Raw genomic sequence first — 57,671 nt, 5'->3', positions numbered from 1 at the left:
AGTATGACGCTGTCATATGCCGCGTCAATGGCGTCAATATCCTTCTTCACCCCGCCGAAGGAATTGGTCAGCAGGCAATAATCCCGTCCCAGCGCTTTCACCAGCTCCCCGGACAGGTTATTCCTCCCTTTGAATCCGATCAGCAAAGTACAGTTCATGCGTTCATTCCTTTATCCTGTGTGCGGTAATAATCGTGTAGCTGTATGCGTTGACCGTAATCTCGCAGCCGTCGATCCGGATGTACCAGTTCTTTCCTCTCCGTTCTGCTTCAGCCCTGGAATCCTGAATCTTTTCCCTGCACCAGGCAACCACGTCCTGCTCCCCCAGTCCCAGGTTTCTCCTGATCCTCTCCACGCCCATCTCCGTTGTGTGAATACGCTCAAGATTCTCAATCAACACATTCATCATTAAACTGTCCTCACAGAATGGATTTGTCCAATTGGTATAACCAAAATAATTATGAATTGTGAATTATGAATTTATGTCCTGCCTGTCGGCGCAGTATTAATTCTGAATTCTTAATTCTGAATTAAGGATTCAGAAAGCTTCGCCTTCAGTTTCTCATACCTCTCAAACTTTTCCAGCTTGCGGAAATGTTCTTCCCTCGTCTGCTCATGCAGCAGGGAATAGTCCAGCTTCTCGTCACCGAACTGCTCACTGGTCAGGTCAAAAACGCAGTCGCCGACCACATTGAAACAGTGATAATTTCCGTCCCCCAGCGGCACGCCAAAGACCTTTCCGCCGAAAATATCCTGTGCCAGGAATGCGGTAATCGAGCACTGGCCCAGCGTCCGGTTTGCTTCGCTCCAGTCCGGCTGCATCCGGGGCGCGCAGGTTTCCCTGGCCCACACGTTCCACAGCGCTTCATACAGATCCCGGGGCGTCTCAATGCCCGGATACTCCCGGCTGACAGCCGGAACCAGTGCCTGTTCCCATCCATAGAATCCGTATTCCATATGGCCGCGTCCTTTCTGCGTCTTATTCGAATCATACCGCATGAGCTACCGGAAAAGCAAGTTTTTCCGGTGCGTAGTCTTTATCTGTCCCTTGGCAAAAAACAGCGCCGGACAGTTGAACTGTCCGGCGCCTTTGGGTATACCCATCTGTACGAAAACTCTGTTTTATAATTTGTCTTCCTCAAGCCTGTGTATTTTGCGTCTCAGGATGACGCCCTGGAGCAGCAGCAGGATCAGCAGCACGCCGCATGCGCCGCCCAGCGCAATCGTCAGCGGAGAAGTCTTCTCTTTTTTCTCCTTCTGTCCGCCTGCTTCCTGCTCTGTTTCTTTCGTAACCGGTTTTTCCACATTCAGGCTCAGCGGCAGTTCAAAGGACGCGGGGTTGCCGTCTTCATCCGTGCATTCCACCGTCAGTGTACCGGTAAAATCCCCTTCCGTTCCTTTTCCCGGCGTCAGGATAATCTGCGCCTGTTTGGTTTCTCCGGGCTGTATCGTACCCACCAGTGCGCTCTGCCTGTCGGTAATGCCCGGCATAGACACTGTGGCCAGCACGTTCACAACGTTTGCCCGGCCCATATTCATCAGCGGCACGCTCAGGGTTACGGAATCGCCTGCATAAACACTGCTGGCCATTTTTACCCCGCCCTGTTCCAGCCGGATGGTCTGGTGGATCGCCACGGTGTGATTACAGGTATAGGTGTTTTCCTGCCCTGCCGCGGTCCATGTCAGTTCTATTTTCAGGATATGCGGAACCACGGTGGCTTTCGCCAGTACGGTAACCGGATAGGTAGCCGCAAGGCTTTCGCCGGGTGCCAGGTTTCCAGCCTGCAGCGTTTCGGCGTCCCGGGGAAGGATATGTCCTTCTGCTTCGCTCATCTTCAGTTCTATGTTTTCCAGTTCCGTGGCTTTGCAGGGATTGCTCAGGGTCAGCTTCACTTCGCCGTTTTCACCCACATGCAGATCCGCTTCCACGCCGGTCACGTCGATCCGGGATTTTTCCAGCAGTTCCGTTCCGTTCCGGACCCGTACGGTCTGGAGAATATCCAGTTCCTGTTCCTGTCCCGCCCGGTTCCGTGCCGTGATATGGATTTCACAGGGATAATCCCCGTTTTTAGGCTCTGCCAGCATGGACAGCCCGAACCTTATTCCCCAGACGTGTTCTTCCTCTTCCACAGCTTCCACGGTCATATCCTGGCTCTTGAACGGAGAAATACTCGGGTTCTGCATCTTCAGTTCCGCCGTCACGCTTTCCGCTTCGCCTTCAACTCTCACAGGCACAATCAGGTTCCATCTTCCCCTTGAATCGCCCGCGGTATATCCCTGGGACCAGGATCTGTCCATCCCCCGGAGAACCGTGTTTTCATCAAGGGATATTGAAAAGGCAGGCTCTCCCAGGGCGGTCAGAACCGGTATAAGGAACAGAACGGTCAGCAAGGCCGCGTATAATCTGTTCTTTTTCATTTTATCTTTTACAGCTCCCTGATATTCTCAACAATCGGCTGGCGGGCCACGCCGGTCAGGCGGCCGCGGATGCCCGCGGTACAGGCCAGCGCCACGCATGCTGCCAGCACCGCCAGAATGGGAATCATGATCAGCGGATGGCTGGCCGTAAACAGTCTCAGTGCAGGAATCCCGCTCACCGCATAGAACAGCAGGCATGGGATCATGGCAACCCCCGCGCAGATCCATACCGGCAGCCGGTAACATCCGACCAGGGTGCGCAGGTCCGCGCCCACGGCGCGCAGGGTTCCGATCATCCGGGTATCAGAGCGGATCTGTCGGGCAACTCCCGTCACCTGCATGAATACAGATACCGCAAAGAACAGCAGGATCATACCCGTCAGGATCAGGATTTCACGCAGCTTTTTCGCCCGTCTCGCCCGGATAATCTCCAGCTCGTTTTCATAGCTCATTCCGCCCCGTGCGGCAATCGACTGGATCCGGTTTTTGACCAGTTCCTCTTCCTCCGGCGTCGGATCGGAAGTGCAGAAAACCTGTGTGGTGTCCGGATTCGGCAGTTTCAGTCCCATCGCCCGGGCGCCCTTTTCGGTTACGATCACGGTCACCCCGCTCATATAGGTACCGTTGATATGCATTCCTCCGCTCAGCACTGCGCCCACTTTCACTTCATTGCGGACAGGCGTCATGGACTGATACCAGTTTTTCCATTCTTCCCCGATTTCTATAGTGTCCATCGGGATATCGTCCACACGGTTCCCGGTCATTTCCAGCAGGCTCAGGTTCATACCCTTTTTGAAGTAGTCGTTCCGGATCACAATGTCCCATTCCTTCTCCCGGATTTCTCCCGGAAGGAGCCATGTCTCAATGTTGTATCCGCCGTTTTCCTGCTTCCTGACGCATAATTCAGGCGCGTAAACCAACACCTGTTCCCCGCTGTCCAGCTTTTCCAGGTCAATCGTTCCGTCAGTCACGTTCTCCTTCAGCAATTCAGCGTCCGGATCAGCCACCATGACGTTGACCGGTACAACTTTATCGGTAATGCCCAGCTGATCGCGGATCAGGTTCATCTGGTCCGCTCTCTTCACCATTTCAGCAGCGTCCCAGTTCTCATAGATCCGGCTTCTCGCGTCCGCCAGCTCCCCTTCGCTGTAAAACAGCCATTCAGAGGATGTTCCAAACGCTCCCAGGGGACTGAAGTTCTGTATGAGTGTATTCCCTTCTGCATCCTTGTCCTTCAGGGTCAGGGGCCTGAAGTATTCCGGAAGCTCTTCCATCAGCAGGTTTCCCCGGATAGATGTCGCGGACTGCACCCGGCTGATACCGCCGTAATCGGCGAGTCTCCTCAGTTCGGATCGGACATCCTCTTCCTCGCTTTCACACTGGGAAAATGAGTCCTCCGAATAAGCGTTTCCGAAAGAATACATGGAAAATGCCGGCCGTTCACCATCCTGGTTTTTAATCCCCAGCACCACTTCCCCCAGCAGCAGGGTGGAAAGCAGCGTCAGGGCGATCATCCCGGCCGTACCTGCCTGGCGCAGCGGGTGCAGCCGCACACGCCGTCCGGCAATCAGCCGGTCTGGCTTGAATTCTGTGTGATTCCTGATTTTCCCGGCACGGCGCAGCATGCCCGTATCCCGGAGCACGCCCATCGGCGTCTGGGCAGACGCGTGGTAAAGCGGCAGCCGGGAGGCAGCGAACACGCAAAGGCCGGATACGCCCAGAATCGGGATCAGCAGCCAGATATTCAGGTCAAAGGCCACCTGGTCGGGCGCCAGCCTGGAAATCACCCAGGCAGTCAGAATACCCAGGATCAGGCCGGCCGGAAGCGCGGTAGCCGTCAGCATCCAGGCTTCCGCTCCGTAGATCCGCCGGATCTGCCGGCGCGTGGATCCGATAGCCCGCAGCATGCCGATATCCTCTGTTTTCCGGCTCAGCAGGCTTTCCATTGCTGTGGCGATGCCGATGCAGGCGGACAGCATCAGGGCTGCGCCCAGCACAACCCACAGGGCAATCCGGCTGACAAAGTCCCTGGCCCGTCTCCAGCCCGAATCGTCAAACACGGCTTCACCGGTTTCCCGGCTTACGCCGAAGCTGCAGTCTCTCAGCTCGTACCGCAGCGGGCAGTTCCGCATCACCTGGTTAAAAGTGATCAGCGGCGCGTAGGTCAGCACGCGGTGAACCATAAGCATACCAATGTCATAGTGTTCCCCGGGGAATACCACCATGGACGGAAGGCGCATGCCTTCCTCCTCGCTGAAAACCACCCGGTTCAGGTATTCGCTCTGTTCGTTCAGGATGCCGACCAGCGTGAAGGTTTTCTCTTCTTCGTTACCGTAAATCGGCTTCATATTAAGCGTCAGCGTATCGCCGATCTTCGCCTTTTCCTGTCCCAGCTGGATCAGGGCGCTCATTTCCGCGGCAACTTCCCCGTTTTTTTCCGGGAAACGCCCTTCCGTCAGCGTCCTGTTGATCAGCTTTTCCGCTTCTTCGTCATAGTAGCCGCTGTAAATGCTGGTATCCTTTACTCCTGCGTCCACCGTCACATGGCCGATCCGCTGGAAGAAGCCGCAGCTGCGCAGCTGGTCGTCTGTCGGCCTTTCGCTGCCCAGCATAAACATATCCATCCAGCCGACCCGCTGAGCCATCTGCTCATCATGGCCCCGGACGGTTCCCCAGGCACACAGCCCCGTGGCGGTGACCAGGAAAACAGCCAGTAGAATGCCGGCAAAAAGGCTGACATAGGCTTTCCGGTTCACCCGGATATTTGCCCTGGCAACCTGGTTGATAGTCAGTTTTTTCATCCGACGGACCCCCTTCGGGTACCGTCAGAGGACTTGCGTCCGGTATAATCTCCGCCGTCAGAAGTGATCGGATGCGCACCTTCTCCGCTGTCTTCGGCGATTTTGCCATCCTCGAGGCGGATAATCCGGTCTGCCTGTTCGGCAACGCCCAGGTCATGCGTCACCAGGATCATCGTAATCCCCAGCTCGTTGCTGATCGTGCGCATCAGGGTCAGCACTTCCCGTCCGGTTTTCCCGTCCAGGTTACCGGTCGGCTCGTCAGCAAACAGGATGGAAGGTTTGTTGGCCAGCGCGCGGGCAATACAGATTCGCTGCTGCTGGCCGCCGCTGAGGGCTCCGGGCAGGTGGTTCAGCCGGTCCTCAACTCCCAGCATTTCTGTGAGCCGTTTCAGGTACTGTTCGTCCGGTTTCCGGTTGTCCAGCATCACCGGCAGCAGGATATTCTCCTGTCCTGTCAGCTCCCTCACCAGGTTGTATGCCTGGAACACAAAGCCGAACCGGCGCCTCCGCAGCACCGACAGCTGGTTGTCGTTATATTGAAACAGGTTGTTGTCCTGATACATCACTTTGCCGGATGTAGGCCTGTCCAGGCCGGACAGAAGGTGAAGCAGGGTGGATTTGCCGCTGCCGCTCTTTCCGGTGATGGCCGTAAAGGTGCCCTGCTCAAAAGAAAGGCTGATGCCATCCACGGCATGCACCTCACTGCTGCCGCTTCCGTAGGTTTTCCTCAGATCTTCACAACGAATCATTTCCATCGTTCATTCCTCCTCGGCAGCAAGAATAGCAAACCAACCTTACTTTCAAGTGACTTTCACCTTACGTTTTTGTAAGATTAATGGCCGCAGGCCGTCAGCCATTCATTCTTCATTTTTCATTTTTCATTTATTTATCATATCCAGCACCGGGATCGAGATCGTAAACTTCAGGCCCTTCTTCGCGTTCTGCGCAAGGATCTGCCCGTGGTGCCTGTAAATGATTTCCTTTACAATGGCCAGGCCCAGGCCGGCTCCTTTGCTGGACTGATTCTTGGCCCGGTAAAACCGGTCAAACAGATGGGGCAGGTCTTTCGGATCCGCTCCGCCGCCGTCATCTTCCAGGGTACAGTAAAAGAACCGGTCCGTCTGTTCCATAAAGATGCGGATGTGCCCGTTCTCGGCGGTATGCTCGCAGGCGTTTTTGATCAGGTTCCGGAAGGCTTCCGACAGCCACCTTTCGTCGCAGCGGATCACCGCCTCCCCCTCCACTGTCAGCGTCTTTTCTGGCCACAGGGAGCGCATCTGTTCCCAGTCCTTCAGGATCATCTGCCGGATATTGTGCTCTTCAAAAGTAAATTCATATCCGTCCGCGCAGAGCTTTTCCAGCCGCAGCAGGCTGCTGATCAGCGTTTCCATCCGCTCAATCTGGGCAATCTGCTGGTCGCAGTGGGCGCTGGAGTCCATTTCGCAATATAGGCGCAGGGAGGCCAGCGGCGTCTTCAGCTGGTGGGAAATATCCGCCGTCAGGGCGCTGGTGCGCCTTGCCTCCTGGCGGAATCGTTCCTCCGCCACATCAATGCGGTTCTGCATCTCCGTTGCGGCATTTTCCACCTGCGCGATGGTATCCTCCCGCAGGGAAAGCGGCAGGTTCCCGCCGATTCCCATCAGGTAGTCCTCCATATTTTCGGACAGCCTTTTCAGCCGCCTTGTCTCCCATATGCGGCGGCAGGCCAGTGCCGCCAGGATCAGCAGGAGGATTCCGCTGAGGATGTATCCGACCATTGATATCCCACTCCCCGTATGGTGTTGATGTGCTCTGCTCCGACCTTCTCCCGCAGCCGGCTCATATGGACCGACAGCGTATTGTCATCAATAAACTTTCCGCCGTCATCCCACAGAACCTCCAGCAGGCGTTCCCGCGGCACCACGGCCGAGTGATCCATCAGCATCGTCACAATCTTGAATTCCGTCAGCGTCAGCGGAAGTGCTTCCCCGTCCTTCAGCACCTGCATCCGGTCCCGGTCAACCACAAATCCGCCCCGGCTGACCGGCCGCGCTGCCTGGCTGCCGCGCAGCAGCACACGCACCCGGCTGAGCAGCTCCTGCATCCGGAAGGGCTTGGTCACATAGTCGTTGCCGCCGGAGTCCAGTCCCCGGACCACGTCAAACTCTTCGCCCCGGGCAGTCAGGAAAAGCACCGGTCGGGTTTCGCCGGCGTCCCGCCATTCCCGGCACAGGCTGACCCCGTCTCCGTCCGGCAGGCCCACATCCATAACGATCACCTGCACCGCGTCCGTCAGTTTTTCCCGGGCTTCCCGCAGGCAGCCGCAGGCAATCACTTCATACCCGTCCCGGCCGAACAGTTCAGTCAATCCCTCCCGGAGGGCTGTATCGTCTTCCACCAGCAGTATGGTATTCATCTTTCGTCATACCCCGTTTCCCTGTGCAGCCGCGTCTGTTTACTGCACAGCTATTAATTAATGATATCACGCGGCAGGATACTCCGGCAAGTTTTCCAAAAAACACGAAAAATACAATTTCGTTGACTTTCCGATTTTTTGGTGTTACACTTCATATGGTATTTAGCTGTGACCGACAATTCCATATTTAGTAAGGAGGGTTCTGTTATGACCGGTCTTCCGCTTATCATCGTGTTCATTGTCGCGATCGTTCTGATGATCCTTCTCATCTCCAAGCTGAAGGTTCATCCGTTCCTGGCGATCATGGGCATTTCGCTGCTGCTTGCCATTGTCGCCGGTATTCCGTTGAATGACGTTAAGAATGCCGATGGTATCGTGGAAAAGATAGGCATTCCCAATGTAATCGGTGAAGGCTTCGCTTCAACGTTCAAATCCATCGGTATTGTCATCATCCTCGGTGCCTTCATCGGTTCGGTGCTGGAAAAAACCGGCGCCGCCCTGAAGCTGGCAGACATGGTGATCAAGCTGGTGGGTGAAAAACACCCGCAGCTGGCCATCGAGCTGATGGGCTGGGTCGTTTCCATCCCCGTCTTCTGCGACAGCGGCTTCGTTATCCTGAACCCGATCCGCAAAGCCCTGGTCAAACGTACCGGCGTCTCCTCCGTGGCGATGACGGTCTGCCTCTCCTGCGGCCTGTATATCTCCCATGTGTTCATCCCGCCGACCCCCGGCCCCATCGCTGCGGCCCAGACCCTCGGCGTCGGTGAATCCCTGCTGCTGGTCATCGGCATCGGTATCCTCTGCTCTATCTGCCCGCTGATTGCCGGCTACTTCTACGCCAAGTTCATCGGCAAAAAGATCAAGAGCGCAGACGAAACCGGAGACAGCAGTGAAGTCGTCAAGTCCTATGAGGAACTCAAAGCAGAATTCGGCAAGCTGCCCGGCGGCATCAACGCCCTGGCTCCCCTGCTGGTTCCGATCCTGCTGATGGCCCTGTCCTCCATCTCCTCCATGGCTGGCTGGACCGGCCCCATTGCTGGTCTGCTGACTTTCCTGGGCACGCCCGTCATGGCTCTGGCCGTCGGCACCGTACTGGCTGTCATCCAGATCTTCACAGCCGGCAAGGGTAAAGACTTCTATAATATTACCAATGAAACCCTGAAGACTGTGGGACCGATCCTGTTCGTCACCGCGGCCGGCGGCGTTCTGGGCAAGGTGATTTCCTCCTCCGACATGGTCAATTTCATCAAGGCAAATGCCACCACCTTCCAGACCATCGGCATCTTCTTCCCCTTCCTGCTCTCCGCTATCCTCAAGAGCGCGCAGGGTTCCTCCACCGTTGCCATCACAACCACCGCGGGCATTGTGGCGCCGCTGCTGCCTGTGCTGGGGTTCGCCACTCCCGTGGAGATCGCCCTGGTGGTTATGGCCATCGGCGCAGGCGCCATGACCGTCTCCCATGCCAACGACAGCTACTTCTGGGTGGTTACCAACTTCGGTGAAATGCAGCCGGAAGAGGGGTATAAGACCCAGACAGCCATGACCCTGGTCATCGGCATTGCCGCCATCATTGAAATCTTCATCCTCAGCCTGATCTTCTGATTCGAAAAGATCATTCCACGCGCACCGTGCCCGCACGGTGCGCTTCTTTCCCCCGTAAGATAAGGAGGCTTCACATTGAACCGACAATTGCGTGAACACGCGGATCAGATCGTCCGCGAAGCCATTGCGGCCGTACAGCCGGACGCGGCGGTACAGCGTGCCCTGAAAAGCATGGAGTTTTCCGGCCGGGTGCTGCTGGTCGCCGCCGGCAAAGCTGCCTGGCAGATGGCAAAAGCCGCATCCGACTGTCTTGGTGACCGGATTGAAAACGGCGTGGTGGTCACCAAATACGATCATGTCATGGGTCCCATCGCAAACTTCACCTGCTTTGAAGCAGGGCACCCGGTGCCGGATGAAAACTCCTTCCGGGGCACCCAGGCTGCCCTGGATCTCGTGGCGGACCTGACGGAAAAGGATACCGTCCTCTTCCTGCTCTCCGGCGGCGGCAGCGCGCTGTTTGAAAAGCCCCTGGTCCCCGCGGAGGAGCTGCAGGATATCACCGGCCAGCTGCTGGCCTGCGGCGCGGATATTGTGGAGATCAACACCATCCGCAAACGCCTGTCCCAGGTCAAGGGCGGCCGTTTTGCCCAGCTCTGCTGGCCCGGCAAGGTGGAAGCCGTCGTCCTCTCGGATATTCTCGGGGATCCGCTGGACATGATTGCCTCCGGCCCTGCCTGTCCCGATTCCGCCACTGCCGAGGACGCCCAGCGTATCCGGCAGAAGTATAACCTGCGGATGTCGGACGCCGCGGAGCGCCTCCTGACCATCGAAACACCCAAGACACTGGATAACGTGCATACCCAGATCAACGGAAGTGTGCGGGAGCTGTGCGCGGCCGCCGCAGTCACCTGCCGGAACCTGGGCTATGAACCCGTCCTCCTGACCGATCAGCTTTGCTGCCAGGCCCGGGAAGCCGGGAGCTTCCTCGCTTCCATCCTGAAAACCCATGCCGGGGATCCCAAGGCAATGGCCTTCATTGCCGGCGGCGAGACAGTCGTAAAGCTCACCGGCCATGGTAAAGGCGGACGGAATCAGGAGATTGCCCTTTCCGCGGCGGCAGGCATTGCCGGGCTGGAGCGGGCAGCTGTCTTCTCTGTCGGCAGCGACGGTACCGATGGTCCCACGGATGCCGCCGGCGGCTATGCGGACGGCGATACCTGTGCGGAACTGCTGGCCCATGGCCTGTCCATTGATGCAGTATTGCAGGACAATGACGCCTATCACGCCCTGGAGAAAACCGGCGGCCTGATCATCACCGGCCCCACCGGTACCAACGTCAACGATGTGGCTGTCGCCCTCCTGGACTGACCGTCAAAACCCATGTGTCTGTTTTTGGCCAGATATGACATGTATTATCAAACCTGTACAATTTGTCCCTGAAATCGCCTGAATTTCGATTGTATTGCCATTTCTTTGTTGTATCATAGTTATACGGAAGGAGCCGTACAACTTCTTCCGGACATTCTGATCGCAAAGGAGTGAATACAATGAAGATCAGAAATAATGATGAACTGAAACTGTTTGAAGAAACACTCGACCGCTGCGACGCTTCCGTGCTGGTTGTCACTGCGCAGGGTGATCAATATGACCTGAAAGATCCTGCACAGCGTTACCTGGGTATCGCAGAAATGATTCGTGGCGAAGGCATCAACGAGCCCGAACTGTTCGCTTCCTCCTATAAGGATGAAATGAAACTCTTCAACTACCTGAATGCCGTAGCGTAATTCAGTTCAAACATTCAGCCCTCTCCGGGATCGTCGGAGAGGGCTGATTTTTATTCCCGAATGCCTTAATCGGAACACCATTTCCTCTGCATCATCATCCCGAAAAGTCAGTCAGTAACTAATCACGTTTGCCGCAGGCAAACATATCATGTTCGACGCAGTCGAACCTATCATATTCGCATTAAGGCGAATCTCCGAGGGCGGCCAGTGGCTGAAATTCCGTTGGAGGTGAGGTCAACCGAAACAAGCGAGCTGTCCAGTGGACAGTCGCGCCGATTGAGGTTGCGTATGATATATCATGTTGCGCAGCAACATATCATTCTTTTGCGAAGCAAAAAACAATATAATTACTTGAAAACTGCTTCCTTCAGAAGCAGTTTTTTCCGCCATTTTTAAGTTATTGAGGAGGCATCAGTGCTTCAGACTGATCTGTCGGCACTTTAGTGCCGGTAACAGATCGTCCATGCAGGCGTCAGCGCTTTAGCGCTGCTAACGCCGAGCCATCCACTGCTAATGCCTATCCGCAAGCTCAATGGTCGTGACTCCCCACTGGGGAGCTCACTCCCTTTCGCTTGACCTCAGCTCTGACAAAATATCTGCCACTGGCAGTTGTCAGAGCTTCGCCCATGCTACAGCCGTCCATTTCTGCGAGTCTATGACGATGCAGAAATGGAATACGGCGATCGCAAAGTCTTAAGTATTAATTATTCATTATTTTCTCGGCCTCGAGCGCTGCCCATGCCGGCCTGAAGCCGCTCTTCATCCCGTTCCGGATAGACCGCACGTTGGACCAGGCCGCAGCATACAGCGGGATTTTCCCATGTTCAAAGATCGCCCGTGCCAGCCTGTTGGTCAGCGCGGATGCCACGCCTTTGCGCCGGTATTCCGGCAGCACGTCAATCCCGATCTGCCACATCTCCACGCAGTCATCGGAACATCCCGCCAGGCCGATCAGCTTGTCCCTGTCATAAGCGCCGTAACCCAGCATGTCCAGGTGCTTCTTCGCCGGACTGCTCAGCGCGTTACTCCATTCCGGCACATACAAATCCGTGAAATCCTCCGGATGCATTTCCCGCATCTCATAGGGACAGGTCAGTTCCGCACTGAAAACCGCGTCCGGGTCCGGCAGGTAGAAGCTGTGCATCCAGGCCACCCGGGCGCCTGCCTTCTGCAGGATTTTGTTCAGCTCATAGATGGCCATCGGCTCAAAGCACCGGTGAAACTTTTCCTGTCCGTTCACAAACGCTTCCACTTCCGGGATCAGGTCCTTCCGGCAGGAGGCCACGACGTTGGAGCCGTAGGAGACCAGCCTGCAGGTATTGGGGCTTTTCAGGAACTTGCTTGCCTGTTCCGATGCCTTGTTTTCAACGAATACATGGGTAACCCCGCGGAAGTCCTCTTCCCCGCAGGAACAGTCAATGGCAGACTGCCGCATCGCAGCCGCCAGGATCTCCTTGTACGTCATACACACTCTCTCCTGATCCTCTTTCAGATGGTTTTGTCATTATACAGCAAATCGGATTCATCCAAAAGTAACTAATCAGAAATTCTGCCCGTTATTTGGCGAAACGATTCACTTTTTTATCCTGTTTTTCATTTTCTCCCTTGACAAGCATGTATGCCTATATTATTCTATACACAAGCACCGGCGTTTATGCCGTAGAAATGAAACGTTACGTTATTGTAGGCTGTTATTCATATATTGAAGCCGTTGAAACCGGCTTGATTTCAGTCTTCATTTATATATTTGCAGCCTGATGATCATCACCAAAGGAGGATGCTTCATGGGAGAAGTGATCCTGACAATGAAAGGGATCGACAAATACTTCCCCGGCGTTCACGCCCTGGATCATGTCGATTTTGAAGTCCGTCGCGGGGAAGTCCATGCCCTCATGGGTGAAAACGGCGCCGGCAAGTCCACCCTGATGAAAGTGCTCACCGGAATCTATACCAAAGATGCCGGTTCCATCACCTTCGAGGGAAAGGAAGTCGAATTCCATAATCCCCGGGAGGCGCAGCAGGCCGGGATCGTCATCGTTCACCAGGAGCTGAACATGATGGGCCACCTGACCGTCGCCCAGAATATCTTCATCGGCCGGGAGCCGAAGCGCGGCCTGTTCATCAATGATAAAGCCATGAATGAAGAAGCCCGCAAGCTTTTCGCCCAGCTGAATATCGAGATCGATCCCAAAGAGACCATGAGCAGCCTGACCGTGGCAAAGCAGCAGATGTGCGAAATCGCCAAGGCTATTTCCCATGACGCGAAGGTCATCATTTTTGACGAGCCTACCGCGGCGCTGACCGACGCGGAGATCGATCAGCTCTTTGTCATCATCCGGGACCTGCGGGCCCGCGGATACGGTATTGTCTATATTTCCCACCGCATGGATGAGATCAAGAAGATCACGGACCGGGTCTCCGTCATGCGGGACGGCCAGTATATCGGCACCCTGATCACCGAGGAGTGCACCAAGGAAGACATCATCGACATGATGGTCGGCCGCGTCATCTATGAAGAGCCCAAGACCGAGAGCCGCTGCGCTGCGGATGCGCCGGTGGTCCTGAAGGTGGAACACCTCAACGCCGGGCGGATGGTTCAGGACGTCAGTTTTGAACTGCACCGGGGTGAAATCCTTGGCTTTGCGGGCCTGGTCGGCGCCGGCCGGACCGAGACCGCCCGCGCCCTGTTCGGAGCCGATCCCAAGCAGAGCGGCGACATCTGGATCAACGGAGAGAAAGTGTCCATCACCTCTCCGAAAGAGGCAGTAGAAGCAGGGCTTAGTTATTTATCCGAAGATCGGAAACGTTTCGGTGTCGTTCTGAAGAAGAACATCACGGAGAATTCCACCCTGGCCACCCTGAAGAAATACACCAAAGGAATCTTCATTGACAAGGCCGCGGAAGAGGCCGTTACACAGAAATATGTGGACGCGCTGAAGACAAAGACCCCCGGCATCGACCAGCTGGTTGAAAACCTCTCCGGCGGCAACCAGCAGAAGGTGGTTATCGCGAAATGGCTGGTCAACGATTCCCAGATCATGATCTTTGACGAGCCGACCCGCGGCATCGACGTCGGCGCCAAGCAGGAAATCTACGAACTCATGAATCAGCTGGCTGCCTCCGGCAAAGCCATCATCATGATCTCTTCGGAGCTGGCAGAAATCCTGCGCATGTCCGACCGGATCATCGTCATGTGCGAAGGCCGGAAAACCGGTGAGTTTGATATTGCGGAGGCCACCCAGGAAAAGATCATGGCCGCCGCCACCCGGGATATTGATATGCAGAACCGGAAAGCCCGGCAGGAGGGAGAAGCGGTATGAAAGCAATGCTTGAACGGTTCAAATCCCTCAGGCTGGTCAGGATTATGGGCTTCAACCGGGTCGTCCTGATCGGTGTCATCATCCTGCTGTGCCTGATCTTCCAGGTACTCAGCGGTGTGCTGAATCACGGCAACGTCTTCCTGACCTATGCCCGGTTCACCAGCGCCATCAACTACGGATACTTCATCGGTTTCCTGGCCCTGGGCGTCACCTTCGTTATCGCCACGGGCGGTATCGACTTCTCCGTCGGTCCGGTCATGTTCGCGGCGGCGCTGATCTCAGGCTACTGTTTCAATAACTATGGATTCCCCATGTGGGTTTCCCTGATCATGTGCCCCCTCATCGGTATGGTCTTCGGTACGGTCGGCGGCTTCTTCGTCTCCTACCTGCACCTGCCATCCTTCATCACCTCCCTGGCGCTGATGCAGATCGCCAAGGGCATCGGTTCCATCTTCACCAAGACCCAGAATGTATCCTGGCCCGGCAGTACCGATCCGGGCGGCTGGTACCGGAAGCTCTCCAACCTGGAGGTCACCGTAGGCGGCAGCAAGCTGAACATCCCTACCGGCCTGATCATCCTGATCATCGTGGCGATCATCTGCTCCATCGTGCTGAACAAGACCAAGGCCGGCCGTTACATGATCTGCCTGGGTGCCAACCGGGAGGCTGTCCGCCTCTCCGGCGTGGATACGCGCCGCTGGGAGATGCTGGCCTATGTAATCTGCGGTACCCTCGCCGGACTGGCCGCCATCTTCTATGTCGGATGCTACACCACGGTCCAGCCGGTCAAAGGCGACACCTTCAACAATGAAGCCATTGCGGCCTGCGTCATGGGCGGCACTTCCATGGCCGGCGGCCTCGCCTCCATCCTCGGCACCGTGATCGGCTCCTTCATCATCGCCATCATGCAGGAAGGCATCCTGTCCATGGGCTTCAACATTGCCTTCCAGTATTCTCTGACTGCTCTGATCCTTCTCGGCGCGGTAATCGCTGACGTGATGAGCCGCCGCCGCAGGAACTGACAAATGCGGAGAAAGGGGTAAGCAAATGGAAAACACCATTGACCGGAAAAAAGCAGCCCGCTCGGCATTCATCCGTTCCAGCGCCTTCCAGCGCCTGATCATCATCGCGGTTCTGATCCTGCTGTACGGCTTCTTCTACATCGCCAGTCCTTCCTTCCGGAAGTACACGACTCTTGTGCAGATCTGCAGCAACATGTATTACACGCTGCTCATGGCCATCGGCGTCACCTTCCCGCTGATCACCGGCGGTAATGACCTGAGCATGGGTACCGGCTTGATCTGCTATTCACTGATCGGTTCCTACCTGATGCGCATCTGCGGCTGGCCCCTGTGGGCGGCGATTATCATCACGATTCTCATGGGCGTCACCATGGGCGCGGTAAACGGCTTCGGCGTAGCCAAGCTGAATGTCCCGCCCTTTATCATGACCCTGGCCAGCATGATGTTCTGCCGCGGCATCGGCTCCATCCTTACCGGCGGCTTCTCCGGCACCTGGCCGGACGGCATGGAACCCGGTGCCGGATTCCGGAGCGTTTTCCGGCTCGTGGTCAAAACAGATACCGGGCGGATGCCCGTTCCCCTGGGAATGGTCTGGATGATCCTGCTGGTCATCATCATGTCCCTCGTGCTCAACAAGACCCGCGTCGGACGCTACACCATCGCCATCGGTTCCAACAAGGAAGCCCTGAAGCTTTCCGGGGTGAACGTGCTGAGATGGCACATCTTCGCCTATATGATCTGCGGCCTGTTCACCGGCCTGGCAGCCGTGACCTACGCCGCCACCTTCTCCAATATCACGCCCGGCCAGGGCGCCGGCTTTGAGCTGAACGCCATCGGCGCCGCCATCATCGGCGGCACGGCTATGACCGGCGGTTCCGGCTCTGTCTTCGGAACCTTCCTGGGCGTGCTCCTGATCTCCCTGCTGCAGGTCGGTCTCCCCTTCGTCGGGCTGAACGCCGACTGGCAGCTGCTCATCACGGGCTGTATCCTGATGGGCGCCGTAACCATCGATAAGATGCGCAACGGCAAATGATTTCCGTATGTGGCATCCCGGACGGATGTACATATATAAAGTAAGGAGGTATCCCCATATGAAGAAACTGGTCGCTCTCATCCTTGCCCTGGTTATGGTTCTCGGTATCTCTGCCGCGTTCGCGGATGAGTACCACTTCGAGATCGTCTCGAAGGGCTTCCAGTCCACCTATTGGCAGGCTGTTCTGAAAGGCGCCAAGGAAGAAGTGGACAAGATCAATGCTGAAGGCACTGACAAGATCACCATGAACTTCGTCGGCCCCGACTCCGAATCTGATGTTGCCCAGCAGGTACAGCAGTTCACCTCTGCGCTGAATGCCGCTCCCGCCGCCATCGGTTTCGCCGCCGTTGACCAGAACGCTTTCAACGATTTGCTGAACGACGCCCTGTCCAAGAAGATCCCGATCATCGGTTTTGACTCCGGTGTTCCCGGCGCTCCCGAAGGCGCTGTCTATGCCAACGCTTCCACCAACAACTACATCGCCGGCACCGTTGCCGCCGATGGTATGTGGGCGAAGATCGTTGCCCGGATCGAAGCAGCACCCGGTACTGTCCGCATTGGTGAAGTCAACCAGGACGCCACCGGTGAATCCGTGACCCAGCGCGGCCTCGGTTTCATCGACAGGATCATCGAGCTGGCCGCTGAAAAGGGCTGGAAGGTTGCCGTGACCGGTAACGAATTCTATGTCAACGGCATCAAGGGTGAGAAGGCCGCTGAAGCTGACGCCAAAATCATCATCGAAGCCAAGGTGCCCGCTCAGTCCACCGTTGAACTGTGCGCCAATGAAGCTTCCGTGCTGCTGAATGAAGAAGACCTGATCGCTGTGTTCGGTTCCAACCAGGTTGCCGCTGAAGGCGTTGTCGCCGCTGACAACAACCTGTTCAAGTGCGGCACCGGTGATGACACCGTCATCGCTGTTGGCTTTGACTCCGGTGCTACCCTGAAGGCCGCCATCCGCAGCGGCGTTATGTACGGCGCTGTGACCCAGTCCCCCGTCGGCATCGGCCGCGTGACCATCGACCTGCTCCTGGCCAGCGCCAAGGGCGAAGCCGTTGAAGACACCGATACCGGTTGTGCTTTCTACACCCTCGAGAACATCGATACTCCCGAGATCGCTGACAACCTGTATGACTGATCTTACTTATCGAGCCCGTTCCTGACGGGTCCGGTAAGGAACGGATGGGGATCTCCGGATCTCCATCCGTTTTCTCTCTGTCAGGCAAACCGCAAGGAGGTTAATGAACAATGGTAAAAAACAGATACCTGGGCAGCTATCCCGTGATCGGCATCCGGCCGACGATTGACGGCCGCCGGGGCGCCCTGAAGGTGCGGGAAAGCCTGGAGGACCAGACCATGAACATGGCCCGTTCCGCCGCCCGGCTGTTTGAGGAAAACCTGCACTATTCCAACGGCGAGCCGGTAAAGGTCGTCATCGCGGACACAACTATCGGCCGGGTAGCCGAGGCTGCCGCCTGTGAGGAAAAGTTCCGCCGCGAAGGCGTCGCCGTCACCCTGACCGTCACCCCCTGCTGGTGCTACGGTTCCGAAACCATGGACATGGACCGGAACACTATCAAGGCCGTCTGGGGCTTTAACGGCACCGAGCGTCCCGGCGCTGTCTATCTTGCCAGCGTCCTGGCAACGCATGCCCAGAAAGGACTTCCGGCCTTCGGCATTTACGGCCATGAGGTACAGGAAGCGGACGATACCTCCATCCCGGAGGATGTGAAGGGGAAACTGCTTCGCTTCGGCCGGGCTGCCGTGGCGGCTGCCACCATGCGCGGCAAAAGCTATCTCCAGATCGGCGCCATCACCATGGGCATCGGCGGTTCCATCATCGACTCAAAGTTTATTGAGGAATATCTCGGCATGCGGGTCGAGTCTGTGGACGAGGTGGAAATCATCCGCCGCATGACCCTCGGCATCTATGACCGCAAGGAGCTGGAAAGGCTGAAATCCTGGAGTGAGGAGAACGTGCGGGAAGGCTTTGACAAGAATCCTCCCGAACTGCAGAAGACCCGGGACCAGAAGGATCAGGACTGGGAATTCACCCTGAAGATGTACCTGATCATCAAGGACCTGCTCAACGGCAATCCAAATCTGCCTTCCGGCTGCGAGGAAGAAGCCGTGGGGCATAACGCCATCGCCGGCGGCTTCCAGGGCCAGCGCCAGTGGACGGATTTCTATCCCAACTGTGACTTCCCGGAAGCTATGCTGAATACCAGCTTCGACCACAACGGCGCCCGGGAGCCCTACGTCTTCGCCACGGAAAACGACGTGCTCAACGGCCTGGGTATGCTCTTCATGAAGCTGCTCACCAACCGTGCCCAGATGTTCGCGGACGTCCGCACTTTCTGGAGCCCTGAAGCTGTCAAACGCTGCACGGGTTATGACGTAGAGGGCGCCGCGAAAGAAAACGGCGGCTTCATCCACCTGATCAACTCCGGTGCCTGCTGCCTGGACGCCAACGGACAAGCCCGGGATGAGAACGGCACCCGGCTGATGAAGCCCTGGTATGACGTCACCGTGGCGGACCAGAAAGCCATCATGGAAAACACCACCTGGAACTATGCCGATCTCGGTTATTTCCGGGGCGGCGGCTATTCAAGCCGTTTTGTCACAGACTGTGAAATGCCTGCCACCATGATCCGCCTGAACCTGGTGGATGGCCTGGGCCCCATGCTGCAAATTGCCGAAGGCTGGACTGTAAACCTTCCGGACAAGGTCACCGATATCCTCTGGAAACGGACCGACTACACCTGGCCTTGCACCTGGTTCACGCCCCGCTGCGACGGGAAGGAAGGCAGCCCCTTCCGGAGCGCCTATGACGTCATGAACTGCTGGGGTGCCAATCACGGTGCCATCAGCTACGGCCATATCGGCGCGGACCTGATCACTCTGTGCTCCATGCTGCGCATTCCTGTAGCCATGCACAACGTGCCTGTCGCGGATATCTTCCGTCCTGCCGCCTGGAATGCCTTCGGCATGGATAAGGAAGGCGCCGATTACCGTGCCTGCGCCACCTACGGCCCCTTCTACAAAAAATAACCAAAAACCCCCATCAAAAAAGTCAGAGCTTCTTCCGAAGCCCTGACTTTTCCTTTTCTCCAAAAACTGTTTGAACACTCTATTATTTTTCAGTTTTAAGTCTTCAATATTGGTTTTTCCAAATTGAAAGGTTAGAAACTATATCATTTTTAAGTCTTAAGTTTTAAGTTTTAAGTTTTAATTATATCTGCATAATGCCTTATGCATTATGCAGATACCCTTCTCTGGGTACTAGCCCAAACCTCTCCGCCAGTCCCTGCAATATCTCGTCACTTATCGTATTAATCCGGGGCAGCCCGGCAATCTTCATATAGATCTCCGCTGCCTTTTCCACCGTCTCAATCAGACCGAAGGCTTCATCCAGCGTGTTTCCCACGGCTGACAGTCCGTGCTGGCTCCAGATCACCAGCCGGGCTGTCTTCATCTTCTCCGCCGTGTCCATGCCCAGCTGGTTGGTGCCGCACACGACGCAGGGAAGGATATTCACTCCTTCCGGGAATACCACAATGCATTCCGTGCACATCTGCCACAGTGTACGCGTAAAGGACCGCTCATCCAGTTCGTGCACGTACGTCATCGCCAGCAGGTTGGTCGGGTGGCAGTGCATATAGATCCGGTTTTCCGGGTTCACCCGCAGCCGGGCCGCATGGGTCATCATATGCGCTGCGAATTCGCTGGTAAACGTGCCTCCGTCCGTGAATCCCCACAGGAGCTCCGCCTCATCCCCGGCCGCTGTGATCCGCACCAGGCCCAGGTTGACAGCCGGCGCGTACTGCACGTTCTTGAAATACTTGCCCGTGCCCGTCACCAGGAAATACTTTCCTGCCAGTTCTGTCGCTGTGAACCCTGTCGGAATCCGGCGGATCACCCGGTCCGGATCCAGGCATCTGACCACCTGTTCCTCGTCCACCAGCATGCTCACGTTGCCGCCGTTCCGTTCATCCCAGCCGTGGTTGTACATATTTGTCAGCGTCCTGATCATCTCGGTCATCCACGGTTCAAACAATATATTCCTTTTCACTGTCCTGCCTCCTGTATATCCGCCCGAATCTGGACTTTGATATTTCCTTCTGCCGTTGCCTCCACGGGAAGTGCGATCACCTGTTTCCCGGTGGCCAGTGCGGTCAGCCTGTTCAGGTAATTGTTCTTTGCGCCGCCGCCCACAATATACAGCTTGCTGCGGCAGATTCCCGTGCATGCTTCCATCGCCCGGACCGCCCGGCCGTAAGTGTCGGCCAGGGACCGGTATGCGCACCGGAAATAGCCTGCCGTGTTTGCCGGTTTTTCCGCCAGCTTTGCGTCAAACGCTTCCTTCATGCTTTCCGGTGCCAGGAAATCCGGATCCTCCGCGTCCACAAGCCCGTCAAATCCATCCTGTTCCGCCTCTGCCGTGATCTCATCCCAGGGCTTTCCGGGGCAGAGCTCCTCCCGCAGGCGGTTTACCAGCCACATCCCGATAATGTTCTTCAGGTACAGGCTGCATCCCACGCCGCCCTCATTTGAATAGGCTGCCTCCATGCTCTTCCGGTCTGTCAGCGGGGAGGGTATCTTCATTCCCAGCAGGCTCCAGGTTCCGGAGGAAAGAAACAACTCGTTTCCTTCCATGGGAATTGCTTCCACCGCGCTTGCCGTGTCGTGCGTCGCGCAGAGCACCACTTTCATCCCCCGGTATGCGCCGATCACCGTTCCCGGTTTCCGCAGCTTTGGAAACAGGTGGCGCGGGAAGCCCAGGGCTTCCACGATTGCGGGATCATACTCCCCCGTCTTTGCGTTCACCATTCCTCCGGTGGTCGCCTCTGTGTACTCATGGGCTTTTCCGCCGCACAGCCGGTACATCAGGTAGGATGGCATCGGCAGGAAAGCGTCAGCTTCTGCCAGCCTTCCCGTCGTTTTATCCGCGTACAGCTGGTAGATGCTATTGAAGGGCTGATGCTGGATGCCGGTCCGCCGGTACAGCTCTTCAAAAGGCATCCGCCGGTGCACTTCCGGTATGGCCGGTCCTGTGCGGCTGTCCCGGTAGGCATAACAGGGCAGGATCTCCTTTTCGCCCTTCATCAGCACATAATCCACGCCCCAGGTATCCACAGAAAGGCTCACAATATCCGGAAAATACTTGAGTGCCTCCTCAATCCCCATCCGGATGTTCATCACCAGCGTTTCCAGGTCCCAGATCAGTCCGTCGTCTGTTTCCTTCATCCCGTTTGGAAACCGGTAAACCTCAACCGTCCGGATCTTTCCGTCCTCCGGCCATCCGACTATATGCCGGCCGCTGGACGCTCCGATATCAATGGCCAGATAGTATCTCACCGTTCCGCACATTCCTTTTCTGTCTTTTAATGCTATTAACCGTAACGTTTCGTCTTGTATTATCAGTATATATAAAACCGTGCCCTTTTGTCAACACGCGCCTCCGGTGTTTTCAAAGCTTTATTTTCTTTGAACAAACCTGCTGTTCCGTATTCCCTTTTGTTTCCGCTTTCTGTATAATAATATTGTCCATTTAAGCAAAACGTTTCTGTTAAGGAGCCAGCCATGACCCGTACTGATCTTGCTCCCGGCGTCACCCGGATCCGCCTGACCCCGGCGGACGGTGATCCTTTTGTCCCTGTCTCTTTCCGGGATCATACAGGAATATATCTGACGCAGACAGGCTGCGTCTTTACCCCGCGTCCTGTATTCCGTCTGTGCGGGGAAAGCGGCGGCGGTGAGGTGAAGCAGACCGCCAACGGAGAGGTCGTTTCTTTTGATGCCGGAGAATGCCGGCCGGCCGGTGAAAGCTGTTCTGTCATGCTCCGTTTCTCTTTTCCCGGTTCCCCGGTCCTGACGGGTCTGGGCGCACATGAGGACGGTGTCTTTGACTATGCCCGGAAATCAGAACTCCTTTATGAACACAACATGAAGATTCCCATTCCTTTCCTGCTCAGCAGCAGCGGATGGGGCCTTCTGATCGAAGCCGGCTGCGCCATGAAATACCATGGGGATGGTTCTTCCTTCTCCTTTGAGCTGGACGCAGCCCGCGTTGTCTCCTATCTCGTTATCCGGGGCATCGACTGCGCGGACGTTCTCCGGAAGCTCTCCTGCCTGGCCGGAAAACCTGCCATGCTTCCCAAATGGGCCTTCGGGTATATTCAGAGCAAAGAGCGCTATCACAGTGCGGAGGAACTGCTCTCCGTTTCCCGGGAATTCCGCCGCCGGAAGCTTGGGCTCGATTGTATCGTCCTGGACTGGATGAGCTGGCAGGACGGCTGCTGGGGTGACAAGACGCCGGATCCCGTCCGTTTCCCTGATGTCCGGAATCTGACCGAAGAACTTCACCGGATGCAGGTTCACCTGATGGTTTCCGTATGGCCGAACGCTGCCAAAGGCCGGGATTGCGATGAGTTCGCCGCCTCCGGTCAGTTCCTGCCTGCCAGCCGGATTTATGACGCCTTTTCTTCTGAAGCCAGGGAGCTCTACTGGCAGCAGTGCCGCCGTCACTGGATGGACGGAGGCACGGACGCCCTGTGGTGCGACAGCTGCGAGCCGATTACCGATCCTGACTGGTGCGGGGAAGAAAAACGGGATCCTGAAACCAGGTACCGGCTGATAACGGAAGATTCCTCCCTGCGGATGGATCCGGAAGAAATGAACTTCTATGCATCCCGCCATCTTCAGGGGCTCCGGGAGCATTGGCTGAAGGACATCCCGCATAAACGTCCTCTTTTCCTGTCCCGCAGCGGCAGTCTTGATGCCGGCAGTCTCGGGGCAATCCTCTGGTCCGGTGATATCTCTGCCCGTTGGGATGTTCTGGAAAAGCAGGTTGTTGAAGCCGTCCGCGTTTCCTGCAGCGGTATCCCGTGGTGGACCCTGGACATCGGCGCTTTCTTCGTCGGGCGGAAAGATCCCTGGTTCTGGCGCGGGGATTATCCCGGCGGCGTCAGTGATCCCGGTTACCGTGAACTGTATATCCGCTGGTTCCAGTTCGGCGCCATGCTGCCTGTCTTCCGCTCCCATGGAACCGATACGCCGCGTGAACCCTGGGCTTTCGGGACTGAGGACAGCGAGGAGTATTACTGCCTGCGGGAAACTATCGCGCTGCGTTACAGTCTCCTGCCTTACCTTTATTCCGCCGCTGCCCAATGCTGCCGGACGGGCGTTCCGATGATCCGCGCAATGCTCACAGCCTTTGGCAGTGATCAGCGGCTTTGGCCGCTGGCAGATCAGTATATGCTCGGGGATTCCATCCTGGTTAAACCGGTCACCCGTCCCCTGGCTGACGGAGGCAGTGAAACCGCCGTCACCCTGCCGGAAGGCGGCTGGTACGATCTGTTTACCAGGGCTTATTATGCTGCAGGCAACACGCTGAAGCTGGATACGCCGCTGAACCGTTTCCCGGTGTTTGTCCGTGCGGGCAGTATCCTGCCCTGGGCTTCCGGCGCCTGCAGTACGGCGGATCTGCCCTTTCCCGCTGAAGAACTGCTTGTTTTCAGCGGTGCTGACGGCGATTTCATACTTTATGATGACAGCGGAGACGGCATGGATTACCTGCAGGGCGCGTTCCTGCGGATTCCCATGCACTGGGATGAAAAGCACCGGATTATTTCCCTGGATCAGGCGGAAGGCACCCTGCCTGTGGATGCCGTTTTCCGGATTACACTGATCTGTCCGGACGGGCAAACCGAACTGAAAAACATAAAATATACAGGTATTCCGCTGAAAATCGCATTCTGAAAACCGTCTTTCCCTTTCATTGAAAGCTTTTCAAGCCTTGAAACGTTTCGTTTGCATTCCTTTTGTCATGATGTTACAATACCTGTAAAGTTAACGCTTATGCACCCGATCGCATAAGGCACGGAGGGTTTTCTCATGGCAGCAACAATGAAAGATCTTGCACGGGAAACGGGGCTCGGACTGGCCACGCTTTCAAAGTATTTCAACGGCGGAACCGTCCGTGACAAAAACCGCCTGCTCATTGAGGCCGCGGTCAAAAAGCTGCACTATGTGCCCAATGAGGTGGCCCGCAGCCTGAAAACGCAGCAAACCCGTGTTATCGGTGTTATCATTCCCGAGCTCAGCAACGCCTTCATCACCTCCATCATCTCCTCCATGGAGGACATCCTCCGTCGTCACGATTACGCCGTCATCGTCTGCGACTGCCGCAGCGATGCGAAACGTGAAAAGGAAGCAGTGGAGTTCCTGATGCACCGCCGGGTGGACGGGCTGATCAACATGGCAACCGACGCCACCGGTGATCATCTCAAAGCCGCCCTGGAGGCCAATATCCCCATCCTGCTGGTGGACCGGCTGATCAATTCCCTTCGCAGCCGCGTCAGCGCCGTTATCATCGACAACGTATATGCCTCCGGCCAGGCCGTCCACAAGCTCCTGGACCTGGGGCACCGGAAAATCGGCCTCGTTCTGGGCAGCCAGCACCTCTATACCACCGACTCCCGCCTCACCGGTTACCTGAGCGCCCTGCGGGACGCCGGTATCACCCCGGACGACCGGTATATCCGTTATGGCGACTATACCATGGACGGCGGCTACCAGGCGGTTCAGGAGCTGGTGAAGCTGGATGATCCGCCCACAGCCCTGTTCATCACCAACTTTGAAATGACCCTCGGCGGCATGCTTGCCCTGCAGCAGAACGGAATTGAAGTTCCCAAGGATCTTTCCGTCATCGGCTTCGATAAACTGGAGCTCTTCGGCGGCATCTTCCCGGACCTGACCCTGATCCGCCAACCCCAGCTGGGCATCGGCCGGGAATGCGCCAACCTGATGCTGGATATGCTTTCAAACCGTGAAAGCTATTCTCCCCGCATCGTCACACTGACCACAGAGCTGACAGAAGGTTCCTCCGTCCGGCCCCTGAATCCTTGAATTTTGAACAGAACAAAGCGCCGCGTTCCCGGTTGGGAACGCGGCGTTTGCTTTGTCAGTATTGATCAGTGGAAGGCAGGCATCCAGTCGCCGTGCGCTTCGATCAGCTCGTCGCACATTGCCACGATATCGTCAATGGACAGTTCTGCGCCGGCATGGGGATCCAGCATAACAGCCTGGTAAATATAGTCCTTCTTCAGCGTGCGGGCCGCTTCAATCGTCAGCAGCTGTACGTTGATGTTGGTCCGGTTCAACGCCGCGCACTGTTCCGGCAGGTCTCCCACGTAGGTGGGCTGTACACCGTTGCGATCCACCAGGCAGGGCACTTCCACGCAGGCATTGCGCGGCAGGTTGGTGATCAGGCCATTGTTCAGCACATTGCCGCCAATCTGGGTCGGAATCCCGGTCTCCATGGCCTCCATGATATAGCTGGCGTATTCATGGGTGCGCTTATGGCTCAGCAGCGGATTCTGGGTCAGTTCATGTCCCCGCTTTTTCCAGTCTTCAATCTGGTGGATGCAGCGGCGCGGATATTCATCCAGCGGGATGTTGAAGCGCTCAATCAGTTCCGGATAACGTTCCTTGATGAACCAGGGAGTATATTCGGAATTATGCTCGCTGGATTCCGTGATGTAGTATCCGAAGCGGCGCATGATTTCCAGCCGCACCATATCTCCGTGCCGGCCCTTTTCCTGATAGAGCTTGTAGTCCGCTTTCATGCCTTCGATCCACCACTCAGGCAGCTCTTCGCCCTGGCTCAGGCCACGGATCCGTTCCTCAAAGGAACCAATGTCCAGTTTGCCCTGGTTATACAAAAGCGCCCGGCGTTTGATCTCCGGATAAAGATCCACTCCGCCCTTTGTGATTTCCAGCAGCCAGGCCTGGTGGTTGATTCCCGCGATCTTCCACTGCACGGAGTCGTCATATTCCATGCCCAGTTCCTTCAGCAGCGTGGGCGCACACACCTGTACGCTGTGGCACAGGCCCACGGTCTTGATCGGGGTCATGGTCAGCATCGCGCCGGTCAGCATCGCCATGGGGTTCGTATAGTTCAGCAGCCAGGCATCCGGGCATACTTCTTCCATATCCCGCGCAAAGTCCAGCATCACCGGAATCGTACGCAGCGCCCGGAAAACGCCGCCGACGCCCAGCGTGTCCGCAATCGTCTGCTTCAGGCCGTATTTCTTCGGAATTTCGAAGTCAGTGATTGTGCAGGGATCATAGCCGCCTACCTGTATCGCGTTTACCACATAGTTCGCGCCGCGCAGCGCGTCCTTGCGGTTTTCCGTTCCCAGGTATTTTTCGATCCGGGCCTTGGACCCGTTGTTGCGGTTGATTGCCTGAAGCATCTGGTAGGATTCGTCCAGCCGTACGGCGTCGATGTCGTACAGGGCAATCTCACTCTCCGCCAGGGCGGGAGTCAGCATGCTGTCCCCCAGGACGTTCTTGGCAAAGACCGTGGATCCGGCCCCCATGAATGTGATCTTAGGCATATGTATCCTCCTCTGTCTGTGTATTATCTCCGGCGCTTTTGGGCGGCCGTTCATATTCCTTCTGGTTCAGTTTACGGTACTCCAGGGGACGCATCCCCGTAAGCCGCCTGAACAGCTGCTGGAATTGCTGTGTATTGCTGAATCCCACCTCGCAGGCAATCTCCAGCATGCTCTTCCGGGTTTCAATCAGCATTTCCTGGGCGTGCTGGATCCTGATCCGCTGCAGGTGGTCCTTCATGGTCCGGCTGGTGTACTCGCGGAACAGCCGGTGCAGGTAGGATGGATGGATATGCAGTTCCTCCGCCACCGAGGACGCTGTCAGCGGTTCTGCATAGTTGTTGTTCAGGATGTCCAGGGCCTCTGAAATATAATGGTTCCCGACAGATTCCCGGGACTGGTTCATTCCGCGGAGCCGGGCCACTTCCAGCATCACCTGCGTACACAGCAGGGAGCACAGATGCCTGCCCTGCTCGTTGGCACTGTCCGCCAGCGGAACGATGGTCTTCATCAGCTGATGCACAACCCCGTTCCGGTCGCTCAGCGTCAGCACCCGGGGCTGCTGCTCAAACATCTCCCGCATTTTGCCGTCCGCTTTCAGCAGGCTGGCCAGGTCCGGGGCAAGCCCCGTCCCTTCCTCATACTGGAACTCGATGTTCATCATGCTGCACAGCCCTTTGTTGAACCGCAGGTCCCAGTGGCGTATCCCTGCGTCGATCAGGATAAACTGGTTGCAGCTCACCTGGTTGAACCCGTTGCTCTCTGTTTCGATGCTCATGGTGCCTTCGTTGACGTACATGATCTCGCACAGGGAGTGGCTGTGGTTGATCACCTCCGGGGTGGATTCCATCATGTTTGCCCGGTCATAATAGCCGTAAACCACGGGCACAAATCCGTTCTGGAGGTTCTCGGCGTCATAGATGGAATTCATGCCTCTTCACCTCCCGTTTCCGGATCAGACCCGTTGATCGGCGCGGGATAGAATGCCGGATCATAGTGACAGGTCAGCGCGTAGGACTTCCGGTATTCCTGGGGAGACATGCCGGTTTCCTTTTTGAACATCCGGCAGAAATACTGCTGGGAGCTGATCCCGATCCGGGTGGCGATGGAAGAGTTGGGAATATCGGTATGCATCAGCAGGCTCTTTGCCTTTTCAATCCGCAGATGCGTCAGGTATTCCCCGATCCGCATTCCCGTCTCATCCGGGAATATGCGGTGCAGGTGTCCCACATGAACCCCCGCAACCTCGGCTATATCCTCTGTGGAAATACAGAACATATAGTTCTCTTCAATATATTCCAGTACTTTGCGGATCCGCGGGCTGTAGTTCCGCCCGCGTGAGCTTTCCTCATCCAGTGCGGCGGATATGCCGGCCAGGATTGCGCACAGGGTCAGCGTCGTCTGCAGGTCCCGCTGTTCCGGCGGAAAAGAGGAAAAACTCAGCATATTCCTCAGGGAGGAAAGCACCACCGTACGGGAATCCTCAAATTCCACGCAGATTCCGTGTCCTTCCATCAGGTTCCTGACGCGGGGATATACGCGCTCCAGCTGGTTCAGCCCGTAGCCGCAGTTTCCGCCGCTGCCGGTGGAAAAGTCCAGCCGCGTCACGGACAGGTCCGGGGAAGCATCCTTCATCTGATAACACAGGCTTCCGGAAAGGAAGGCCATCCTGGATCCTACCAGGCGGATTTTCCGGTCTGCGGCAATCAGGGTGCAGCTTCCGGTCACAGCGCACAGCAGGCTGTACATTCCGGACGGACATTCATATTGGAAGTCCGTTGCCATGGCAATAGTGGAAAGGGACACAAGGGACGGCGTCCGCTGAAGCACACCATACGTCATTTCCTGCATGCCGCGTCCCTCCGTTCCTTTTATTTTTCAAGTCTTCCATTCTCTGCATATCAATCCATACTGATATTCATCATTATAATCCATGCCCGACCGGAAACAAGGACTAAAACGATCATTCTATTTGCACTATTCTCGCAAGCGAATCGTTTCCGTTAATAAATACGTACAATTTATGCCTATATTGGCGTGTTTTATCCCTTTCTAAACATTTTTTCGCAAAGTCATGTGAGAATTGTATAAATGTGTGTTATGAATAGTACTTTTTTCTTCCCTCAGCCTTGTGCTATGGTTTAGTCAACAAATATCATCCATAAGGAGGTACCCTTTGATGCGTAAGCTGTTCGCGATCCTTTTGACCCTGTGCATGCTCTTCTCCTTTGTCTCCTTTGCGGGCGCTGAAGAGAATGTCACCATCACCTTTGCCTTCTGGGACAATAACCAGGAGCCCGGCATGAAAGCTATAGCCGACGCGTATATGGCTGCTCATCCCGGCGTCACTGTTGAAGTCCAGGTTACTCCCTGGGATCAGTACTGGACCAAGCTGGAAGCGTCTGCCCAGGGCAGCGGCGAAGCAATGCCCGACGTGTTCTGGATGCACTCCAACCAGTTCTTCAAGTATGTGACCGCTGACAAGCTCCTGCCCCTGGACTTTGAGTATGACTATACTCCCTATCCGGCAGGCGTCACCGCCCTGTACAACTTCAACAATGTGCACTACGCCGTCCCGAAGGACTACGACACCATCGCCCTGGTCTACAATAAGGAAATCTTCGACAACGCCGGCATCGCCTATCCGGATGACACCTGGACCTGGGACACCCTGCTGGAAACCGCGAAGAAGCTGACCGATCCTGAAAAGGGCATCTACGGCTTCGGCGCTCCCAACGATCGTCAGTCCGGTTACCTGAACCTGATCTATCAGAACGAAGGCTTCGCTTTTGAAGACGGCAAGTCCGGTTATGACCAGGCTGCCACCCAGGAAGCCATCCAGTGGTGGGTTGACCTGCAGAAGGTCCATCAGGTATCTCCCAGCCAGGAATCCTTCGTGGATATGGGTGTGGATGATCAGATGCAGGCTGGCAAGCTGGCCATGTGCTTCACCGGCAGCTGGATGATGAGCTCCTACACCAACAACGAGCTCTTCGCTGACAAGTTCGACCTGGCCGTCCTGCCCCAGGGCAAGACCCGCGCCTCCATCTACAATGGTCTGGGCTATGCCGGCGCCGCCTCCACCAAGTATCCCGAAGTTGTGAAAGACTTCATCCAGTTCTGTGGCACCGAAGAAGCCAACAAGCTGCAGGCTGAAAAGAAGGCCGCGATTCCCGCCTTCGCCGGAACCGAGAAGTACTTCACTGATAACTTCACCACCATCAACATTGCCTGCTATCCGGAAATGATCTCCTACGGTGTGCAGTATCCCTTCTCCCCCAACAAGAGCCTCTGGGAGAGCCAGGAAGAAGAACTGATGAACGAAGTGTATGCCGGCAGCAAGACCGTGGAAGAAGCCTGCAACGAGCTGCACGAGATCATCTGCGACATCGAAGGAATCTGATCTGATACCGTAATCGGTTTATCTCAGAAACAGGCGCCACTGCCGCGGCATTCCCTGCCGCGGCTTGTGGCGTATTAACAGAAAGGAGGGTTGGCATCCCGTGACCGTTTTATCCAAGCCTGCCGCACCGCGTCTCAGCCGGCGGGAACATTACGATCCCAAGGTTGTGGCTGCCGCCTTTATCCTGATCGCGCCGACCATTATCGGCCTGTGCGTGCTGAACATCTATCCGTTTTTCGACACCATCCGGCGAAGCCTGTATAAAACCCAGGGCCTGGGGCCGGAAGTCTATGTCGGCCTGAAGAACTTTGAAAAGCTGTTCAAGGACAGCATGATCGGCCACGCAACCATCAACACGCTGCTGTACATGGTGCTCACCGTACCGGTAGGCGTGCTGCTTTCGCTGATCTTCGCTGCTCTGCTGAACAGTAAAATCCGGGGCCGGGATATTTATCGCGGCATCTATTTCCTGCCCATGGTGGTTGCTCCCGCCGCGGTTGCCATGGTCTGGCGCTGGATCTTCAACGCCGAGAACGGCATCCTGAACATCGCCCTGAAGGCAATCGGCATCCAGGGGCCCAGCTGGCTGGCGGATCCGAACACAGCGCTGCTTTCCTGTGCCATTATCGGGGTCTGGTCCGCCATCGGCTATGACCTGGTCCTGATCCTGGCCGGCTTGCAAAGTATCTCAAAGAGTTACTATGAGGCGGCTGAAATTGACGGAGCCAATGGTATACAGTCTTTCTTCCATATCACGATCCCCATGGTTTCGCCCACCCTGTTCTTTGTGGTGCTGATGCGCGCCATGACCTCCCTGAAGCAGTTCGATACCATCTATCTGCTGATCAACACCCGGAATCCGGCTTACAAGAACGCCACGGTGCTGATGACCCTGTTCTACCGGGAGGCCTTTGAGAAATTCAACAAAGGATACGGATCCGCCATCGTTATCTATACTTTTGTGATTATTGCGATCTTTACGGCAATCCAGTTTATTTCCGAAAAGAAGCTCGTTCATTACGAATGAAGGAGGATTGAATATGACGACAGTCGCCCCGGCTGCGGTAAAACGGAAATCAAACTACCGTTCACGCAGCAGGATGATCATTCACATCATCCTGATCATCGGCTCGTTCGTGATGATCTTCCCCTTTGTATGGATGATTCTGACGAGCTTCAAAAGCAATGGCGAATCTCTCCTGATCCCGCCCACAATTCTCCCCAGGGAATGGCTCACGGAGAACTATACCGAAGTTACCCGTACGCTCCCCTTCGGGGCATTGTACTTCAACACGCTGATGCTGATGTTTTTACGGATCATCTGCGCGCTGGTTTTCTCCAGCATGGCAGGATTTGCCTTTGCCAAACTGCGTTTTCCGTTTAAGCGCTTCTTCTTTTTCATTGTGCTGTCCCAGATGATGCTGCCGAACCAGATCTTCATCATTCCGCAGTATCAGATGCTTGCGGGCATGGGAAAACTGAACAGCATCTTCGCCCTGCTGTTCCCCGGCCTGGTCAGTGCCTTCGGAACCTTCTTCCTGAGGCAGTTCTATATGAGCCTGCCCAATGTGCTTTCGGAAGCGGCCGTCCTGGACGGATGCAACACCTTCCAGGTCTTCTTCCGGATCATGCTTCCGCTGACCAAAACGGCCATGATCGCCCTGGCGGTCTTCACTGCGGTCTTCGCATACAGCGACATGATGTGGCCGCTGATCGTGAACAACAACATCAACATGATGACCCTGTCCGCGGGTATCTCCTCCATGCAGGGTCAGTACACCACCCGTTATCCGATCCTGATGGCCGGCTCCACGCTGGCTATGATCCCGATGATGGTGCTCTATCTGCTCTTCCAGCGTCAGTTCATTGAGGGTATCGCCCTCACCGGAACAAAGGGCTGATCCTGAGGGCAGCACTCAAAAACAAGGCCGGCGCGTCACGCACCGGCCTTTTCTTTTGCCTGTAAAAGGAAGACAGCCGCGCCCCGCAGCACGGCTGTCCATAAAAAGGATAAAAAGGAGGAGAACTGATTACCGATTAAGGTATTACAACACCCTTCTTCAGGATGATGTTGGCATAAAGGGCTGTTTCGCTGGTTGCGATACAGGCATAGCACTTCGCGCCCCGGGGATAGAATTCAGGCTTCTGTACGGCGATTTCCCGCAGGCCCTTTTCCTCGTGTTTTTTCCCGATCTCCCGGTAGGTTTCCCAGATCTCGGGCTTGTACGGATCTCCCGGCAGCACCGCCATGAGGATCGTCGGATTCTCCACGTAGGGATCCAGCGGCATGAATTGAAGAATGGCGTCCAGAATCTCCGGTATTCCGTGGCCGTCCATGCGGACGCACCGTTCCGGGCAGCCGAACTTCGGATAGTTTCCGTCACAGATCAGCAGTTCGTCTCCGTGGCCCATTTCCATCAGGATCTTCATCAGTTCCGGGGGAATGATCGCAGGAATTCCCTTCAGCATATCCGCACCTCATTTACAGTTTATTACTTCGTGATGGTTCCGTCTTCGTCCCACAGGTCGTGCCAGTCGTTGGCGCCGGGCCACAGGAAGACCTGTCCCTTGATCAGGCGGCAGTTCCTGTCCACGCTCTTCATGATCTTCATTTCTTCTTCTGTCAGCGGATCCTGTACCGTGCACATCAGGTTGGACACATACTCGTTCTCGTGGATGGAGAAGGGAATCGGGATCTGTCCCCGCTGCACGGCCCACTTCAGGCAGATCACAGCCGGATGCACACCGTGGGCCTTCGCGATTTCCACCACTTCCGGCACCTGGATATCGGCGATATCGTCGGGTGTCATGTCACGGTCAGGCCGGGTGGGGCTGCCGATGGGGCAGAAGCCGATGGGCTGGATGCCGTGGGCCACCACGTAGTCATACAGTTCCGGCTGCTGGAAGCAGGGATGCAGTTCCATCTCAATCACAGCGGGCTGGATGCGGCACAGGGGCAGCACAGCTTCCAGCTTCGGGATGGTCATGCTGCTCATACCGATGTTCTTCACCAGGCCCATATCCACCAGGCGTTCCATCTGGCGCCAGGTGCTCATGAACTCTTCCACAGAGAAGGGCTTGCTGTCCGGATTGCGGCTGTCGCCGTCGCAGAAAGGTGCATGATAGTTCGGGAAGGGCCAGTGGACAAAGTAGAAGTCCAGGTAGTCCAGCTGCAGGTCTTTCAGGGTCTTCGCGCAGGACAGCAGTACGTCGCCCTGTCCGTGCATGTCATTCCAGACCTTGGAGGTCACAAACAGTTCTTCGCGCTTTACAACGCCTTCCTTCATGGCCTGGGCAAACACCTGGCCGATCAGGTCCTCATTGCCGTATACGGACGCGCAGTCAAACAGGCGGTAGCCGCTGCGGATCGCTCCGGCCACAGCACCGGACACCTGTTCGGGGGTAAAACGGTCGCTGCCGAAGGTACCCATACCGATGCAGGGGATCTCCTGGCCGTTGGACAGTTTTCTTTTGGGAACCAGTTTCGGATCGATGAATGCCATGCTTGTGTCCTCCCTATTTTCTTTCTTTATGGTTATTTGCTTTTTTACTTTTCAGGTTCTTCGTTGATCAGCATGATCTTGCCGTGAACGTCCCGCGGGTTCTTATACAGGGCGAAGGCTTCCGCCGCCTGGCTGAGCGGGAATTTGCGGAAGATCATCGACGGATCGAATTTCAGCCGCCCGTCTGCGAAGCAGTGGGCCGTCAGCGTCCATTCCTTTCCCGGGAAGGGAGCGGAATAGCTCATCCAGCTGCCCGTCAGGTAGAATTCCTTCCGGTTCATGTTTTCCCACTGGGCCGGGGTAAAGGTCAAGTCCGTATGGGGCGTGCCGATAAAGCACACCTTCGCCTTGTTGGCCGCCAGTTCAAAGGCCATCCGCATGGTCACCGGGTTGCCCGCGGTCTCCAGTACGTTTTCAAAGCCCCGGCTGCCGGTCAGCGCCTTGGCTTCTTCCATAAAGCCTTCCTTCAGGGTGTTCACGGTCTGGTTCGCGCCCATCCGCTTTGCCAGCTCCAGCCGGCCGTCGTCAATGTCAAAGGCCACAATCTGCTTTGCGCCCAGGATCTTTGCCCACTGCAGGGTAAAGATGCCAATGGTGCCGCAGCCCAGGATCGCTACGGTTTCGCCGCCCCGGTACCGGGCCTGCAGCAGGCCGTGCACCGCCACTGTGGAAGGCTCAAACATGGCCGCCTGCTCATAGGGAATCGACGAATCATATTTGATAGCGTTTGCCGCAGGGATCACCACATATTCCGCGAAGCTTCCCTGCTCCCGGCTGCCGATAAAGCTGTAATGCCGGCACAGGGAGAAGTTTCCCTGCTGGCAGTCCGCGCATTTCATGCAGGGCACCAGCGGCGCGCCGCTCACCGTGTCGCCAACCTTCAGGCCTTCCACGCCTTCGCCGACCTCCACCACGTCTCCGCTGAATTCGTGTCCAAGCACCACCGGATAGAAGTGCGCCCCGTGGTTCAGTACCCGCGGCACGTCGCTGCCGCAGATACCGGTTGCCCTCACCCGGACCTTTACCGTCCCGGGCCGGCACACCGGCGTCTCCCAGTCCGCATAGCGGATATCCTCATTTCCGTACAGCACCGCTGCTTTCATAGTCCTGTTTTCCTTCCTTTCACCGGCTGCCCGGTCATGCGTTCATCAGATCTTTCAGATTCCCGTACAGCTTCCGGTAGGTTTCATATCCCCGGTCATAGATTTCCTTCACCGCGGGATACGGTTCATAGGTCCGGTTCACCCGGATCGTCTGTCGGGCCGCCTCTTCGAAGCCCTGCCATACGCCCGTTCCGACCCCGGCCAGCATCGCCGCCCCGAGAGTAGTCGCCGTATCGCTTCCGGGCACCTCGATTCCGCATCCGGTCACGTCCGCCTTGATCTGTGTCCAGATCCGGCTGTTGGCGCTTCCTCCCATAGCCCGCAGTACGTCTGCCCGGGCGCCGGCTTCCGCCGCCGTTTCCAGGTTATGCCGCAGGGAATAGGCCACGCCTTCCATGCATGCCCGGATCATCTGTGCCCGTGTCACGCCGAAGTTCAGTCCGAAGAATACGCCGCAGGCTTTCGGATCCCAGATCGGGCTCCGTTCCCCTGCCATGTACGGCAGGAAAGTCACGCCGCCGCTTCCCGGCTCCGCGGTTTCTGCCATTGCGCTCATCTCCGCAAAGCTCAGTTCCGGGCATATTGTTTCCCGCAGCCATTTCAGGGCGCCGCCTCCGCCGGTCGTTCCGCCCTGCAGCAGCCACCGTCCCGGCACCACATGGAAGCCGAGAATCAGCCGCGGATCCGCCGCGTATTGGTCAATGCAGATGCTCATGCCGCCGGCCTGTCCGCCCTGCTCCTGGGTCTGTCCGGGTGATACCACGCCGGCTCCCAGCGTACCGCAGGCCGCGTCCAGTCCGCCTGCCGCTACCGGAACGCCTTCCCGCAGGCCCATCTGCTTCGCCGCTTCCCCGGTCAGTCTTCCCACGATCTGGTGGCAGGCTGCAATCTCCGGCAGCATCTTTCGCGGAATCCCCAGCTCCTCGCACATCCCGTCGTCCCAGCTGCCCTTCCGCATGTCAAAGCAGGCCAGGCCGTATCCCTGGGACAGGTCCTGTGTAATCTCACCGGTCATCCTGTAGACGATATAGCTGTTCGACTGCAGGATCTTTTCTGTCTTCTCAAATACCTCCGGCCGGTGTTTCCGGTACCATAGGATCTTCGGCCAGGTATATCCCGGCTTGGCCGGATTGCCGCACAGGCCAAACAGTTTTTCCGCTGTCAGCCTGTCCGTCGTCTCCCGGCAGATATCTTCGCTCCGGGTATCCGTCCAGATTGGCGTCGGGCAGAGCACATTGCCTTCCCTATCCAGCGCGATGGCGGACCAACTCTGTCCGTCCGTGCCGATTCCGGCGATTTCCGCCGGCTCAATGCCGTTTTCGGAGATCATTTCGCGCACTGCCTGGCATACGCCTTCCCACCACCGGGCCGGATCCTGTTCCGCCCAGCCTCTCCTGGGATAACTGACAGGATATTCACATCCGCCCTGGGCGACGACCTTTCCTTCCGGATCAAACAGGGCCGTCTTGCAGGAGGAGGTTCCGATATCCACGCCAAGCAGCAGGGTTCTCATCTCCGCACTCTCCTCGTTTTCGTATTGCTCAGGCTTTTCCGCTGCTCCCCAGCAGCCGGATCAGTTCCTGCACCCGGCTTTGTACAGCCTTGCGGCCTTCCGCCAGGTACTTTTTCGGGTCAAACGCCTCCGGCTGTTCCCCGATGGCTTTCTTCACACCGGCCGTAAAGGCAATACGCAGATCCGTCGCGTAGTTCACCTTGCAGATGCCCCGGCGGATGCATTCCCTCACCTGGTCTTCCGGTACGCCGGAGGTTCCGTGGAGCACCAGCGGAATGCTGACCTTTTCCCGCACTGCGGACAGCCGGTCCAGATCCAGCTTCGGTTCTCCCTTGTATACTCCGTGGGCTGTGCCGATCGCCACCGCAAAGCTGCTGATGCCGGTCCGGTTCACAAAGTCAGCCGCTTCATCCGGATCGGTGTACTGGGGTTTGGCTTCCATGCCGTCTTCCTTGCCGCCCACCGTTCCCAGTTCCGCTTCCACCGGCAGGCCGCAGGCCATAGCCACCACCCGTCGGGTCAGCGCGATGTTCTCTTCATACGGAAGCTTGGATCCGTCGATCATCAGGGAAGTATATCCTTCCCGGGCACACTCTTCCGCCAGTTCATAACTGTTTCCGTGATCCAGGTGCAGTGCCACAGGCACCTTTGCGTCCCGTGCCATCCGGCTCACAATGCCGGCAAAACATTTCGGTCCCGCGTATTTCAGCGTACCGGGCGTAGTCTGTATCATCACAGGAGCGTTCTCCGCCTCAGCCGCAGCAATAATAGCCTGGACCATTTCCAGGTTTTCCGCATTGAACGCGCCGATGGCATAGCCGCCTTCCTGAGCTTTCTTCAACATCTCTCCGGTAGTGACGAACGCCATTCCATATCCCTCTTTTCGCAAAAGCGAATCGTTTCGCTTTTTTCACATTATACGACCGGTTTTCATTCCTTGTCAATCCTTTTTTTGTCTTGCGCTCAACTTATTTATATACTTGACTTTCTTCCTTTTCTCATTTACATTATTTGCATGATGAAACGATTCGGAGAGCGATGCATATGATCCTTACTGTAACGCTGAACACCTCCATTGATAAACTCTATCTGATGGAATCCATCCATCCTGAAACCGTCATGCGGGTGAAGGAGGTCCACAACACTGCCGGCGGCAAGGGTCTGAACGTCAGCCGTGTAGCCGCGAAGCTGCAGGAACCCGTCACCGCCATGGGCTTTGTCGGCGGGTTCAACGGGCAGTACCTGGAGTCGTTGATCTCCTCTCCCCTGGTTCGCTGTGCCTTCACCCATGTACAGGGGGAAACCCGCAGCTGCATCAACTGCTGGGACCTGTCCAACGGCCGCTCCACAGAGTACCTGGAGCCCGGTCAGCCTGTCACGCAGGCGGATATCGACCGCTTCCTTTCTGATTTCACTGCCCGTCTCCCGGAAGCGAATGTGGTCACCATCAGCGGCAGCGTCCCCCAGGGCGTACCCGAGGATTTCTATTGTGAGCTCATCCGCCGCAGCCGTGCCAACGGCATTCCTGTCCTGGTTGATACCAGCGGCGGCCGGCTGATCGCCGCCGTGAAGGAAAAGCCTTTCTTCATCAAGCCCAACGAGGATGAAATTGCCCAGCTGACCGGTCACAGCATTTCCGGCCGGGCAGAAGCTGTGAACGCCCTCACCTGCCTGCACAGGGACGGCATACCCTATGTGGTGCTCTCCATGGGAGAAGAAGGCGCCTTACTGGCCTGTGACCAGGGTGTTTTCCACGGCAGGCCGCCGAAAATCACCCCCCGGAACACCGTCGGCTGCGGAGACAGCATGGTGGCCGGTTTTGCCGTGGGTTTTGCCCGCCGCCTGCCCATAGAGGAAACCTTCCGCATGGCCCTGGCGGTTTCCGCAGCCAACGCCCTCAGCCTCTTCACCGGGGACTTCGATCCCGCGGATTATGACCGGCTTTATCCGGAAGTCCTGATTGAAAAGCTTCAATAACCAATCCATCAGTCAATACAAAAAACGCTTCCTGCCGGAAGCGTTTTTTCATTTTTCATTCTTCATTTTTGTCTGAATGCCGGTGCGTATTTCACCGCCAGCCGCACCGCCTCGATCATGCTGACCGCGCTGGCGATTCCCTGGCCCGCAATATCCATGGCGGTTCCGTGATCCACGGAAGTCCGCAGGATGGGCATCCCGTTGGTGATCGCGATGGTCCGTTCAAAGTCCAGCGTCTTGGTGGCAATATGTCCCTGGTCATGGTACAGGGACAGCACGCTGTTGTATCGTCCCTGCAGCGTCAGGTGGAACACAGAATCCGCCCCGATGGGTCCGGCCACGTCATAGCCTTCCTGCCGCAGCTCCTCCACGGCGGGATAAACCTGCTCCACTTCTTCGTTGCCAAACAGTCCGTGTTCCCCGCTGTGGGGATTCAGCCCGGCAATGGCCATGGTCCCCTCCGTCACGCCCAGCCGCCGCAGCGCCTCCGTGCAGCGCCTGACGTAGTCCTTGATCCGGTCTTTTGTCACCAGGTCGCAGGCCTGCCGCAGGGATACGTGCCGCGTCAGGAAGAACACCCGCATCCCCCGCACCTCAAACATGGTCAGGGGATCCTCCGTCCCGGTCAGCGCCCCGAAAATCTCCGTATGGCCGATATAGGGAACCCCGCCGGCCCGCAGGGATTCCTTGTTGATCGGTGTGGTGGCCACAGCGTCCGCCAGTCCTTCGTTCGCCAGGCGGATGCTTTCTGCAATGTATTCATAGGCAGCCTTGCCGCACATGCCGTCCACAGTGCCCACCTTCAGCCTGTTCAGGTCAATGTTGTGCAGGTCAATCAGGTTCAGCACCCCCGGGGCATACTCTCCTTCAGCCGGTTCCCGGATCACGTTGATCCGCACTACCGGCATTCCGGGATAAGTCCCAGCCAGTTCCAGCACACCCTTATCCCCGATCACCACGCAGCGGGCAGTCTCCTGCGTCTGCTTATCGGCAATGGTCTTCAGTACGATTTCCGGTCCGATTCCGGCAGCGTCTCCCATGGGGATCGCAATCAACGGTCTGTTCATTCCTGGACTCCTTCTGCCTGATACTGTTTTTGCCCTCCGGCAGTCATTTTTCTCCTCTCTTTTTTATCCTTTACCGCCTCATCTGTCAACCGTATTTGTTGGCCTTTTCCCGCTTCCTTGTGGTATAATCCACCTGATAGGGAAAAACACAGAATACCGGCAGCCGCCGGACAGAATCTCGCCGGCGGTGCAGACGGAATATCACTGTGCAGAAAGGAACATATCGTATGAAACTGAACGTAAAACGGACCTGTCAGATCGGCTTTGCTTTCTTTGGCATCCTCCTGCTGTGGCAGGTGTATGATTCCTGGTGCCCCACCTTCCTGACGGATCTGTTCGCCCACCGGATGTACGGGCTGACCTCGGCGGAGCTGAAAGCCAGCGCACCGGAAAACATCCTCAACGTCCAGTGGCTGGTCGGTATCATCATGGCCTGCGATAACCTGGCGGCCTTGATCCTGCTGCCCGTCTTCGGCAACCTCTCCGATAAAACCCGGACGCCCATCGGCAAGCGGATGCCCTACATCCTCGTCGGCACCTTCGTTGCCGCGGTTGCCTTCCCCTTCATTCCCCTCTTCTTCCATCAGAACAATATCGCCGGCATGATCATCATGATGGGCATCGTTCTCATCTTCATGATGATGTACCGGAATCCCGCTGTGGCCCTGATGCCTGATATCACGCCCAAGCCCCTCCGGGCCAAGGCTAACGGTATCATCAATATCATGGGCTATCTCGGCGGCGGCTTTGCCACCATCCTCGGTGTCTTCCTGAAGCTGAGTGATTATATCAACGTCACGGACCGCAGCACCAAGATGTGGATCATTGAGATCCCCTTCCTGGTCGCCTCCCTCCTGATGGTCATCTCCGCGCTGGTGCTCTTCTTCACCATCAAGGAAAACAAGATTGAGGAAGAGATGAAGGACGAGCTGGCTGAGGGCGAGCGCCTCGCCGCCATTGAAAACCCGGCTACGGACGAAGGTCCCATGTCCCCCGCCAACCGGCGCATGCTCCTGGCCATCCTCGGGGCCGAATTCCTCTGGTTCATGTCTGACAATGCCATCGGCACCTACATCGGCAACTATGTGATCTATTACCTGCAGGCTGCTTCCAGCGCCACCATGATCCTGACCCTGGGCGGCGGCCTGGCCTCCGCCGTCGGTTTCCTGATCGCCGGCGGTATTGCCGAGAAAATCGGGCGGAAATGGACCGTGTCCATCGGTCTGATCATTTCCTTCCTGGCCACCCTGATCATGATCTTCGTCCGGCCCACCGGCAAGGTGGTCGGCGTGAACGGAGAGTTCTCCTTCCCGGCCATCCTCTTCGGCGTCTGGGCCCTGAAGGGCTTCGGCATGGCCCTGGTTCACAACTGCTCCTTCCCCATGGTGGTGGAGCTGTGCACCTCGAAGAAGATCGGCAAGTTCACCGGTTATTACTACGCGGCCAGCATGTCCGCCCAGACCGTCACTCCGATCCTGCTGGGTCTCATCTTCATGAAGACCGGCGCCTGGGGTGCCCTGCCTGTTTACTCTTCCATCCTGACCGTCTGCAGTGCCCTGGTCTTCATCCTGCTGGTCAAGAATATTAAAACCCGGAAAATAGCCAATGCTTCCGGCCTGGAAGCTTTTGCGGAGGAAGACTGAAATGAGACAGTATACCGCTTCGGATTTCAGCGGTTTCTATTATGCCCACCGGGGCCTGTATGACAATCATCACGGCGTTCCCGAGAACTCCCTCCCGGCCTTCCGCGCCGCGGTGGAAAAAGGCTACGGTGTGGAGCTGGACGTCCAGCTTTCCGCTGACGGGCAGGTGGTCGTCTTCCATGACGATACCCTGGACCGGATCTGCGGCGTCCACGGCAAGGTCATTGATTATCCTCTCTCTGACCTGCAGCAGATGAAGCTGCTGGATACGGAGGAAACCCTGCCCCTGTTCACAGACGTCCTCGCCGTCCTGCGGCAGGGCGCCGGTCCCCTGATCGTGGAGCTGAAGACCGGTCCCCGGAATACGGAGCTGTGCGAAAAGACCCGGGAACTCCTCCGCGGTTATCCCGGCGTCTTCTGCATTGAGTCCTTCGATCCCCGGATTGTCCTCTGGTTCCGGAAAAATGCCCCGGAGATCTTCCGCGGCCAGCTGTCCCAGCCCCGGGAAGATTATGGCACGTCCCTTCCCGCCCTTTATTCCCGGCTCCTGGCGGACTGCCGTTTCTCTTTCCTGAACAAGCCTGACTTCATCGCTTACAAGATCGGCACCCGTCCCGCCCGCGTCCTGCGGAAGCGCGGAAAAGGCATCCTGCTGGTAGGCTGGACCTCCCATGACGCGGTGGCGGATTCAAAGGATAATGACAGCGTCATCTTTGAGTACTGCGCGCCTCCGCTCCGGTATGAAAAAACATAATCACATCAGGCCCGGGATTTTCTCCTTCCGGGCCTGATTTTCTGTAATTTTATTCTGTTCCCCTTGCTTTCCGCATCGCCGATGGAGTATCATCATATCAGAGATATGGATGAATCTGTCATAGAGCGTTCTGCCTTCAGCACAAAGGATCATTTCGAAGGAGCTGCTTAAATGAATAAGGAAATCACCGGTCAGCTTCGGCACGTCATTGATGCGCTGGCAGCGGATCTTTATCACCCTCTGGGCGAAATAGTCCTGGAGGGCTTTTCTGCGCCTTCCGTCCTGAACCTGCGGCAAGCGGAAACCTATCCCCGGGAGCCCTGGCCGGCCGGAACCCCCTGGGGCATGCCCTGGGATTATGCCTGGATGTTCGGCCGTTTCACCGTGCCGGAGGAGGCCCGCGGGGAGCGGATCGTCATGGACCTGAATCCCGGTGGTGAATCCGTCCTCTATGTCAACGGAAAAGTCTTCGGCGCCCGCCGGGGCGACCGGATGGCTCATCCGCACCAGTACATCTCCGATCAGGCCGTTTGCCGGAACGCGGAAGGCGGCGAAACCTTTGAGATCGCCCTGGAAGTCTACGGCGGCACTCCCCTGCCGGACCATCCCGGCCGTCCCGTCTTCCCGGAAGACGGCGTCACCTTCACCCGCACCGGCCCGGCCGTCACCGGGCGGAGCACCTTCGGCTGGTGGAATGAGGAAGCCTATCAGCTCTGGCTGGACCTGACCGTCCTCCGGGACGTACACGATTACCTGGAGGCGAATGATCCCTTCCGGGAGGCCCTGGCGGACGGCTTTGCCCGCCTGCTGGATACCCTGGATCTGGAGCAGCCCCTGCCGCAGCGCCGGCAGGCATACCTGGACGCCCGGCAGCAGATTGCGCCCCTGGTCAACGCGCATAACGGCACCTTTGCCGCCTCCATGGGCGTTATCGCCAACTCCCATCTGGATTATGCCTGGCTCTGGCCCATTGAGGAAACCCGGCGGAAAACCGCCCGCACCTTTGCGGCCGTCCTCCGCCTGCTCAAGGAGTATCCGGAGGCAAAGTTCCTCCAGAGCCAGTGTGCGGAATATGAGCTTTGCCGCCAGCACTATCCGGAGCTCTTTGAGGAAGTCCGGGAAGCCATCGCCGACGGCCGCTGGATTGCCGACGGCGGCATGTGGGTGGAACCGGATACGAACCTGGCCGGCGGCGAAGCCCTGGTGCGCCAGTTCCTGTACGGGCGCCGGTATTTCCGGGAAATGCTGGGCGTGGACAGCCGCGTTGCCTGGCTGCCGGACACCTTCGGCTACAGTGCCGCCCTCCCGCAGATCATCAAGGGCTTCGGCATGACCGGCCTCACCACCCAGAAGATCTTCTGGTCCTATAACGATTCTGAACCTTTCCCGCATCACGCCTTCCTCTGGCGCGGGCTGGACGGCACCGTCATTCCCAGCTACCTGCACATGTCCTATGAAACCGCCGTGGACGCGAAGACCGTGCATACCCGCTGGGTCAGCCGGCTGGAAAAGGACGGCAGCCGTGATTTCTACCTGCCCTTCGGCCAGGGAGACGGCGGCGGCGGACCTACCCGGGACGACCTGGAGCAGATCCGGCGCCAGCGGGATCTCCAGGGCGCGCCCAGGCTCTACTGGATGACCCCGGAGGATTACCTGAAAAAGCGGAACAACGGCTCCCTGCCCGTTTACCGGGGAGAGCTGTATTTCCCCTGCCACCGCGGAACCTATACCACCCAGGCCCTGATCAAGAACGGCAACCGCCGGGCGGAGCATGTCCTGCGGGTATGGGAAATGCTCGCCGCCATGGCCGCCTTCACCGGCCGCGCCGCCTATCCCGCGGAAGAGCTGGAAAGTGCCTGGAAGCTGCTCCTGACCAACCAGTTCCATGATATCCTGCCCGGTTCCTCCATCGCCCGGGTTTATGAGCAGGCCCGGATGGATATCGCCCGTGTCCGCGATACCGCCGTACGCGGTGCCCGGGAAGCCCTGCTCGCCTTCTGCCGGAACGGCCTGGGCCTCACGGTCTTCAACCCCTCTTCCCACCGGATCACCCGGGTCATCCGGGCGGATGAGCGGTTCACCGGCGGCGCCGTCACCCGGGAGGGTGTTCGTTTCCAGGCTGCCGCCTATAAGGATGAGGCGCTGGTGCTTGCCTGCCTGGAGCCCATGTCCGCCGTCACCATGTATCCGGCTGAGGTCCCGGTCCACAGCAACGTCTCGGTTCGCCGCCAGGGCAGCAATTATGTCATGCAGAATTCCGTCCTGCGCGCGGTCATTTCAAAGAAGGGCGAGCTGCTCTCCATGATTCTCCTGCAGGATGACCGGGAGCGGGTTCGCACACCCTCCAATGTGTTCCATCTTTACCGGGATCTTCCCCGGCACTTTGACGCCTGGGATATTGACAGCCAGACTGAGCGGCGGGAAGTGCCCATGGACGCGGAGTATGAAGCAGAGATCACCTGCGCCGGCGGCCTCTTCGCTGAGCTGAAGGTTACCACCCGTTTCTCCTCTTCCGTCATTACCCAGTGGATCCGTCTCACCGGGGAGGATGAACAGCTCGAGTTTATTACCGAGGCTGACTGGCAGGAGCGCCACCGCCTCCTGAAGGTTTCCTTTGATACCGGCATTGACGCGGATAACGCGGATCATAAGATCCAGTTCGGCTTTATCTCCCGTCCCGCCCACCGTTCCCGTCAGTATGACGCGGACCGGTTTGAGGTCTGCGCCCATGACTGGACCGTCCTGCGGGATGCTGTCCGCGGCGCGGCGCTGCTGAACGACTGCAAATACGGCGTCTCCGTTAACGACGGGGTCATCAGCCTGAGCCTGCTGCGGGCGCCCACCTACCCGGACGCCGCGGCTGACCGCGGACGCCACCGTTTCATTTATGCCTACCGTGCCTGGGACGGTCCGCTGGAAACCAGCGGCGTCATCGAGGCTGCCGAAGCGCTGAACGACCCGCTGATCACCGTCCCCGGTTCTTCCGTGCCGCTTCGCCTGCTGAATTCCAGTGATCCCGCCGTCACCGTGGAAAGCGTCAAGCTGTCTGAGGACGGCACCGGCGACCTGGTCATCCGCCTGTATGAGAGCATGGGCGGTACCCGCACCGTCATGATTCATCCCTTCCTGCCCTTCAGTGCGGTCTGCACCTGCTCCTTTGCCGAGGATCCACAGGATATTCTTCCCGTATCGGACGGCACCTTTACCCTGTCCTTCCATCCCTTCCAGATCATCACCCTGCGTCTGGCCCGGAAGAGATAAAATCATCCATACAAAAAAATTGCGGGGCATCCGGATGGATGCCCCGCAGCTCATTTCAGGCTGGAAATGTTTTCTTAGTTCTTGGCCGGCACAACGTGCTTGCTCTCGTCAAAGTGTTCCGCCTTGGTGGTTCCCCGGTCGGAAACTTCCAGGCTGAACTTGCCTTCCAGCGTATGCTCGCCGTCCTTGTTGGTGGTCAGCTTCACGCTGGCGCTGCCCTCGGCGGCTTCCAGTTCGCCCTTGTCGTTTACCTTCAGGGTCATTTCCGCGTTCTGAATGCTCATGGACTGGGTCGTCGCAAGCACGCCCCGGGCAATGGAGACATAGTCGCCGATCTTGCCCGTCTGGCTCTTGTATTCGTCACTGTTCATCCTCAGGAAACGGTCGCCGGCAAACTGCATCAGCATCATCAGTCCGGTGTTCACGATTTCCGTGGAGTTTCCGTTCAGCTTCATATGGATGGTCTTCCCGCCGTTTTCGGCCGTACCCACGGTCACTTCCGCAAAGACGTCGGCCATGCCGGCCAGCATGCGGAACGCGCCCATCACCAGGTCAGTCCGGGCGGAGCTGCGCAGGATCGTGTTGTTTTTGATGCTTCCGGCGGTCTTGTAGGTGCCGGGATAAACGACTTCCACAACACGGACAGCGCCGTCGTCATCAAAGATGGTATAACCGCTGTTCTTGACGGATCCGTCCTTCTTCGGGCTCTTCACCTTCAAGTCGCAGTAAGCGTCATAACCTTCCTGCTGATAAACGCCGTCAATCGTCTTGAACCAGTTTCCGTCAAAGGAGAATTCCATGTTGCCCTTCAGGGTCACGTTATCGGTGTTGAACAGCAGCTTGTCGCAGTCATCAGCAACCTGCAGCAGAACATTGTTTCCTTCAGCCAGGGCAGCCGCCGCCAGCGTTAAAATCATAACCAGTGCCGTTACCAGCGTTAAAAGTCTTTTCATTTTCGTTTTTACCTCCTTCTGTACACCCCGAAAGGGAGTGTACATATAAATAGACGACACCGTATATGGTTTTGTTTCGCCCGGAAATGGAAAAAAGAACCGCCTTGCAGGCGGTTCCGTTATACAGGCATTGATTTCTTTGGGCTCAGCGGTTTTCCGGCGGGGTATTTATTTTTTCTCTTCCAGGATAAATGCCGCAATATCGCTGATGACCTTCTCATCAACCTTTTCTGCCCTCATATAGTTCATGGATACGTCATTCATCACACCGTGGGTCATGCTGTGGATCAGTCCCGGATAGGAAATCAGGGTCCAGTTGTCCTTGTCTCCAAAAGCTTCCTGCCAGATGCCGAAGTCCTTCATCGTCACCTGCCAGTCTTCTTCGCCCTGAAGCACCAGGACCGGCTTTGTAATATCCTCCGCCATCTTCAGCTGGTCATATTCCGCCAGCCATTTCCAGTATGGCGCATAGGCGCCCTGTATGGCATCGCTGTCCGCCAGCGCGTCCAGGTCATTCAGCCTGTCCAGCTCGCTGAAAATGTCCTCCTTGTTCATCCCGGCCTGCTCCATAGCCTCCGCCTGCACGGAGAACATGAACTCATACTGTTCCCGGAACAGCTCATCCAGTTTCCTGGGAGAACCGGCCATCATCACATATCCGCAGGCGGCCACAGGCTGCTCTTTCAGCACCTTGTCAATCATCGGGATTGCGATGCCACCCAGGCTGTGTCCCAGCACATAGATCCGTTCCGGATCAATCTTCTCCTGCTGTGCCAGCATCTGCACCGCCGCGGCCGCGTCATCCACCGTTTCCTCCATCAGCGTCAGCTGATAGTTATCGGCCAGCTCCTTACCGTAAGTATAGGTCCGCTTGTCGTAACGGTATACCGCCACACCCTTTGCTGCCAGGCCTTCCGCCAGGTCTTTGAAGGGTTTCACGCTGAAGATGGTCTCATCCATGTCATTGGGGCCGGAACCGTGCACCAGCACAATTGCCGGGAACGAACCGTCTCCTTCCGGCAGGGTCAGGATGCCCGGCAGCTCGCCCAGGGAGGGTACCGGCAGGTTCAGTTCAACGCTGGCCAGGTCAGAAGACGCGCTCTCCTGTTTGCCGGAGAAAACGCCTGTCTGTATTCCCGCAACTGCGCCATTCTGTGTCACCAGGACAATATCCACAGACATCGTGGAAAAAACACAGGGAATATAGAAAAACTGAAAACCCTGGATTTCCTTCTGATAAGCCGGCTGGATCTCTTTGATCTCGCCGATGGAAGTAATTTGCATCGCAACCGCCTTCATGCCGCCGGCTGCGTCCAAAGCGGTTTTCACTTCAGGCACCAGTTCCCAGGCGCTGTCCAGTTCCTCCGGATGCTCTCCGAAGAGCATCTGAATCCATTCGTCCGCATCCGCGGGCGTTTCGATCTTCCGGGCTTCCTGCTCCGCGAAAGCCATTCCGCAAGCTGTCAGCGTCAGCATCAGCGCCAGCGTCAAAGTCAGCATTTTGTGCAGTGTTTTCATTCGTTTTTCCCTCCCCGGTCCCCGTTCAGGGACCGTATTGTGTAATATACTTTCTGTATTGGAATGGGATATGCTCTGTTTACATCGCGATTACTATACCATACTTCAGCCGGTGTAAAAAGGATAAATCAGATAAGATAGCCCGGGTTATTTTTCTGATTCAGCACAGATAGGGAGTCCTTCCAACCTCTGGTTGGAAAAAAAGAGCGAAACTTCAACAACCGCGTCATTGATTTCTCCCTCTCCAATGGCTACACTTTAGGTACCGGCCGGAATAATTCATACGGAGTGGCTGATATGGCACAGAATCAACTGAAAGATCAGATTTCATACCTGCGGCATCAGAAAGGCCTCACCCAGGAAGCACTGGCGAAACACCTTGGGGTCACAAACCAGACAATCTCCAAATGGGAGTCGGGACAGTGCTGTCCGGACATCCAGCTCCTGCCTGAAATTGCGGACCTCTTCGGCGTCTCCATTGACGAGCTCATGGGGCATACCGCCGGAAGCAGCCTGGAATCCCTCTGTCTCGGCCTGAAATCCTATTTCGCGAATCTTCCGGAAGAACAGGGCTTTGACGACGCTTATCGCCTGGCTGCACAGCTGCATGAGATCATCGTGACCGACGGCTATAAAAAGCACCTGCCCTGGACGGAAAAGAACTACGCGGAAGAAAGCATGGCCCATTGGGGGCTTTCCGCCAGCAGTGAGCTTCCCGGCAATTCCCTGAGGAACGGGAATACCATCCTCTTCACCCGGAATGAAGGATATGCAGGCCCGAAAGCTTCCGAACTCCGGAAGATACAGTCCGCCCTGAAGACGTTGTCTGACAGGAAAGCGCTGAAGGTATTCTTCGCGGTTCACGAACTTACCCTGCGGGATACAGACCTGTATGTCGCTGCCGGGGAAGTCGCGGAAAAAGCAAAAGTCTCTCCGGAAGAAGTGGAAGAAATTCTGGCTCAGCTGCCGGTTGCCGTCCAGGAAGATGAAGGCGTGGAAAAATACCGTATTGAGGGCAGTGCCGCCTGGCTGGCGGATGTCATCCGGCTCATCTGGTGGTAAACAGGTTCCCCTCCTTTCGGCTTCAGTTTATCTGATGACGCCGCGTCACAAGCAACAGATGACGTAAGGGGATTTTTCCATTTTTGTCAAAAAAGCAAAGATCCATCATCAATACAGAAGCCCTGCCGTCTCTCACCCGGCAGGGCTTCCAAATGGAAAGGAGGATATATCCCGGATGTCAGGCGATCATTTGCCTGGCTTTCTCCAGTCTTCTGAAAATGGTGGCCGCACTGGTCTGCATGCACTCCGCCGCTTCGCGGATCGTCATTCCCTGCATGGATACCAGCAGGAGCACCTGGCGGTATTTCTCCGGCAGGTTCATTACGTCCATGATCAGCTCCCGGTCTTCTTCCGGAGCGTTTCCAAGTTTCTTCAGGTCTTCGGGGGAAATCAGTCTGCTTTCATGCTTATACCAGCTTCTTTTGAGGTAGTCCCGGCAGGTATTCCCTGCAATCCGGGTAATCCATGTACGGGCAGAGCATCCGTTTTTCGCTTCAAAACGGCCGATGCTCCGCCAGGCCTTCAGGAACGTTTCCTGGGTGGCGTCTTCCGCATCTGTCCGGTTGCCCAGCATCATAAAGCAATAGCGCAGGATTTCTGTGCCATAGGCGTCATACCATGCGGAAAGAACCGATTCATTGTTCACACAGGTCTCTGCCTGCCGTCCGCCGCGTATGATTTCCATGAGTCATCCCTCCTTGGCTATAAGCATAGCAGGGCAATCTTACTTTCAGGTGACTTCTGCCTTACGTTTTCGTAAGCTATGTAAAAAACCCGGAACCGCCTTACGGCGATTCCGGGGCTTCCTGTGTTGCACCAGATTGTTACAGGAACTGCTTCATGTATTGTGTCCTTTTAATTCTGAATTCTGATTTCTGAATTACTTCATCAGTCTTCTGATGCTTTCGTCCACATTGCCTTCCTGCAGGTCATTCAGGTCAATGATCCGGATATTCAGTTCCGCCGCCCGGTTCCGGGCGGACGCTCCGGCAGGTTCTGCGGTCACAATGGCCGCCCGGGCAATCTGTCCGCCGAAGCGGTCCCGCAGGACGGCCAGTTCGTTCAGGGCTTCAGTCCGGATCATACAGGTCTTGCAGCTGATAAATACCGGGGTAATCCCCTGGGTGCACATCACGTCCAGCTCATTGGATACCGCGTGGTCCTTTTCATCCCCGTTCCAGTCCACAACGGCGCTGGTCCGCACGTCACTGAATATACCGGTATCCAGGCAGGCTTTATAGATATACAGTTCCAGCACGCTGCCCACGTCCCGCAGCCAGGCGCGAACCTGCGGATCCCGGAAATAGAATTCCACACTTTCCTCCGGCACAATCTTCAGGCCGGAGATCATCCGGATCTTCTCCAGGTCCCGCAGGGCTTCCTCCGGGGCCGTCAGCCGGGCGCCCTGCTCCCCTTTGACAATATAGTCTCCCTGCACGCTCAGCGAATAGGTTCCATCTTCCCTCGCCGCCGAAACCCGCTGGATATACGTCACGATCCTGTCCCACTGGCGGCGGTATTTCAGGAAAACGGCAAAGAACGGATCAATATCCTCCATGTACCGGGACAGGATGCTGTTATCCACCCGGCCTTTTCGCATGGATCCGCCCGCCATCAGGAAACAGTCCTCCACCGAGAAGGTGATATCGCATACGTAACCGTGCATGGACGGCGCGTTCTGGATACTGTAAAACTTATTCATCGTGCGGCTGTAGGTGACCACGGGGATTGCTGCCTCGGAGCAGGCCAGTCCGGCCGCGAACAGCACGGCGTCCGTGCCGCCCGTGATATCCATCACAGCGTCCGGATGATCCTTCAGGATGGCGCGGAACAATTCCAGGATCTTCTCCGTGTCGTAGATGTCCACATACAGGAACTCCATCGCGGCCTCGATCCCGCGGTGGGCAAAGTAATCCTTCAGCTGCCTCCGGGCATGCTCCGGCGTTCCCTCCGGACAGACATAGATCACCTCTTCCGGATGAAAGATCTCCACACCCAGCACATTTTCCAGCGGGCGTTCGTCAAACAGTTCAACCAGCGTCTTTACTTCCATCTGTGATGCCTTTCTCCTGTCCGGATCCTGTTTTTATTTCAGCCCTTTGGCAAGTCGCTGCCGGCTGATTTCATAGAAACAGACGGTGGCGGCGCTTCCGGCGTTCAGCGAGGAAGCCGCGCCGAAGATCGGGATCTTCGCCAGCACATCGCATCCGTCCTTCCAGGCCCGGGACAGGCCGAAAGTTTCATTGCCGATGGCTAGGGCAACCGGGCCTGTCAGGTCGATCTCATCCAGGTTCTTTGTCCCGTGGGCGCTCGTCCCGACGATCAGTGGTTTTTCCGGCCGTGCATGGAGCCACTCCAGGGCACCCTCCGCGCTGGGCATCTCCGTAAATGGAATGGCAAACACCGTGCCCACGCTGGCGCGGATGCACTGCGGATCATAAAAGTCCGCGGCATGGCCGGTAACGATAACCCCCGTTCCGCCAAAGGCGTCAGCGGAGCGGAGGAAGGTTCCCAGGTTTCCGGGGGACGCCGGACGGTCAAAGACAGCATACAGCGGCGGCATGCTGCTTTTGGAAGTCTTCTCTTCGATCCGTTCCAGTCCGTCCGTACGTTCACGGACAAGGGCAATGATCTCGCAGCTCTCTTCCCGGTCGGAAAGGTCCGCGTGCATGCCTTCCTCCATCTGATAAAGAATTTCCGGCTTCGCTTTCGCGATCATATCCTCCGCCCATCCGGACAGGCGGCGTCCGTCAGCCACCGCCATGGCGGCAAACTCCCAGTTATGGCGGATAGCCTGCTCCACCATCTGCACGCCTTCCATGAAGGCAAGCTTCTGTCTGGTTCGTTTTTCGCGGTTGCGTTTAAGCGTTTCGAACCGCTGGTATTCCGCTCCGCGCGCATACATGCGTTCAATCTTCATCTGCCGGATCTCCTGTTAATTTATGTTCTGTCTGGATTGTAGCATACGCCGTGAGCGCCCGCAAGAAGCATGATATTATCTGCATTCCGGAGCACTTAATTGTTCATTGTTCATTGTTAATTGTTAATTGACAAGCAGCGGAGCTTCCGCTCCGCCGCCTTATCATTACGTCTTTTCCCTTTTCTTGAATTTTTCCAGCGCTTCCTGCAGTTTATTGTTCTCCGATATTTCCTTTGTCCGGGTCAGTATGGTCATGATAACCATAGCCACTGCGAAGAATGCACCGAAGACAATCCAGGCGCTGGCGGCGTCTGCCGGGAACCATTTCCACAGGCGGCTCATCACGAACACGCCCAATACGATCACGAAGAAATAGAGGGTCTTTCTCAGGAAAACGCTCATGTTTTTGATCCATCGGTCCGTCATGAACACGTCCTTCACCACGACGGAAAACACCGCGAGCAGGAGGAACTGCATCAGGGTTTCAAGCGAAATCCCGCTTTTCCCGAGGCTGAATATGGGGGATACTTTCGCTCCCAGATCGCCCATCAGCCAGCTCATTGCGCACAGGGTCACCACGCCCCCGGCGAAGCTTGCCATAATTTCTTTCACAAGCCAGTTGAGGTATTTGATTTTTTCTTTCATCTTACCTCACCCCCAGCTTCTGGCGCAGCTCGTCCGAGTACATGCGGGAAACCATAATCTGTTCTCCGTTTTGCAGGGTCAGCCTGATTTTCCGGTTGATGTCCGCTTTCAGGCTCTTGATCATCCTCAGGTTCACAATCGTCTGTTTGCTGACCCTCAGGAAGTCCCTTTCAAGAAGCTGTTCCTCCACCTCGTACAGTTTCAGTTCAGACTCATACATCTCCGTCTCTGTGTAGATGAAGGTCTTCCGTTCCACTGCCTCGATATACAGGATCTTGTTGGCGTCCAGGATGTAGGTTTCCCCGTTCTTTTCCGCGCTGACCTGCATATCGAGCATCCGCATCATCGCGATCAGTTTCTCAATGTCCTGGCTCAGCCTCGGGGCATGGATCGTTACGGATGTCTCCGGGTATTGGTCATTGATGTCGATATCTATCTTCACTTATTCCAGTCCTTTTTTCCTGAAGGCGACAAAGAACATCACCACCGCCAGGATAGCATTCGCTGCCAGGATGACAGCTCCGTCCCATTTTATTTCAGCAAAGGACATAGCGTCAAGCAGGAACCGGGTCTGCTGAGTGTAAAGGAACCGCGCCACCGCGCCAATTCCTTCATTGAACATGGCAAACATCGGAATGAAGGAAAGGATAATCATCGCCATCGCGCCCACAGAGCCGGCAGACATCTGGTTCTTTGCGGTGATTCCGATCACAGCGCCGATCACGATGGAGATCAGGAAACCCACGCCCATCACCAGGAAGAAGAAGGGCATATCCGCCGCCGGGAAGGAAACAGCAAACAGCACCGAACCGATCATGCTGATGATCCACACATAGGCGCCGATGCCCGTCAGGTACTGTCCGGGCTTCACGTTGGACATCATCAGCACCCGGAGGGTGTTCTTTTCTTTTTCCTCCGCAATAATGGCTGACATGGCGGTCAGGGGCGCCATGGCCATATACATGGCGGCAAACATTTTGGTATACATCAGTTCCGGAACGCCTTCCGGTCTGATCACCCGTTCCAGGATAAACGAAACCACCGGCAGCAATATAAGCTGAATCAGGACCGCCTTGTTCTTGAAGGTATCCTTCATCTGCTTTCTGATCATAATAAGAATATTATTCATGTTCATTCTTCCTCCAGTTTTCTTCCGGTCAGTTCCAGGAATACGGTTTCCAGCGTCGGCTCAGAGGAGTGAATGGTTTCCACGCGTTCCTCTTCCAGCAGCTTGCTGATCTTCTCCGCGGATTCCTTGCTGTGGGGCAGCTCCATATCTTCGCCTGTGTTCAGGTGCAGCACAATCCGCTTCTGGTGGTTGAACCGGCGGCAGATTTCATCCGGTGCGCCGCTGTCCACGATCACGCCCTCGTTCAGCAGGGCTACCGTGTCGCAAAGCTTGGCTGCTTCTTCCATGTTGTGGGTCGTAAGGAAGATGGTGCATCCGTGCTTTTTCTTGTCCAGGATGATCTTGTGGATCTGCTTCATCGTCATAGGATCCAGGCCCGTTGTCGGCTCATCCAGGAAGATGATTTCCGGGGAAACCATGAACACCCGGGCCAGCTGCAGCCGGACCCGCATGCCCTTGGACAGGGCGGAAGCAGGCTTCTTCGCGGAATCCTCCAGGCCCACCAGTTTCAGCGTTTCCATGATCTTTTCCTTCGGCGTGCCGTAGATGTCCGCGAACACCTTCAGGTTGTCATAGCAGGACAGCCGTTCATATACGCCAAACTGATCCATCATGATACCGATCTTTTTCTTATCCTCGCCCGAGAGGCGCCGCACGTTCTTCTGGAGGATCATCGCCGATCCCTCTTCAAACTCCAGCTGCCCTGTCAGGATTTTGATCAGTGTGGTCTTTCCGGCGCCGGAGGGTCCCAGCAGTCCGAAAATCTGTCCGTCAGGAATATCGAAGCTGATTCCGGACAGGACCTTTTTGTCTGTGTAGGATTTTTCAATTCCAGTGCATTGAATCATGTCGTACCTCCCGTAATGCTTTTGCGGGGCATACAGTAACAGAAGGACCTGATGGGTTCAAGATGCCCGGACGTATGTTGCCGGTTTCTGTGCATGAGATGCCGGATTCGGTCATCAAAAAACGGATGCCTTTCCCCTGTTCCTGAAAAACATAATTAATGCAAAGGGTTATCCTTTCATTGCGTCGAATTGATATTCCAGCTTTCTGAGAAGAAAGCTTATTCTTGAAGAATAGCGTTGGGTTATAGTTATGGATTTTAAAATCTTGGTCATCAATCCCGGTTCCACCTCCACCAAAATCAGCCTCTTTGTAAACAAAGAGGAACTGTTCCAGAAAAGCCAGTTCCATGACGCGCCGGTTCTGCTGCAGTTCCCCCACGTGAACGGCCAGGTGCCTTTCCGTTACCAGGTGATCCTGGATATGCTGAAGGAAGAAGGGGTAGACCCCTCCGATATCGATGTGTTTGTCGGCCGCGGCGGCAGCGCCTGCACCCAGCCCAGCGGCGTCACGATCATCGACCAGAAGCTTTATGACGATACCGAAGCCGCTGTCGGCGGCAGCGAACACGCCGCAAAGCTGGGCGTCATGCTGGCCTGGCGGTTTGCGCAGAACTATCATAAGCCGGCCTATACACTGAATCCTACCAACGTGGATGAATACTGCGACTACGCGCGCCTCACCGGTATCCGCGGCCTCTACCGCACACCCCACTCCCATGTGCTGAATCCCAAGGCCGTTGCTGAGGCCCATGCGGAGTCCATCGGCAAGCGCTATGAGGACTGCAACTTCATTGTGGGCCATATTGACGGCGGCGTCACCGTCAGCACGCATTATCACGGAAAAATGATCGACGGCACCATGGGTGCGGACGGCGACGGTCCCTTTGCCCCCACCCGGATCGGCAGCGTGCCGGTGCTGGAACTCCTGGATTATCTTGAAACCCATCCCCTGGATGATGTGCGGCGAATGTGCTCCCGGTCCGGCGGATTCGTCAGCCTTTTCGGCACGTCCAATTCGGATACAGTCCACGCCCTCGTGGAGCAGGGAGACAAAAAGGCCACCCTGGTCTGGAACACCATGATTTACCAGATCTGCAAGAGCATTGGCGAAATGAGCGCGGTGCTTTGCGGCAAGGTGGACGCAATCCTGCTGACCGGCGGACTGATGCGCTTTGACGATATCACCGAAGGCATCAAGGAACGCTGCGGCTGGATTGCCCCGATCTATGTCTATCCGGGCGAGATGGAGCAGGAAGCCATGGCCTTCCCGGTCCTGAAGGTCCTGCGCGGCGAAGCTGAAGCCATTACTTACAGCGGCAAGAACGTCTGGCAGGGATTTGAAGGACTGGATCTGTAAGAAATATAGATTGACTAAACAAAACTGCGGAGTAAAAAACTCCGCAGTTTTTATGTGGACAAGTGCCATCCATATGGCAGAACAGCGTGCAACAAGGCTGTCATTTCGACCGAAGGCATAGCCGTAGTGGAGAAATCCCTTACTACGTCCGGAGGACGAAAAGCGGCAAGAGTGTGACTGCCAGGGACTGACTGTCTGTCACTGTTTTCGAAGAAAATGTGACTGAAAGTCTGTCCCTCTGTCACTGCTCTTGCCGATTATTCTTTTCGTTCTTTCAGATCCTTTCCACTTTCAGTACTCAAAACCCATTTTCCACTTCACCGGTTTCCGTGTTTACCCATACGGTATAGCGCTGGTTCCCGATCCAGGAAAACATGATCTGCCAGCAAGCTTTCCCGTCTTCAGTCACAATGTGACCGACGGTGGCTTCATTGTAGTATTCAGCGTCCGGGTTTCCCCGGACATAGCCGCAAGCAACCCGGACAGCTGCATCCGCGGAAACGGCTGCCTGTGCCGGATCGAATGGATCGTCTTCCCCGGAAGCCGGTTCCGGATCAGCTACAAAGAGCAGCCGGTTATTGTCCAGGATAACGGTGCCACGGGTAACTGTGACGGGTTCCCCGTAACCATACGGTCCTTTTTTGTTGATGATGATTCTTCCGTCCGTGATGCTGTCCAGCAGGAAATACTGATCATAGCCATCCAGGATGTAGGTTTTCTGATTGAGCGGATCATAGACCGACAGTTGAATGCGGACCATTCCGCTTCCGAACATCCTTTCGGTGCACAGATCCACACAACCGTCTCCCGTGACGTCAAACCAGAGATAAAACGGGCGTTCTTCCCGGGAAAACGAGTACCTTATGTCGTTTTCATCTGGGAGAAATTTGATTTTCTCCAGGAGGATGTCCTGCGGGTTCAGCCCGTATTCGGCAAGATTCTTCTCCGCATCCTCCGCATACGCAGCGGATACACAGAGGAGCAGCAAAAGCATGATACACACAAATCCCGTGAGCAGGTTCTTTTTCATCATCTTCAGCCTCCTGTTGAACTTATTCAATGTTATCATGGATTTCGTGATCCGGAAAGGATTGGCCGGTGCCGTACTTCTCCGTCAATGGGTTAGACGCTGAATGGATGAATTTAGTTCCCGAAATTCTGAAAGAGACAGGGGGCGGTTCTTTTTGTTCCCTTCCCTTGAACAAGATTCGTAGCACAGTACAATGCACAAAAAGGCTGTCATTCTGAGCGAGCGAAGCGAGGAGAGGGCGAACCGCCGAGGACTGCCAGTGGCAGAAATTTCGTCGGCGGTGAGGTCAACCGAAACAAGTGGTCTCCACAGTGTGGAGCCACGCCGATTGAGGTTGCGGATATCCCTTACTACGTCCGAAGGACGCAAAGCGGCAAGAGTGTGACTGCCAGGGACTGACTGTCTGTCACTGTTTTCGAAGAAAATGTGACTGAAAGTCTGTCCCTCTGTCACTGCTCTTGCCGCTTATTCCGTCCATTTTCAAAAACCGGTACACATTCGGTACACAAAAAACAAAAATCCAGGGTATCCTGCCCGGAGATTCGAACTCCTGTTCCGCAACCTCAATCGTCGCCCTGCTCCCTTGGAGCGGTCGCATTGCTCGTTTCGGTTGACTCACTCAGGTCGCTTTTGCCTACGGCAAATAGCCCACTGGGCTACCGCTTCCTTCGTTCCCCCCTCCACTGCCTCGCAGCGTCGGGCAGGAGTTCGGATCTCCCTGTGCGACACAACAAAAAAGCGGATCACCATAAAGGTGATCCGTTTTTTGTGGAGCATAGGAGATTCGAACTCCTGACCCCAACACTGCCAGTGTTGTGCGCTACCAACTGCGCTAATGCCCCGAACAGATGGTATATTATCATAGAATTTTCGCTTTGTAAAGCACTTTTTTCAGGACTTTTTTTCTGCCGGAAAATGCGGCTTAATAACGCGGAAGCGTAAGGTTATTCTCGCTTTCTCCGTCCCGCAGCCTCCGCGCTGCAACGACCAGGCGGTCCGTTTCCTTGTGGTCGCAGGTCACCAGGATCAGCAGCTGTTCGTCCGGCCGCACGTCCAGCATATTCGCGTGATAAGACCGGGCAAGCAGCTGTTTCAGAGCTTCTTCCCGCTCATCCACCCGGTTGGAATCCAGCGCCCACAGGTTGTAGTAATTCCGGTCTCCCGGTTCCGTGTTGATGTCCGCCACGGCAAACACAGCGTACTGCCCGTCCTCATACTGGCTGTCAAAAGTAATAATCCTGTGCTTGTAGTAATAGGCGCTTTCCTTATACTTC

General features: G+C 56.3%; 50 protein-coding genes and 1 tRNA gene (2 of these 51 cut by a window edge). 19 read left to right on the top strand and 32 right to left on the bottom strand.

Annotated elements, in window-relative coordinates; genetic code table 11:
* The 8 genes from JRC49_11945 to JRC49_11910 all read right to left on the bottom strand — a co-directional run.
* A protein-coding gene (locus JRC49_11945) for a hypothetical protein (protein ID QTE70502.1) crosses the window boundary here: on the bottom strand, window positions 1-158 show its 5' portion. 289 nt of this gene lie to the left of the window's left edge; only the first 158 of its 447 coding nucleotides appear in the window; the start codon lies at window positions 156-158; its stop codon lies off the left edge, out of view.
* 4 nt (window positions 159-162) lie between these two features.
* The gene (locus JRC49_11940; protein QTE70501.1) at window positions 163-408 is read right to left on the bottom strand and encodes a DUF3781 domain-containing protein; all 246 of its coding nucleotides are present in this window, start codon (window positions 406-408) and stop codon (window positions 163-165) included.
* Window positions 409-518: 110 nt separating this feature from the next.
* Entirely contained in the window at window positions 519-956 is a 438-nt protein-coding gene (locus tag JRC49_11935) for a hypothetical protein (protein ID QTE70500.1), read from the bottom strand.
* Window positions 957-1,121: 165 nt separating this feature from the next.
* Window positions 1,122-2,417, bottom strand: a complete 1,296-nt coding sequence (locus JRC49_11930) for a hypothetical protein (GenBank protein ID QTE70499.1) — start codon at window positions 2,415-2,417, stop codon at window positions 1,122-1,124.
* 8 nt (window positions 2,418-2,425) lie between these two features.
* Window positions 2,426-5,218 (bottom strand): ABC transporter permease, encoded by a 2,793-nt coding sequence (locus JRC49_11925; protein ID QTE70498.1) that lies wholly within the window; start codon window positions 5,216-5,218, stop codon window positions 2,426-2,428.
* Complete coding sequence (locus JRC49_11920; GenBank protein ID QTE70497.1) at window positions 5,215-5,973, bottom strand: ABC transporter ATP-binding protein; 759 nt, start codon at window positions 5,971-5,973, stop codon at window positions 5,215-5,217. The genes JRC49_11925 and JRC49_11920 overlap by 4 nt, the downstream gene beginning before the upstream one ends.
* A 123-nt stretch (window positions 5,974-6,096) precedes the next feature.
* On the bottom strand, window positions 6,097-6,975 hold the full coding sequence (locus JRC49_11915) for a HAMP domain-containing histidine kinase (GenBank protein ID QTE70496.1): 879 nt from the start codon (window positions 6,973-6,975) through the stop codon (window positions 6,097-6,099).
* A complete protein-coding gene (locus JRC49_11910; protein QTE70495.1) occupies window positions 6,939-7,613 on the bottom strand; it encodes a response regulator transcription factor in 675 nt (224 codons plus the stop codon). Before JRC49_11910 ends, JRC49_11915 begins: the two co-directional genes overlap by 37 nt.
* Window positions 7,614-7,820: 207 nt before the next feature.
* On the opposite strand from JRC49_11910, the gene JRC49_11905 reads away from it, so the two are divergent.
* The 3 genes from JRC49_11905 (at window position 7,821) to JRC49_11895 (ending at window position 10,939) form a co-directional block, all read left to right on the top strand.
* The gene (locus JRC49_11905; protein ID QTE70494.1) at window positions 7,821-9,215 is read left to right on the top strand and encodes a GntP family permease; all 1,395 of its coding nucleotides are present in this window, start codon (window positions 7,821-7,823) and stop codon (window positions 9,213-9,215) included.
* Between the two features lie 75 nt (window positions 9,216-9,290).
* Window positions 9,291-10,523 carry a glycerate kinase gene (locus JRC49_11900; GenBank protein ID QTE70493.1) on the top strand — a complete coding sequence of 411 codons (1,233 nt, stop codon included), beginning with the start codon at window positions 9,291-9,293 and terminating at the stop codon, window positions 10,521-10,523.
* 179 nt (window positions 10,524-10,702) lie between these two features.
* Window positions 10,703-10,939, top strand: a complete 237-nt coding sequence (locus JRC49_11895; GenBank protein ID QTE70492.1) for a hypothetical protein — start codon at window positions 10,703-10,705, stop codon at window positions 10,937-10,939.
* A gap of 700 nt (window positions 10,940-11,639) precedes the next feature.
* On the opposite strand, the gene JRC49_11890 is transcribed toward JRC49_11895, so the two are convergent.
* A complete protein-coding gene (locus JRC49_11890; protein QTE70491.1) occupies window positions 11,640-12,404 on the bottom strand; it encodes a GNAT family N-acetyltransferase in 765 nt (254 codons plus the stop codon).
* A gap of 319 nt (window positions 12,405-12,723) precedes the next feature.
* On the opposite strand from JRC49_11890, the gene JRC49_11885 reads away from it, so the two are divergent.
* From JRC49_11885 to JRC49_11865, 5 genes are all read left to right on the top strand, one after another.
* Window positions 12,724-14,259 carry a sugar ABC transporter ATP-binding protein gene (locus JRC49_11885; GenBank protein QTE70490.1) on the top strand — a complete coding sequence of 512 codons (1,536 nt, stop codon included), beginning with the start codon at window positions 12,724-12,726 and terminating at the stop codon, window positions 14,257-14,259.
* A gap of 5 nt (window positions 14,260-14,264) precedes the next feature.
* Window positions 14,265-15,281, top strand: a complete 1,017-nt coding sequence (locus JRC49_11880; protein QTE72875.1) for an ABC transporter permease — start codon at window positions 14,265-14,267, stop codon at window positions 15,279-15,281.
* A gap of 25 nt (window positions 15,282-15,306) precedes the next feature.
* Window positions 15,307-16,314 carry an ABC transporter permease gene (locus JRC49_11875; protein QTE70489.1) on the top strand — a complete coding sequence of 336 codons (1,008 nt, stop codon included), beginning with the start codon at window positions 15,307-15,309 and terminating at the stop codon, window positions 16,312-16,314.
* Between the two features lie 58 nt (window positions 16,315-16,372).
* On the top strand, window positions 16,373-17,449 hold the full coding sequence (locus JRC49_11870; protein ID QTE70488.1) for a substrate-binding domain-containing protein: 1,077 nt from the start codon (window positions 16,373-16,375) through the stop codon (window positions 17,447-17,449).
* Between the two features lie 110 nt (window positions 17,450-17,559).
* Window positions 17,560-19,362: an L-fucose isomerase gene (locus JRC49_11865; protein ID QTE70487.1), complete on the top strand. Its 1,803-nt coding sequence runs from the start codon at window positions 17,560-17,562 to the stop codon at window positions 19,360-19,362.
* A gap of 199 nt (window positions 19,363-19,561) precedes the next feature.
* Here the strand turns inward: JRC49_11865 and rhaD are convergent, their stop codons facing one another.
* Both rhaD and JRC49_11855 read right to left on the bottom strand, forming a co-directional pair.
* Window positions 19,562-20,383: a rhamnulose-1-phosphate aldolase gene (rhaD, locus tag JRC49_11860; protein QTE70486.1), complete on the bottom strand. Its 822-nt coding sequence runs from the start codon at window positions 20,381-20,383 to the stop codon at window positions 19,562-19,564.
* A complete protein-coding gene (locus tag JRC49_11855; GenBank protein QTE70485.1) occupies window positions 20,380-21,681 on the bottom strand; it encodes a rhamnulokinase in 1,302 nt (433 codons plus the stop codon). Before JRC49_11855 ends, rhaD begins: the two co-directional genes overlap by 4 nt.
* A 213-nt stretch (window positions 21,682-21,894) precedes the next feature.
* Here JRC49_11855 and JRC49_11850 point away from each other — a divergent pair, with 213 nt between their 5' ends.
* Window positions 21,895-24,072: a DUF5110 domain-containing protein gene (locus JRC49_11850; protein QTE70484.1), complete on the top strand. Its 2,178-nt coding sequence runs from the start codon at window positions 21,895-21,897 to the stop codon at window positions 24,070-24,072.
* Between the two features lie 135 nt (window positions 24,073-24,207).
* On the top strand, window positions 24,208-25,221 hold the full coding sequence (locus JRC49_11845; GenBank protein QTE70483.1) for a LacI family DNA-binding transcriptional regulator: 1,014 nt from the start codon (window positions 24,208-24,210) through the stop codon (window positions 25,219-25,221).
* Between the two features lie 65 nt (window positions 25,222-25,286).
* On the opposite strand, the gene JRC49_11840 is transcribed toward JRC49_11845, so the two are convergent.
* From JRC49_11840 to JRC49_11830, 3 genes are read right to left on the bottom strand one after another with little or no spacing between them, the layout of a single operon-like run.
* The gene (locus JRC49_11840; protein QTE70482.1) at window positions 25,287-26,714 is read right to left on the bottom strand and encodes an alpha-glucosidase/alpha-galactosidase; all 1,428 of its coding nucleotides are present in this window, start codon (window positions 26,712-26,714) and stop codon (window positions 25,287-25,289) included.
* Window positions 26,707-27,642 (bottom strand): helix-turn-helix transcriptional regulator, encoded by a 936-nt coding sequence (locus JRC49_11835; protein QTE70481.1) that lies wholly within the window; start codon window positions 27,640-27,642, stop codon window positions 26,707-26,709. Before JRC49_11835 ends, JRC49_11840 begins: the two co-directional genes overlap by 8 nt.
* Window positions 27,639-28,562 (bottom strand): helix-turn-helix transcriptional regulator, encoded by a 924-nt coding sequence (locus JRC49_11830; protein ID QTE70480.1) that lies wholly within the window; start codon window positions 28,560-28,562, stop codon window positions 27,639-27,641. The genes JRC49_11835 and JRC49_11830 overlap by 4 nt, the downstream gene beginning before the upstream one ends.
* Before the next feature lie 328 nt (window positions 28,563-28,890).
* On the opposite strand from JRC49_11830, the gene JRC49_11825 reads away from it, so the two are divergent.
* The 3 genes from JRC49_11825 (at window position 28,891) to JRC49_11815 (ending at window position 32,015) form a co-directional block, all read left to right on the top strand.
* Window positions 28,891-30,114, top strand: coding sequence for a sugar ABC transporter substrate-binding protein (locus tag JRC49_11825; GenBank protein ID QTE70479.1), 1,224 nt, complete (start codon window positions 28,891-28,893; stop codon window positions 30,112-30,114).
* A gap of 166 nt (window positions 30,115-30,280) precedes the next feature.
* Window positions 30,281-31,141: a sugar ABC transporter permease gene (locus JRC49_11820; GenBank protein QTE72874.1), complete on the top strand. Its 861-nt coding sequence runs from the start codon at window positions 30,281-30,283 to the stop codon at window positions 31,139-31,141.
* Between the two features lie 13 nt (window positions 31,142-31,154).
* Window positions 31,155-32,015, top strand: coding sequence for a carbohydrate ABC transporter permease (locus tag JRC49_11815; GenBank protein QTE70478.1), 861 nt, complete (start codon window positions 31,155-31,157; stop codon window positions 32,013-32,015).
* A 136-nt stretch (window positions 32,016-32,151) separates the two neighbouring features.
* Here the strand turns inward: JRC49_11815 and JRC49_11810 are convergent, their stop codons facing one another.
* The 5 genes from JRC49_11810 to fba are packed head-to-tail and all read right to left on the bottom strand — an operon-like array spanning window position 32,152 to window position 37,101.
* Window positions 32,152-32,583, bottom strand: coding sequence for a fucose isomerase (locus tag JRC49_11810; protein ID QTE70477.1), 432 nt, complete (start codon window positions 32,581-32,583; stop codon window positions 32,152-32,154).
* 23 nt (window positions 32,584-32,606) lie between these two features.
* A complete protein-coding gene (locus JRC49_11805) occupies window positions 32,607-33,617 on the bottom strand; it encodes an aldo/keto reductase (protein ID QTE70476.1) in 1,011 nt (336 codons plus the stop codon).
* Between the two features lie 44 nt (window positions 33,618-33,661).
* Window positions 33,662-34,720 carry a galactitol-1-phosphate 5-dehydrogenase gene (locus JRC49_11800; GenBank protein QTE70475.1) on the bottom strand — a complete coding sequence of 353 codons (1,059 nt, stop codon included), beginning with the start codon at window positions 34,718-34,720 and terminating at the stop codon, window positions 33,662-33,664.
* 34 nt (window positions 34,721-34,754) lie between these two features.
* Complete coding sequence (gene xylB / locus JRC49_11795; protein QTE70474.1) at window positions 34,755-36,233, bottom strand: xylulokinase; 1,479 nt, start codon at window positions 36,231-36,233, stop codon at window positions 34,755-34,757.
* Window positions 36,234-36,261: 28 nt separating this feature from the next.
* Window positions 36,262-37,101 carry a class II fructose-1,6-bisphosphate aldolase gene (gene fba, locus JRC49_11790; GenBank protein ID QTE70473.1) on the bottom strand — a complete coding sequence of 280 codons (840 nt, stop codon included), beginning with the start codon at window positions 37,099-37,101 and terminating at the stop codon, window positions 36,262-36,264.
* Between the two features lie 158 nt (window positions 37,102-37,259).
* On the opposite strand from fba, the gene JRC49_11785 reads away from it, so the two are divergent.
* Window positions 37,260-38,210: a 1-phosphofructokinase family hexose kinase gene (locus JRC49_11785; GenBank protein QTE72873.1), complete on the top strand. Its 951-nt coding sequence runs from the start codon at window positions 37,260-37,262 to the stop codon at window positions 38,208-38,210.
* Window positions 38,211-38,272: 62 nt separating this feature from the next.
* Here the strand turns inward: JRC49_11785 and pdxA are convergent, their stop codons facing one another.
* A complete protein-coding gene (gene pdxA / locus JRC49_11780) occupies window positions 38,273-39,277 on the bottom strand; it encodes a 4-hydroxythreonine-4-phosphate dehydrogenase PdxA (protein ID QTE70472.1) in 1,005 nt (334 codons plus the stop codon).
* Window positions 39,278-39,504: 227 nt separating this feature from the next.
* Between pdxA and JRC49_11775 the strand changes: the two genes are divergently transcribed.
* From JRC49_11775 to JRC49_11765, 3 genes are all read left to right on the top strand, one after another.
* Window positions 39,505-40,920 carry an MFS transporter gene (locus tag JRC49_11775; protein ID QTE70471.1) on the top strand — a complete coding sequence of 472 codons (1,416 nt, stop codon included), beginning with the start codon at window positions 39,505-39,507 and terminating at the stop codon, window positions 40,918-40,920.
* 1 nt (window position 40,921) lies between these two features.
* Window positions 40,922-41,674 carry a glycerophosphodiester phosphodiesterase gene (locus JRC49_11770; GenBank protein QTE70470.1) on the top strand — a complete coding sequence of 251 codons (753 nt, stop codon included), beginning with the start codon at window positions 40,922-40,924 and terminating at the stop codon, window positions 41,672-41,674.
* Between the two features lie 171 nt (window positions 41,675-41,845).
* Window positions 41,846-44,935, top strand: a complete 3,090-nt coding sequence (locus JRC49_11765; protein QTE70469.1) for an alpha-mannosidase — start codon at window positions 41,846-41,848, stop codon at window positions 44,933-44,935.
* Between the two features lie 74 nt (window positions 44,936-45,009).
* Here the strand turns inward: JRC49_11765 and JRC49_11760 are convergent, their stop codons facing one another.
* The gene (locus JRC49_11760; protein QTE70468.1) at window positions 45,010-45,888 is read right to left on the bottom strand and encodes a hypothetical protein; all 879 of its coding nucleotides are present in this window, start codon (window positions 45,886-45,888) and stop codon (window positions 45,010-45,012) included.
* Window positions 45,889-46,056: 168 nt separating this feature from the next.
* Window positions 46,057-47,406 (bottom strand): alpha/beta fold hydrolase, encoded by a 1,350-nt coding sequence (locus JRC49_11755; protein QTE70467.1) that lies wholly within the window; start codon window positions 47,404-47,406, stop codon window positions 46,057-46,059.
* 297 nt (window positions 47,407-47,703) lie between these two features.
* Here JRC49_11755 and JRC49_11750 point away from each other — a divergent pair, with 297 nt between their 5' ends.
* Complete coding sequence (locus JRC49_11750; protein QTE70466.1) at window positions 47,704-48,468, top strand: helix-turn-helix transcriptional regulator; 765 nt, start codon at window positions 47,704-47,706, stop codon at window positions 48,466-48,468.
* Between the two features lie 178 nt (window positions 48,469-48,646).
* On the opposite strand, the gene JRC49_11745 is transcribed toward JRC49_11750, so the two are convergent.
* The 7 genes from JRC49_11745 to JRC49_11715 form a co-directional block, all read right to left on the bottom strand.
* On the bottom strand, window positions 48,647-49,153 hold the full coding sequence (locus JRC49_11745; GenBank protein ID QTE70465.1) for a sigma-70 family RNA polymerase sigma factor: 507 nt from the start codon (window positions 49,151-49,153) through the stop codon (window positions 48,647-48,649).
* A gap of 195 nt (window positions 49,154-49,348) precedes the next feature.
* Window positions 49,349-50,521 (bottom strand): DUF1887 family protein, encoded by a 1,173-nt coding sequence (locus JRC49_11740; protein ID QTE70464.1) that lies wholly within the window; start codon window positions 50,519-50,521, stop codon window positions 49,349-49,351.
* Window positions 50,522-50,554: 33 nt separating this feature from the next.
* Complete coding sequence (locus JRC49_11735; protein QTE70463.1) at window positions 50,555-51,388, bottom strand: hypothetical protein; 834 nt, start codon at window positions 51,386-51,388, stop codon at window positions 50,555-50,557.
* Window positions 51,389-51,553: 165 nt separating this feature from the next.
* Window positions 51,554-52,033, bottom strand: coding sequence for a DUF3021 family protein (locus JRC49_11730; protein ID QTE70462.1), 480 nt, complete (start codon window positions 52,031-52,033; stop codon window positions 51,554-51,556).
* 1 nt (window position 52,034) lies between these two features.
* Window positions 52,035-52,475: a LytTR family transcriptional regulator DNA-binding domain-containing protein gene (locus tag JRC49_11725; GenBank protein ID QTE70461.1), complete on the bottom strand. Its 441-nt coding sequence runs from the start codon at window positions 52,473-52,475 to the stop codon at window positions 52,035-52,037.
* On the bottom strand, window positions 52,476-53,162 hold the full coding sequence (locus JRC49_11720) for an ABC transporter permease (protein QTE70460.1): 687 nt from the start codon (window positions 53,160-53,162) through the stop codon (window positions 52,476-52,478).
* Window positions 53,163-53,164: 2 nt separating this feature from the next.
* The gene (locus tag JRC49_11715; GenBank protein ID QTE70459.1) at window positions 53,165-54,010 is read right to left on the bottom strand and encodes an ABC transporter ATP-binding protein; all 846 of its coding nucleotides are present in this window, start codon (window positions 54,008-54,010) and stop codon (window positions 53,165-53,167) included.
* A gap of 250 nt (window positions 54,011-54,260) precedes the next feature.
* On the opposite strand from JRC49_11715, the gene buk reads away from it, so the two are divergent.
* Window positions 54,261-55,367, top strand: coding sequence for a butyrate kinase (gene buk / locus JRC49_11710; protein QTE70458.1), 1,107 nt, complete (start codon window positions 54,261-54,263; stop codon window positions 55,365-55,367).
* A gap of 298 nt (window positions 55,368-55,665) precedes the next feature.
* Here the strand turns inward: buk and JRC49_11705 are convergent, their stop codons facing one another.
* The 3 genes from JRC49_11705 to JRC49_11695 form a co-directional block, all read right to left on the bottom strand.
* Window positions 55,666-56,400: a hypothetical protein gene (locus JRC49_11705; GenBank protein QTE70457.1), complete on the bottom strand. Its 735-nt coding sequence runs from the start codon at window positions 56,398-56,400 to the stop codon at window positions 55,666-55,668.
* Window positions 56,401-57,166: 766 nt separating this feature from the next.
* Window positions 57,167-57,239, bottom strand: a tRNA-Ala gene (locus JRC49_11700).
* 80 nt (window positions 57,240-57,319) lie between these two features.
* Window positions 57,320-57,671, bottom strand: partial view of a class B sortase gene (locus JRC49_11695; GenBank protein QTE70456.1) — the 3' end only. 614 nt of this gene lie beyond the right edge of the window; the window shows 352 of its 966 coding nt (coding positions 615-966); its start codon lies beyond the right edge, outside the window — the gene reads right to left on this strand; its stop codon occupies window positions 57,320-57,322.

The organism is Clostridiales bacterium FE2011 (genome assembly GCA_017569305.1).
In the GTDB taxonomy this organism is placed as follows: domain Bacteria; phylum Bacillota; class Clostridia; order Christensenellales; family Aristaeellaceae; genus Aristaeella.
The sequence above is the reverse complement of the archived record's forward strand: the minus strand, read 5'-3'. Positions and strand labels throughout refer to the sequence as shown.

What these genes read in the sequence shown, in the direction of transcription:
- JRC49_11925 (QTE70498.1), bottom strand. Translation starts at nt 5,218, where the DNA reads ATGAAAAAACTGACTATCAACCAGGTTGCCAGGGCAAATATCCGGGTG.
- JRC49_11885 (QTE70490.1), top strand. Translation starts at nt 12,724, where the DNA reads ATGGGAGAAGTGATCCTGACAATGAAAGGGATCGACAAATACTTCCCC.
- JRC49_11890 (QTE70491.1), bottom strand. Translation starts at nt 12,404, where the DNA reads ATGACGTACAAGGAGATCCTGGCGGCTGCGATGCGGCAGTCTGCCATT.
- JRC49_11850 (QTE70484.1), top strand. Translation starts at nt 21,895, where the DNA reads ATGACCCGTACTGATCTTGCTCCCGGCGTCACCCGGATCCGCCTGACC.
- JRC49_11750 (QTE70466.1), top strand. Translation starts at nt 47,704, where the DNA reads ATGGCACAGAATCAACTGAAAGATCAGATTTCATACCTGCGGCATCAG.
- JRC49_11765 (QTE70469.1), top strand. Translation starts at nt 41,846, where the DNA reads ATGAATAAGGAAATCACCGGTCAGCTTCGGCACGTCATTGATGCGCTG.
- JRC49_11815 (QTE70478.1), top strand. Translation starts at nt 31,155, where the DNA reads ATGACGACAGTCGCCCCGGCTGCGGTAAAACGGAAATCAAACTACCGT.
- JRC49_11805 (QTE70476.1), bottom strand. Translation starts at nt 33,617, where the DNA reads ATGGCATTCATCGATCCGAAACTGGTTCCCAAAAGAAAACTGTCCAAC.
- JRC49_11920 (QTE70497.1), bottom strand. Translation starts at nt 5,973, where the DNA reads ATGGAAATGATTCGTTGTGAAGATCTGAGGAAAACCTACGGAAGCGGC.
- JRC49_11910 (QTE70495.1), bottom strand. Translation starts at nt 7,613, where the DNA reads ATGAATACCATACTGCTGGTGGAAGACGATACAGCCCTCCGGGAGGGA.
- buk (QTE70458.1), top strand. Translation starts at nt 54,261, where the DNA reads ATGGATTTTAAAATCTTGGTCATCAATCCCGGTTCCACCTCCACCAAA.
- JRC49_11855 (QTE70485.1), bottom strand. Translation starts at nt 21,681, where the DNA reads ATGTGCGGAACGGTGAGATACTATCTGGCCATTGATATCGGAGCGTCC.
- JRC49_11825 (QTE70479.1), top strand. Translation starts at nt 28,891, where the DNA reads ATGCGTAAGCTGTTCGCGATCCTTTTGACCCTGTGCATGCTCTTCTCC.
- JRC49_11935 (QTE70500.1), bottom strand. Translation starts at nt 956, where the DNA reads ATGGAATACGGATTCTATGGATGGGAACAGGCACTGGTTCCGGCTGTC.
- JRC49_11870 (QTE70488.1), top strand. Translation starts at nt 16,373, where the DNA reads ATGAAGAAACTGGTCGCTCTCATCCTTGCCCTGGTTATGGTTCTCGGT.
- JRC49_11835 (QTE70481.1), bottom strand. Translation starts at nt 27,642, where the DNA reads ATGAATTCCATCTATGACGCCGAGAACCTCCAGAACGGATTTGTGCCC.
- JRC49_11740 (QTE70464.1), bottom strand. Translation starts at nt 50,521, where the DNA reads ATGGAAGTAAAGACGCTGGTTGAACTGTTTGACGAACGCCCGCTGGAA.
- JRC49_11745 (QTE70465.1), bottom strand. Translation starts at nt 49,153, where the DNA reads ATGGAAATCATACGCGGCGGACGGCAGGCAGAGACCTGTGTGAACAAT.
- pdxA (QTE70472.1), bottom strand. Translation starts at nt 39,277, where the DNA reads ATGAACAGACCGTTGATTGCGATCCCCATGGGAGACGCTGCCGGAATC.
- JRC49_11715 (QTE70459.1), bottom strand. Translation starts at nt 54,010, where the DNA reads ATGATTCAATGCACTGGAATTGAAAAATCCTACACAGACAAAAAGGTC.
- JRC49_11875 (QTE70489.1), top strand. Translation starts at nt 15,307, where the DNA reads ATGGAAAACACCATTGACCGGAAAAAAGCAGCCCGCTCGGCATTCATC.
- JRC49_11865 (QTE70487.1), top strand. Translation starts at nt 17,560, where the DNA reads ATGGTAAAAAACAGATACCTGGGCAGCTATCCCGTGATCGGCATCCGG.
- JRC49_11730 (QTE70462.1), bottom strand. Translation starts at nt 52,033, where the DNA reads ATGAAAGAAAAAATCAAATACCTCAACTGGCTTGTGAAAGAAATTATG.
- JRC49_11720 (QTE70460.1), bottom strand. Translation starts at nt 53,162, where the DNA reads ATGAATAATATTCTTATTATGATCAGAAAGCAGATGAAGGATACCTTC.
- fba (QTE70473.1), bottom strand. Translation starts at nt 37,101, where the DNA reads ATGGCGTTCGTCACTACCGGAGAGATGTTGAAGAAAGCTCAGGAAGGC.
- JRC49_11735 (QTE70463.1), bottom strand. Translation starts at nt 51,388, where the DNA reads ATGAAGATTGAACGCATGTATGCGCGCGGAGCGGAATACCAGCGGTTC.
- JRC49_11760 (QTE70468.1), bottom strand. Translation starts at nt 45,888, where the DNA reads ATGAAAAGACTTTTAACGCTGGTAACGGCACTGGTTATGATTTTAACG.
- JRC49_11800 (QTE70475.1), bottom strand. Translation starts at nt 34,720, where the DNA reads ATGAAAGCAGCGGTGCTGTACGGAAATGAGGATATCCGCTATGCGGAC.
- JRC49_11840 (QTE70482.1), bottom strand. Translation starts at nt 26,714, where the DNA reads ATGCCTAAGATCACATTCATGGGGGCCGGATCCACGGTCTTTGCCAAG.
- JRC49_11705 (QTE70457.1), bottom strand. Translation starts at nt 56,400, where the DNA reads ATGATGAAAAAGAACCTGCTCACGGGATTTGTGTGTATCATGCTTTTG.
- JRC49_11810 (QTE70477.1), bottom strand. Translation starts at nt 32,583, where the DNA reads ATGCTGAAGGGAATTCCTGCGATCATTCCCCCGGAACTGATGAAGATC.
- JRC49_11880 (QTE72875.1), top strand. Translation starts at nt 14,265, where the DNA reads ATGCTTGAACGGTTCAAATCCCTCAGGCTGGTCAGGATTATGGGCTTC.
- JRC49_11775 (QTE70471.1), top strand. Translation starts at nt 39,505, where the DNA reads ATGAAACTGAACGTAAAACGGACCTGTCAGATCGGCTTTGCTTTCTTT.
- JRC49_11940 (QTE70501.1), bottom strand. Translation starts at nt 408, where the DNA reads ATGATGAATGTGTTGATTGAGAATCTTGAGCGTATTCACACAACGGAG.
- JRC49_11915 (QTE70496.1), bottom strand. Translation starts at nt 6,975, where the DNA reads ATGGTCGGATACATCCTCAGCGGAATCCTCCTGCTGATCCTGGCGGCA.
- JRC49_11930 (QTE70499.1), bottom strand. Translation starts at nt 2,417, where the DNA reads ATGAAAAAGAACAGATTATACGCGGCCTTGCTGACCGTTCTGTTCCTT.
- JRC49_11830 (QTE70480.1), bottom strand. Translation starts at nt 28,562, where the DNA reads ATGCAGGAAATGACGTATGGTGTGCTTCAGCGGACGCCGTCCCTTGTG.
- JRC49_11845 (QTE70483.1), top strand. Translation starts at nt 24,208, where the DNA reads ATGGCAGCAACAATGAAAGATCTTGCACGGGAAACGGGGCTCGGACTG.
- JRC49_11755 (QTE70467.1), bottom strand. Translation starts at nt 47,406, where the DNA reads ATGAAAACACTGCACAAAATGCTGACTTTGACGCTGGCGCTGATGCTG.
- JRC49_11770 (QTE70470.1), top strand. Translation starts at nt 40,922, where the DNA reads ATGAGACAGTATACCGCTTCGGATTTCAGCGGTTTCTATTATGCCCAC.
- JRC49_11905 (QTE70494.1), top strand. Translation starts at nt 7,821, where the DNA reads ATGACCGGTCTTCCGCTTATCATCGTGTTCATTGTCGCGATCGTTCTG.
- xylB (QTE70474.1), bottom strand. Translation starts at nt 36,233, where the DNA reads ATGAGAACCCTGCTGCTTGGCGTGGATATCGGAACCTCCTCCTGCAAG.
- JRC49_11895 (QTE70492.1), top strand. Translation starts at nt 10,703, where the DNA reads ATGAAGATCAGAAATAATGATGAACTGAAACTGTTTGAAGAAACACTC.